The organism is Williamsia sp. M5A3_1d (genome assembly GCF_053345315.1).
Genome location: NZ_JBKEZX010000004.1, coordinates 1 through 57,671, shown reverse-complemented (window position 1 = coordinate 57,671; position 57,671 = coordinate 1). Strand labels below are relative to the sequence as shown.

General features: G+C 69.1%; 47 protein-coding genes and 2 tRNA genes (1 of these 49 running past the window's edge). 18 read left to right on the top strand and 31 right to left on the bottom strand.

Annotation, left to right across the window (positions count from 1 at the left end):
- From ACLBW1_RS17190 to ACLBW1_RS17175, 4 genes are all read right to left on the bottom strand, one after another.
- On the bottom strand, positions 1 to 435 hold the 5' end (the start) of the coding sequence (locus ACLBW1_RS17190) for an MMPL family transporter (protein ID WP_447813049.1). It extends 1,791 nt beyond the left edge of the window; only the first 435 of its 2,226 coding nucleotides appear in the window; its start codon is at positions 433 to 435; its stop codon lies off the left edge, out of view.
- Positions 436 to 475: 40 nt separating this feature from the next.
- Complete coding sequence (locus tag ACLBW1_RS17185; protein WP_447813048.1) at positions 476 to 931, bottom strand: MarR family winged helix-turn-helix transcriptional regulator; 456 nt, start codon at positions 929 to 931, stop codon at positions 476 to 478.
- Positions 932 to 1,033: 102 nt separating this feature from the next.
- A complete protein-coding gene (locus ACLBW1_RS17180) occupies positions 1,034 to 2,176 on the bottom strand; it encodes an acyl-CoA dehydrogenase family protein (protein WP_447813047.1) in 1,143 nt (380 codons plus the stop codon).
- Positions 2,177 to 2,266: 90 nt separating this feature from the next.
- A complete protein-coding gene (locus ACLBW1_RS17175; RefSeq protein ID WP_447813046.1) occupies positions 2,267 to 3,499 on the bottom strand; it encodes a L,D-transpeptidase in 1,233 nt (410 codons plus the stop codon).
- A 352-nt stretch (positions 3,500 to 3,851) separates the two neighbouring features.
- On the opposite strand from ACLBW1_RS17175, the gene ACLBW1_RS17170 reads away from it, so the two are divergent.
- Positions 3,852 to 3,924: transfer RNA gene (locus ACLBW1_RS17170), tRNA-Lys, on the top strand.
- 74 nt (positions 3,925 to 3,998) lie between these two features.
- Here ACLBW1_RS17170 and ACLBW1_RS17165 read toward each other — a convergent pair.
- Positions 3,999 to 4,220 (bottom strand): DUF3618 domain-containing protein, encoded by a 222-nt coding sequence (locus ACLBW1_RS17165; protein ID WP_045822338.1) that lies wholly within the window; start codon positions 4,218 to 4,220, stop codon positions 3,999 to 4,001.
- Positions 4,221 to 4,339: 119 nt separating this feature from the next.
- On the opposite strand from ACLBW1_RS17165, the gene bcp reads away from it, so the two are divergent.
- Positions 4,340 to 4,813: a thioredoxin-dependent thiol peroxidase gene (bcp, locus tag ACLBW1_RS17160; RefSeq protein WP_447813045.1), complete on the top strand. Its 474-nt coding sequence runs from the start codon at positions 4,340 to 4,342 to the stop codon at positions 4,811 to 4,813.
- A gap of 19 nt (positions 4,814 to 4,832) precedes the next feature.
- Positions 4,833 to 5,489: a TetR/AcrR family transcriptional regulator gene (locus tag ACLBW1_RS17155; RefSeq protein ID WP_447813044.1), complete on the top strand. Its 657-nt coding sequence runs from the start codon at positions 4,833 to 4,835 to the stop codon at positions 5,487 to 5,489.
- A 10-nt stretch (positions 5,490 to 5,499) separates the two neighbouring features.
- Here ACLBW1_RS17155 and acpS read toward each other — a convergent pair whose 3' ends face one another.
- Both acpS and ACLBW1_RS17145 read right to left on the bottom strand, forming a co-directional pair.
- Positions 5,500 to 5,901 carry a holo-ACP synthase AcpS gene (gene acpS / locus ACLBW1_RS17150; protein ID WP_447813043.1) on the bottom strand — a complete coding sequence of 134 codons (402 nt, stop codon included), beginning with the start codon at positions 5,899 to 5,901 and terminating at the stop codon, positions 5,500 to 5,502.
- Complete coding sequence (locus ACLBW1_RS17145) at positions 5,898 to 15,155, bottom strand: fatty acid synthase subunit beta domain-containing protein (protein ID WP_447813042.1); 9,258 nt, start codon at positions 15,153 to 15,155, stop codon at positions 5,898 to 5,900. Before ACLBW1_RS17145 ends, acpS begins: the two co-directional genes overlap by 4 nt.
- 516 nt (positions 15,156 to 15,671) lie before the next feature.
- Between ACLBW1_RS17145 and ACLBW1_RS17140 the strand changes: the two genes are divergently transcribed.
- Positions 15,672 to 16,097, top strand: coding sequence for an HIT family protein (locus ACLBW1_RS17140; RefSeq protein WP_447813041.1), 426 nt, complete (start codon positions 15,672 to 15,674; stop codon positions 16,095 to 16,097).
- 29 nt (positions 16,098 to 16,126) lie between these two features.
- Here ACLBW1_RS17140 and ACLBW1_RS17135 read toward each other — a convergent pair whose 3' ends face one another.
- The 3 genes from ACLBW1_RS17135 to ACLBW1_RS17125 all read right to left on the bottom strand — a co-directional run bounded on the left by ACLBW1_RS17135 (position 16,127) and on the right by ACLBW1_RS17125 (position 22,741).
- Positions 16,127 to 20,335 carry an AAA domain-containing protein gene (locus tag ACLBW1_RS17135; RefSeq protein WP_447813040.1) on the bottom strand — a complete coding sequence of 1,403 codons (4,209 nt, stop codon included), beginning with the start codon at positions 20,333 to 20,335 and terminating at the stop codon, positions 16,127 to 16,129.
- Between the two features lie 192 nt (positions 20,336 to 20,527).
- Entirely contained in the window at positions 20,528 to 20,863 is a 336-nt protein-coding gene (locus ACLBW1_RS17130) for a rhodanese-like domain-containing protein (protein WP_434218155.1), read from the bottom strand.
- Between the two features lie 174 nt (positions 20,864 to 21,037).
- On the bottom strand, positions 21,038 to 22,741 hold the full coding sequence (locus tag ACLBW1_RS17125) for a DEAD/DEAH box helicase (RefSeq protein WP_447813039.1): 1,704 nt from the start codon (positions 22,739 to 22,741) through the stop codon (positions 21,038 to 21,040).
- A 299-nt stretch (positions 22,742 to 23,040) separates the two neighbouring features.
- Here ACLBW1_RS17125 and ACLBW1_RS17120 point away from each other — a divergent pair, with 299 nt between their 5' ends.
- Positions 23,041 to 24,834: an AMP-dependent synthetase/ligase gene (locus ACLBW1_RS17120; RefSeq protein WP_447813038.1), complete on the top strand. Its 1,794-nt coding sequence runs from the start codon at positions 23,041 to 23,043 to the stop codon at positions 24,832 to 24,834.
- 45 nt (positions 24,835 to 24,879) lie between these two features.
- Here the strand turns inward: ACLBW1_RS17120 and ACLBW1_RS17115 are convergent, their stop codons facing one another.
- From ACLBW1_RS17115 to ACLBW1_RS17105, 3 genes are all read right to left on the bottom strand, one after another.
- The gene (locus tag ACLBW1_RS17115; protein WP_447813037.1) at positions 24,880 to 25,776 is read right to left on the bottom strand and encodes an alpha/beta hydrolase; all 897 of its coding nucleotides are present in this window, start codon (positions 25,774 to 25,776) and stop codon (positions 24,880 to 24,882) included.
- A gap of 66 nt (positions 25,777 to 25,842) precedes the next feature.
- On the bottom strand, positions 25,843 to 27,354 hold the full coding sequence (locus ACLBW1_RS17110; protein ID WP_447813036.1) for a flavin-containing monooxygenase: 1,512 nt from the start codon (positions 27,352 to 27,354) through the stop codon (positions 25,843 to 25,845).
- A gap of 143 nt (positions 27,355 to 27,497) precedes the next feature.
- Positions 27,498 to 28,979 carry a GAF domain-containing protein gene (locus ACLBW1_RS17105; protein WP_447813034.1) on the bottom strand — a complete coding sequence of 494 codons (1,482 nt, stop codon included), beginning with the start codon at positions 28,977 to 28,979 and terminating at the stop codon, positions 27,498 to 27,500.
- A 199-nt stretch (positions 28,980 to 29,178) separates the two neighbouring features.
- On the opposite strand from ACLBW1_RS17105, the gene ACLBW1_RS17100 reads away from it, so the two are divergent.
- The 4 genes from ACLBW1_RS17100 to ACLBW1_RS17085 all read left to right on the top strand — a co-directional run bounded on the left by ACLBW1_RS17100 (position 29,179) and on the right by ACLBW1_RS17085 (position 32,459).
- Complete coding sequence (locus tag ACLBW1_RS17100; RefSeq protein WP_447813033.1) at positions 29,179 to 30,231, top strand: amidohydrolase family protein; 1,053 nt, start codon at positions 29,179 to 29,181, stop codon at positions 30,229 to 30,231.
- Positions 30,228 to 30,986, top strand: a complete 759-nt coding sequence (locus ACLBW1_RS17095) for an iron-sulfur cluster assembly protein (protein ID WP_447813032.1) — start codon at positions 30,228 to 30,230, stop codon at positions 30,984 to 30,986. The genes ACLBW1_RS17100 and ACLBW1_RS17095 overlap by 4 nt, the downstream gene beginning before the upstream one ends.
- Before the next feature lie 53 nt (positions 30,987 to 31,039).
- The gene (locus tag ACLBW1_RS17090) at positions 31,040 to 32,065 is read left to right on the top strand and encodes an NAD(P)-dependent alcohol dehydrogenase (protein WP_447813031.1); all 1,026 of its coding nucleotides are present in this window, start codon (positions 31,040 to 31,042) and stop codon (positions 32,063 to 32,065) included.
- 73 nt (positions 32,066 to 32,138) lie between these two features.
- Entirely contained in the window at positions 32,139 to 32,459 is a 321-nt protein-coding gene (locus ACLBW1_RS17085) for a putative quinol monooxygenase (RefSeq protein WP_447813030.1), read from the top strand.
- Between the two features lie 27 nt (positions 32,460 to 32,486).
- Here ACLBW1_RS17085 and ACLBW1_RS17080 read toward each other — a convergent pair whose 3' ends face one another.
- Complete coding sequence (locus ACLBW1_RS17080; protein ID WP_447813029.1) at positions 32,487 to 33,872, bottom strand: NAD(P)-binding protein; 1,386 nt, start codon at positions 33,870 to 33,872, stop codon at positions 32,487 to 32,489.
- 26 nt (positions 33,873 to 33,898) lie between these two features.
- A tRNA-Leu gene (locus ACLBW1_RS17075) sits at positions 33,899 to 33,981 on the bottom strand.
- Between the two features lie 61 nt (positions 33,982 to 34,042).
- Here ACLBW1_RS17075 and ACLBW1_RS17070 point away from each other — a divergent pair.
- Both ACLBW1_RS17070 and ACLBW1_RS17065 read left to right on the top strand, forming a co-directional pair.
- Positions 34,043 to 34,438 carry a transcriptional regulator gene (locus ACLBW1_RS17070; protein ID WP_447813028.1) on the top strand — a complete coding sequence of 132 codons (396 nt, stop codon included), beginning with the start codon at positions 34,043 to 34,045 and terminating at the stop codon, positions 34,436 to 34,438.
- Positions 34,435 to 34,788: a DUF3817 domain-containing protein gene (locus ACLBW1_RS17065; protein ID WP_447813027.1), complete on the top strand. Its 354-nt coding sequence runs from the start codon at positions 34,435 to 34,437 to the stop codon at positions 34,786 to 34,788. Before ACLBW1_RS17070 ends, ACLBW1_RS17065 begins: the two co-directional genes overlap by 4 nt.
- A gap of 9 nt (positions 34,789 to 34,797) precedes the next feature.
- On the opposite strand, the gene ACLBW1_RS17060 is transcribed toward ACLBW1_RS17065, so the two are convergent.
- The 8 genes from ACLBW1_RS17060 to clpS form a co-directional block, all read right to left on the bottom strand.
- A complete protein-coding gene (locus ACLBW1_RS17060; protein WP_447813026.1) occupies positions 34,798 to 35,433 on the bottom strand; it encodes a non-canonical purine NTP pyrophosphatase in 636 nt (211 codons plus the stop codon).
- A gap of 11 nt (positions 35,434 to 35,444) precedes the next feature.
- Complete coding sequence (gene rph, locus ACLBW1_RS17055) at positions 35,445 to 36,188, bottom strand: ribonuclease PH (RefSeq protein ID WP_447813025.1); 744 nt, start codon at positions 36,186 to 36,188, stop codon at positions 35,445 to 35,447.
- An 88-nt stretch (positions 36,189 to 36,276) separates the two neighbouring features.
- Entirely contained in the window at positions 36,277 to 37,041 is a 765-nt protein-coding gene (locus ACLBW1_RS17050; protein ID WP_447813024.1) for a cyclic nucleotide-degrading phosphodiesterase, read from the bottom strand.
- Positions 37,042 to 37,090: 49 nt separating this feature from the next.
- Entirely contained in the window at positions 37,091 to 37,894 is an 804-nt protein-coding gene (gene murI / locus ACLBW1_RS17045) for a glutamate racemase (RefSeq protein ID WP_447813593.1), read from the bottom strand.
- A gap of 14 nt (positions 37,895 to 37,908) precedes the next feature.
- A complete protein-coding gene (locus ACLBW1_RS17040; RefSeq protein WP_447813023.1) occupies positions 37,909 to 38,580 on the bottom strand; it encodes a rhomboid family intramembrane serine protease in 672 nt (223 codons plus the stop codon).
- Between the two features lie 52 nt (positions 38,581 to 38,632).
- Entirely contained in the window at positions 38,633 to 39,742 is a 1,110-nt protein-coding gene (locus ACLBW1_RS17035) for a P1 family peptidase (protein ID WP_447813022.1), read from the bottom strand.
- 11 nt (positions 39,743 to 39,753) lie between these two features.
- Positions 39,754 to 40,335, bottom strand: coding sequence for an oxidative stress transcriptional regulator AosR (gene aosR / locus ACLBW1_RS17030; protein WP_447813021.1), 582 nt, complete (start codon positions 40,333 to 40,335; stop codon positions 39,754 to 39,756).
- 5 nt (positions 40,336 to 40,340) lie between these two features.
- Positions 40,341 to 40,658: an ATP-dependent Clp protease adapter ClpS gene (clpS, locus tag ACLBW1_RS17025; RefSeq protein WP_434218129.1), complete on the bottom strand. Its 318-nt coding sequence runs from the start codon at positions 40,656 to 40,658 to the stop codon at positions 40,341 to 40,343.
- 104 nt (positions 40,659 to 40,762) lie between these two features.
- Here clpS and ACLBW1_RS17020 point away from each other — a divergent pair, with 104 nt between their 5' ends.
- From ACLBW1_RS17020 to glgB, 4 genes are all read left to right on the top strand, one after another.
- Positions 40,763 to 42,067, top strand: coding sequence for a nicotinate phosphoribosyltransferase (locus tag ACLBW1_RS17020; RefSeq protein WP_447813020.1), 1,305 nt, complete (start codon positions 40,763 to 40,765; stop codon positions 42,065 to 42,067).
- A complete protein-coding gene (locus ACLBW1_RS17015) occupies positions 42,064 to 44,124 on the top strand; it encodes an ATP-dependent DNA helicase (RefSeq protein ID WP_447813019.1) in 2,061 nt (686 codons plus the stop codon). Before ACLBW1_RS17020 ends, ACLBW1_RS17015 begins: the two co-directional genes overlap by 4 nt.
- Positions 44,125 to 44,289: 165 nt before the next feature.
- Positions 44,290 to 46,308 carry a maltotransferase domain-containing protein gene (locus ACLBW1_RS17010; RefSeq protein WP_447813018.1) on the top strand — a complete coding sequence of 673 codons (2,019 nt, stop codon included), beginning with the start codon at positions 44,290 to 44,292 and terminating at the stop codon, positions 46,306 to 46,308.
- A 62-nt stretch (positions 46,309 to 46,370) separates the two neighbouring features.
- Complete coding sequence (gene glgB, locus ACLBW1_RS17005; protein WP_447813592.1) at positions 46,371 to 48,569, top strand: 1,4-alpha-glucan branching protein GlgB; 2,199 nt, start codon at positions 46,371 to 46,373, stop codon at positions 48,567 to 48,569.
- Here glgB and ACLBW1_RS17000 read toward each other — a convergent pair.
- Genes ACLBW1_RS17000 through ACLBW1_RS16980 form a run of 5 tightly spaced genes read right to left on the bottom strand, consistent with a single transcriptional unit; the run spans position 48,563 to position 52,725 of the window.
- On the bottom strand, positions 48,563 to 49,528 hold the full coding sequence (locus tag ACLBW1_RS17000; protein WP_447813017.1) for a tetratricopeptide repeat protein: 966 nt from the start codon (positions 49,526 to 49,528) through the stop codon (positions 48,563 to 48,565). The two genes, glgB and ACLBW1_RS17000, sit on opposite strands and share 7 nt — an antisense overlap.
- Entirely contained in the window at positions 49,525 to 50,781 is a 1,257-nt protein-coding gene (locus tag ACLBW1_RS16995) for an MFS transporter (protein WP_447813016.1), read from the bottom strand. Before ACLBW1_RS16995 ends, ACLBW1_RS17000 begins: the two co-directional genes overlap by 4 nt.
- The gene (locus ACLBW1_RS16990) at positions 50,778 to 51,083 is read right to left on the bottom strand and encodes a thiamine-binding protein (protein ID WP_447813015.1); all 306 of its coding nucleotides are present in this window, start codon (positions 51,081 to 51,083) and stop codon (positions 50,778 to 50,780) included. The genes ACLBW1_RS16995 and ACLBW1_RS16990 overlap by 4 nt, the downstream gene beginning before the upstream one ends.
- A gap of 48 nt (positions 51,084 to 51,131) precedes the next feature.
- Positions 51,132 to 51,491 carry a DUF3817 domain-containing protein gene (locus ACLBW1_RS16985; protein ID WP_447813014.1) on the bottom strand — a complete coding sequence of 120 codons (360 nt, stop codon included), beginning with the start codon at positions 51,489 to 51,491 and terminating at the stop codon, positions 51,132 to 51,134.
- A 46-nt stretch (positions 51,492 to 51,537) separates the two neighbouring features.
- Positions 51,538 to 52,725, bottom strand: a complete 1,188-nt coding sequence (locus ACLBW1_RS16980; protein WP_447813013.1) for an acetyl-CoA C-acetyltransferase — start codon at positions 52,723 to 52,725, stop codon at positions 51,538 to 51,540.
- Between the two features lie 101 nt (positions 52,726 to 52,826).
- Between ACLBW1_RS16980 and mce the strand changes: the two genes are divergently transcribed.
- Both mce and ACLBW1_RS16970 read left to right on the top strand, forming a co-directional pair.
- Positions 52,827 to 53,306: a methylmalonyl-CoA epimerase gene (gene mce, locus ACLBW1_RS16975; RefSeq protein ID WP_447813012.1), complete on the top strand. Its 480-nt coding sequence runs from the start codon at positions 52,827 to 52,829 to the stop codon at positions 53,304 to 53,306.
- Between the two features lie 141 nt (positions 53,307 to 53,447).
- The gene (locus tag ACLBW1_RS16970; protein ID WP_447813011.1) at positions 53,448 to 54,530 is read left to right on the top strand and encodes a hypothetical protein; all 1,083 of its coding nucleotides are present in this window, start codon (positions 53,448 to 53,450) and stop codon (positions 54,528 to 54,530) included.
- Between the two features lie 27 nt (positions 54,531 to 54,557).
- Here the strand turns inward: ACLBW1_RS16970 and ACLBW1_RS16965 are convergent, their stop codons facing one another.
- Together ACLBW1_RS16965 and nucS are read right to left on the bottom strand one after the other, a co-directional pair.
- On the bottom strand, positions 54,558 to 54,845 hold the full coding sequence (locus ACLBW1_RS16965; protein ID WP_447813010.1) for a hypothetical protein: 288 nt from the start codon (positions 54,843 to 54,845) through the stop codon (positions 54,558 to 54,560).
- A gap of 2 nt (positions 54,846 to 54,847) precedes the next feature.
- Complete coding sequence (nucS, locus tag ACLBW1_RS16960; RefSeq protein ID WP_447813009.1) at positions 54,848 to 55,531, bottom strand: endonuclease NucS; 684 nt, start codon at positions 55,529 to 55,531, stop codon at positions 54,848 to 54,850.
- 85 nt (positions 55,532 to 55,616) lie between these two features.
- Here nucS and ACLBW1_RS16955 point away from each other — a divergent pair, with 85 nt between their 5' ends.
- Positions 55,617 to 56,192, top strand: a complete 576-nt coding sequence (locus ACLBW1_RS16955) for an NUDIX domain-containing protein (protein WP_447813008.1) — start codon at positions 55,617 to 55,619, stop codon at positions 56,190 to 56,192.
- On the opposite strand, the gene glsA is transcribed toward ACLBW1_RS16955, so the two are convergent.
- On the bottom strand, positions 56,193 to 57,611 hold the full coding sequence (glsA, locus tag ACLBW1_RS16950; protein ID WP_447813007.1) for a glutaminase A: 1,419 nt from the start codon (positions 57,609 to 57,611) through the stop codon (positions 56,193 to 56,195).
- Positions 57,612 to 57,671: the final 60 nt, after the last annotated feature.

Here is a 57,671-nt window from a genome sequence, read left to right as displayed (position 1 = left end):
GGTGTCCGAGGCGACACCCTGCAAGGCGGGCAGTGCGGCTGCGTAGGGTGCGGACCCGCCCGACTGCCTCGGGTACACCATCACCACGCCGAGGCCGTCGGCTGATCGCAGCGCCGGTTCGTCGGTGAACGATGCGATGCGCGCACCGGGTACCGCCGCCCGCGCGGCGTCGGCCACCCCCGCGCCGGCGGCGTCGGTCGCCGGACGATCCCGATCGCCGACCACGAGGAGCACCGGACCGGCAGGGCCGCCGGATCCGAACTGCTCGACGATGTCGACGTTCGTCTCGTAGCCGGACTGGCCCGGCAGACTGAATTCGTAACTCAGGGCCGACACCGCCTGCGAGGCACCGAGACCACCGAGGGCCGTCAGCAGGATCCAGGCCGTGATCACCCAGCGACGGCGGCTCACCACCAGACGTGCGAATCGTTCCATCAGATCTCCGTCCGGGGTGTCTGCGCTGCCGGCGCGTGCATCACCATCGCCGCGACGCCTCGATCAATTTGTGCAGCAGCGTGTTCAGCTGCTCGGCCTCGTCGTCACCGAGACCGAGATTGCGCGGCCGGTTGAAGTCCGCGACCGCTTCGCCGGCGCGTCCGACGAGTGACCGCCCCGCGTCGGTGAGGTGGATGGGGATCGCCCGCCCCCGGCGGTTGTCGGCGTCACGTCGGAGAAGTTCTCGCTCGGCGAGACCTGCGAGGAGTTCGGCCATGCTCTGCTGCCGGACGAGTACTCGTCGGGCGAGTTCGGCCTGGCTGATGCCGGGGGTCGCCTCGAGCTGGATCAGGACACCGAACTGCACCGGCGACAGCTGTTCTGCGGCAAAGATCTCCGAGAAGCGGCGCGCGACCGGGTGGTAGGCCTGAACGAGCGTCCACGCGGGCAGGGCCGCGATGTCGTCGTTGCTCCACTTCGGCGCGGGCGGGGGCACATCCCGACGGTAACAGGAACCTGTCATCGTAGGAGGGCTGTTCGACGAGACGGGGCGGCCCGACCCTGTGGGTCGAACCGCCCCGGTGACCGTGGGAACCGATCACAGCGACCGGGAGATGATCTCCTTCATGATCTCGTTGGTGCCCGCGTAGATCTTCTGCACGCGGGCGTCGGCCCACATACGACCGATCGGGTATTCGCTCATGTAGCCATAGCCACCGAAGAGCTGCATGCACTCGTCGAGCACATCCATCGCCTTGTCGGTGGTCCACCACTTCGCCATGGCGACGGTCGGGATGTCGAGCTTCCCGTCGAGGTGTTTGACGATGCAGTCGTCGACGAACACCCGCGCGATGTGGGTCTCGGTCGCAGCCTCGGCGAGCTTGAACTTCGTGTTCTGGAATCCGAACACCGGACGGCCGAATGCTTTGCGGTCCTTCGTGTAGGCGATGGTCTGCGCGACCGCCGATTCCATGCCGGCCACCGAGGCGACGGCGATGATCAGCCGCTCCTGGGGAAGCTGCTGCATCAGTTGGATGAAGCCCTGGCCCTCCTCGGTCCCGAGCAGGTTCGAGGTCGGTACACGGACCCCGTCGAAGAACAGCTCGGAGGTGTCCTGACCTCGCTGGCCGATCTTGTCGAGTACGCGGCCTCGGCGGAAGCCCTCACGGTCGCCTTCGACGAGCACCAGCGAGATCCCCTTGGCACCCTCGCTGGTGTCGGTCTTGGCGACGACGATGATCAGATCGGCCTGAGAACCGTTGGTGATGAACGTCTTCGACCCGTCGATGACGTACTCGTCGCCGTCACGGATCGCCCTGGTGGTGATGGCCTGCAGGTCCGACCCGGTGCCCGGCTCGGTCATCGCGATCGCGCCCACGACCTCGCCGGAGGCCATCTTCGGCAGCCAGTGTTCCTTCTGCTCCTGCGACCCGTACGCCAGCAGGTAGTGCGCGATGATGCCGTTGTGGAGGCTGACGCCCCACGACGAGTCACCGATGCGCGCCTGCTCCTCGATCAGGACGGACTCGTGGGCGAACGTGCCACCGCCGCCGCCGAACTCCTCGGGGATCGACATGCACAACAGGCCGAGTTCACCGGCCTGGTTCCACAGGTCGCGATCGACGTGGTGCTGGTCGATGTACTTGTCGACGTTGGGCGCGACGTTGCGCTCCATGAACGACCTCGTCATGGAACGGAGGTCGTCGAGATCGTCGGTGGCCCAGGGGGAACGCTCGGTCATCGTGTGCCTTCCTGCGACCACGTCGGTCGCAACAGTGTCAACGCAGAGCGTAACACTGAGGAATGGCAGTGACGATTCGAGTCGCCTGGGTCAGGCGGTTCCGCCCGCGTTGCCGCGCTTCCACACGTCCCACGGGATGTTCCAGTCGCCGAGACCATCGGTGCCGGGCAACACGTCGCCGACGGTGTTCTTGACCTCGACGATGTCGCCTCGCAGTGCGGTGTTCATGAACCACTCCGCGTTCTCCGGGGACACGTTCAGGCATCCGTTGCTGACGTTGTCGACACCCTGATCGCCGATCGACCACGGTGCGGCGTGGAGATAGATGCCGCTGTAGGACATCTGCGTGTCGAAGTAGACGACCTCTTTGTAGCCTCCGGGCGAGTTGACCGGGACACCGTAGGTCGACGAGTCCATGACGATGCTCGGCACGCGATCGCCGACGATGTAGACGCCGCGGTTGGTGGGGGTGCTGTCCTTGCCCATCGACGTGGGGATGGTGCGGACCACCTTGCCGTTGATGGCGACCGACACCTGCTTGGTGCGGTCGTCGGCGGTCGCCACCAGTGACCGCCCGATGGTGAAGTCCAGGTTCTGGTTCTCCTGGCCGAACAGGCCGTTGCCCAGATCGATGCCGTAGGTGTTCACCTTGACGTTGACCTTGGTGCCGGGCTGCCAGTAGTTCTGCGGGCGCCACCGGACCTCGGAGTCGCTGAGCCAGTAGAACGCGCCCTCCACGGGCGGGTTGGTGGTGACGGTGATCGCGTTCTGCGCGGCCTTGCGATCGGTGATCGGCTCGTCGAAGCGCACGGCGACCGGCTGACCGATCCCGACCGTGGAGTTGTTCTCCGGCAACAGGTACGCCTGCGTGAGGTTGTTCGGCGCGCGGGTCGTGAACGACAGCTTCGTGGAGTTCGTCCCGGCGATACCGGCGACGTCGGCCGACAGCGTGTACGTCCGGTCGTAACCGAACGGCTCAGTGCTGGTCCACACCGTGCGATCGGCGTTGTAGGCGCCGGCGACCATGCCACCGTCGGCCTTGGGGATGCGGACGTCGGTGAGCTGGCCCGAACGTGAGGTGACACGGACCGGAGCACCCGGCTGGACACCCACGGCGCGGTCGAGGAGCGGCTGACCCGAGAGTCCGGTGACCGAGATCTGCGGCCGCAGCATGTCGTCGATCCCCGCCGACGCGCCGACCGCGTTGCTGTACGTCGGGGCGGCGGTTCCTGCCGAACAGGCAGCCAACACGCCCACCGCGCACACACTCAGCGAGGCGGCCACCCATCGTGAACGCCCGCGGTCGACCCACCCGAACTTCATGTCAACTCCCGAAATCATCTCGCGCGCTTGCACTGTCCCGCACAGGGGCGCATGTGGTCGTACTGGTCTGTCGCCGAACCGACGCGTCCGGACCACGCTGTCACGGCTCGCCGATGCCATGTACCCCGACGGCGTCCACAGCTCGTGGACTCCCCCGCGGAAGACCGCGACCGACACGGGGGACCAGGGGTCACGGGTGAAGGTCGGCTCGGTGACCTCAGTGTACGAGACCCGCACGGGTGAGCGGGCCATGCGAGCGTCGGCCACGTCATCGACGCCGATCCGTGACCGGCGGGGCGCGATTTTCATCCCGCGAGGTGGACCTGTTAATGTTCGTTCTCGCACGAGGCACGCGCCATTAGCTCAATTGGCAGAGCAGCTGACTCTTAATCAGCGGGTTCGGGGTTCGAGTCCCTGATGGCGCACAACAGCAAACGGCACCGCATCCGATTCGGATGCGGTGCCGTTTGTCGTTGCGTCGGCGGGTGGTGCCGACGTGTCAGCTGACGAGCTTCTTCAGGGTCAGTGCCACCACGATCACGCCCACGCCGATCAGCGGGAACTTGATGGCCGGCGCGTTGAGCGTGGCGAGTACGCCGTTCTTCGCGTCCTCGGCGAGACGTTGCGGGTTGGCTCGCACCGCGAGGGTGTCGAGGGTCGACGCGAGCTCTTCGCGCGCACGGGCGATGTCACGTTCGATGCTGTCGGTATCCCGTGCCACGGGTCCTCCATCTGGGTCGATGTACTCGGGGTTCGAGACGGTTGTCCCCTCACGGTAGTTCACCGCGTCGGCGACCGAGCCGGGGTCGTCGCCGAAATGGTCGACTACCGTGACTCGACGTGACCACCAGCAAGCGCCTGCAGGCCGGCGAGAAGGCCCCCGCGTTCACCCTGCCCGACGCCGACGGCAACCCCGTCTCCCTGTCCGACCACCTCGGACGGCAGGTCATCGTCTACTTCTACCCCGCCGCGTCGACGCCCGGCTGCACCAAGCAGGCCTGCGATTTCCGCGACAACCTCGCCGAACTCGACGGTGCCGGCATCACCGTGCTCGGGATCTCCCCCGACAAGCCCGAAAAGCTGGCGAAGTTCCGCGACGCGGAGTCGCTCACGTTCCCCCTCCTGTCCGACCCCGACAAGACGGTGCTGACCGAGTGGGGCGCGTTCGGCGAGAAGACGATGTACGGCAAGACGGTCACCGGCGTCATCCGCTCGACGTTCCTCGTCGACACCGACGGCACCATCGCCGTCGCGCAGTACAACGTGCGCGCCACCGGACACGTCGCCAAACTCCGCCGCGACCTGTCGGTCTGAGCGCTCGGCCCACCACGAGATGCCCGACGCGAGAGGCACCACGCAGCGCGGCGCCTCACCGCCCGAGCCGCTGGTCCCGCGTAAACGCCCGACGCAGGAGCGCAGCCGACGCCGTTTCGAGTCGATGCTCGTCGAGGCACGCTCGCTGCTGATCGAGGTCGGGTTCGAATCCCTCACGTGCGAGGAGATCGCATCACGCGCCGATGTCCCGATCGGCACGCTCTACCAGTACTTCGCCAACAAATACGTGATCGTCTGCGAACTCGATCGCCAGGACGCCGTCGGCGTCCAGCACGAGCTCGCCGCCTTCGCCGCCGAGATCCCCTCGCTCGACTGGATCCGCCTGCTGGACAAGTTCATCGACCACCTCGCCGCCCTCTGGCGCGACGACCCGTCGCGGCGGGCGGTGTGGCTCGCCGTGCAGTCGACGCCGGCCACCCGGGCGACCGCGACGATCCACGAACGCGCGATCGCCGATCAGGTGGCACGGATCATCGCCCCGCTCACCCCCAGCCAACGCACGAGGCGGGTGATGATGTCGGAGGTTCTCGTGCACACGGCCTACTCGCTGCTGAGTTTCTCGGTGCAGGACGGCCACGACCACGCGCGCACCGTCGCCGAGCTCAAACGCATGCTCGGCGGATATCTTCTCCTCGAGGACGGCCCCGCGGGCTGACCCGAACTCCTCAGCTCGCCGGTTCGTCTTCCAGGACCGCGACAGCGGCCGCGATCGACCCGTCGTGGGTCAGCGAGATGTGCACCGTCGAACCCTCGAGGTGTCGCCCGATCTCCCCGCCGAGGCGGATCGCCGGACGACCCCAGGTGTCGGTGACGACCTCGATGTCGCTGTGACGGATCTCGGGCATGACCGGCGCCCGCGCGAACCTGCTCACCGACCACGCCTTGATCACTGCCTCCTTCGCCGCCCACCGGCCCGCGAGGTGCCTCGCGTCCTCCGCGGTGCCCGCCGCCGAGTCGCGACGCTCACCGACGGTGAACCGATCCGCGAACGTCGTCCCCGGCTGCGCGAGTTGTTCGGCGAACTCCGGGATCGACACCACGTCGATCCCGATCCCGATCACCGTCACGGGGCGCCGACCACCTGCGGGTAGTTGCCGTCGGTGTCGAGCCGCGTGGTCTCGTCGAGCAGCAGGGCCGCCTCCCGCTCGGAGTCGACACCGCCGTCACCGAGCCGACGGTTCGGCGGGCGACGATAGAGGGCGTCGCCGCCGCACATCGCCTCCAGCATCCGCTGCGCACCGGCGCGGCCACGCTTGGCCGCGCGACGTCGATAGTCCTCGCGCGCAGCGGGATCGAGGCTCTGTACGAACGCCTCGGGGTGCACCACCGCGATGAGACCCGACACGTGACCGAAGCCCAGAGAAGTCAGCAGGCCGGCCTTGAGCGGGAACCGCTCCCCCAGTCGCAGGGGCTCGGTCACCCACACGAGGTGATCGTGCTTGCGCATGGTCTCGTCCACACAGTCCAGGCTCCGGTTCGGCGGGATCACGCCGTCGCGCAGCATCTGGCACAGCCCGATCAGCTGGAACGCCGCCGCTCCGCCCTTGGCGTGGCCGGTCAGCGACTTCTGCGACACCACGAACAGCGGGGCTCCGTCGTTACGACCCAGTGCGCCGGCGAGACGCTCGTGGAGGTCGGCCTCGTTGGGGTCGTTGGCCTTGGTCGAGGTGTCGTGCTTCGACACCAGTGCGACATCGTCGGCGCTGACGCCGAGCGCGGTGAGCGCCTTCGCCATCGGCGAACGATCACGACCGCGTGCGGCACCCAGCGCTCCGATGCCCGGCGCCGGGATGGACGTGTGCACACCGTCTCCGAAGCTCTGCGCCCACGCGACCACACCGAGGACCGGCAGACCCATCTCCGCGGCGACGTCACCCCGGGCGAGCAGAACCGTTCCCCCGCCCTGGGATTCGACGAACCCGCCGCGCCGGCGATCGTTGGCGCGGGAGAACCGTCGCGGATCGATGCCGCGGGCGGCCATCTTCGCCGAGTCGGCGGTGGCCGACATGTCACCGAAGCCGACGATCCCCTCGATGCCGAGGTCGTCGAATCCACCGGCGACGGCGAACAGCGCCTTGCCGAGGCGGATCTTGTCGACACCCTCCTCGACCGAGACCGCTGCGGTCGCGCAGGCGGCGACCGGGTGGATCATCGCGCCGTAACTGCCGATGTAGGACTGCACGACGTGTGCGGCGACGACGTTGGGCAGCGCCTCCTGCAGGATGTCGTTGGCCTTCGACTCGCCGAGCAGCGTGTCGATGTAGAGCGAACGCATCGACTCCATGCCGCCCATGCCGGTGCCCTGGGTGTTGGCGACCAGACCCGGGTGCACCCAGCGCATCAGCTCCGACGGCTCGAAACCCGAGCCGAGGAACGCGTCGACGGTCGCTACGAGATTCCACAGCGCCACGCGGTCGACCGATTCGGCCATGTCCGGCGAGATACCCCAGCGGGTCGGGTCGAACCCGGTCGGGATCTGCCCACCGACGGTGCGACTCAACGTGAACCGGCGTGGGACACGGATCTCGGTGCCGGCCCGTCGGGTGACCGTCCACTCACCGGTCTCGCCGTCGTGGGTGATCGAGGTCTTCTCGGGATCGGACGCGGCGAAGGCGCGTGCCTCGTCCTCCGAGGCGACGCCGAAGGTCAGGTCCTCGTCGAGGAACACCGACGTCAGCAGCGGCGAGGTGTTGTCGACCATGGCGCCCTCGTCGACATAGCGACGGATGCCGCAGCGTTCGACGACCGCGTCGTGGTAGCGGTCGGCGATCTCACTCTCGGCCACGGGATCACCGGACGCGGTGTCGTACCAGCCCGGCTTCGGGGTCTCCTCCCACACGATCAGCCCGGTGTTCCACGCCAGTTCGAGGACGCCGGCCGCCGAGAGCTCCTCGTCGACCTCCATCTCGAAGCGGGTGCGGGCGCTGCCGTATGGACCGAGCTCGCCGGCGCCGACGATGACCACCAGGTCCTCCGGTGCGACGTCGAGCGCGGGCCACGCCGGGGTGGTGACCGCAGCGGCACGCGCGGGTGCCGGCAGCGCCGCCACCGTCGACGTCGCCGGGTCGGCGACCTCGTCGGCGGATGACTGCTCGGCGCCGGCCGCCGCGGCGAGTGCCTTGAGATCGATCGACGCGGGGTCGAGTCCGGCGGTGAAGTCCGCGACGACGGGCTTCTCGCGGGCCGCCGTACGCGCCTGCGGCGCACACAGACCCAGCAGTTCGTCGGCCATCTCCTCGGTGGCCCAGGTACGGACACCGGCGGCTTCGACGGCGGCGACCATGCCGTCGTTGTGACCCATGAGCCCGGTTCCGCGAACCCACCCGATCAGCGCGTGGGCGAGGGTCACCGTGGAGTTCCACGATTCCTCGGCACCCCACCGCGTCACGAGGGCGTCGAGGGCGGCCTTGCTCTCGCCGTAGGCGCCGTCGCCCCCGAACATCCCCCGGTTGGGCGAACCGGGGAGTACCACGTGCAGTCGTGCGGCGAGATCGTGATCGGCCCCGAGGGCGCCGAGCCCGGCGATGAGACGCTCCACCGACCAGAGGAGCACCTTCATCTCGAGTTCGGCACGACCGCCGGCGTCGGTGAGGTCACCGGCCACACGCGGTGCGGCGAACGGGAACAGCAGGGTCGGCTTCATCGCCGGCTTCACCACGCCGGTGGTGCCACCGAGGTTTTCGGTCTGCTCGGCGCCGATCCAGGCGACCAGGTCGTCGACGTCGGTGTACGAGCTCATGTTGGCCGAGGCCAACCAGAGCGCCGCCCCGTCGCGAGCATTGTCGCGGTACAGCTTCCGGAAAAACGCGATGCGGTCGGGATCGAGCCGCGAGCTCGTCGCGATGACGGTGGCACCGCCGCCCAGCAGCGTGGCGACGACGGCGGCCGCGATCGATCCGGCGCTCGCGCCCGTGACGACCGCGATCTCGTCGGTCCACCGGCCGGGCGCGGGATCCTGTGCGGCGTGGGCGATGTGGGAGTAGGTGCGGGCGTGCACGGGGTAGGCCGCGTGCAACGCCTTGCCCTGCCACCACGTCGCGTGGTGGGCGACGGTGTCGCCGGCACCGGCGAAGCGGGCGGTGATGCGCTCGAAATCGGTGTCGAGCACATGGGCGTCGGTCACCCACAGGCGAGCGAGGTCCTCGCGGGCCGACGCCCACCGGTCGTCGATGAGCACGGTGGTGCGCTCATCGAACGTCGGGGCGACGGTGCGCATCCAGTCCGCGCCGAGCTCGGCGCTGACGCGGTCGACGACCGCCTGGCCGCGATCGGCCTCGTCGTCGGTCTCGGAGGTGACCGTGGTGTTCAGTCCGAGCTTGTCGAGGATCGCGTAGGCGGCGCTTGCCAGCGCCCCGGTGCGGCCGGTGAACTGTTCGGTGAGATCGCCGAGCGCGGCGAGATCGACCGTGGCGCCGGCTCCACCCTCTGCGGAGGGTTTGGTGACGCTGACGCCGCGTCGTGCACCGACCTCGGCGACGGCCGCGTCGATGAGTGCATCGAGTGCCTCGACACCGCCGATCGGTCCCGACGACAACCCGCCGAGGTCGCCGCCGCGGACGCTGACGCCGTCCCGGCTGCCGAGCGCGACGGCGACCGTGGCGTGCAACGCCCACCCGGGGCCGAGCTGCCACACCGACGAGACGCGGTCGGACACATACGAGGGGCGTTTGTTCAGTGGCCCGACCACCTTGCGCAGCTGATCGGAGATCGCGTCACCGAGGACCGCCCCGAACGGCTTGTAGCCGCGGGCCAGGCTGTTGACGGTGGTGGCCAGCGCCCCCATGTCGGCCTCGGCCGCACCGTCGATGGCGCCGAGACCGAGCTCGCCGCCGATGTCGAGCAGCAACTGGTTGCGCCGCGACGAGACACCGTCACACAGCGCCTCGATGCTGTCGGCGGCACCGATCTGATCGGGACGCATCTTCGTCCACAGCGCGATCACGGCCGCGACCGCGTCGGCCGGGACGAACGCGATGTCGTCGGGGCGCGGGCCGCCCGAGGCCGCGACCGGAGCGGGCGCCGACGATTCCGCGGCCGGCACGGATTCGACGGGTTCGTCGGTGGCCGAGGCGTCGGAGTCCTCCACGTCGGGTTCGGGCTCCGGGTCGGCGTCGAGGGCGAGGACCACCTGGTCGTCGCGCTCGAGGTTGAGGACCTGCACCGAGGCCCCGGCGTACTCGTCGAGCTTGAGGGTGTTGGCGGCGAGCCCGGCGAGGGTGGGCGCGGACTTCACGCCGACCTCGACGAAACGCTCGACGCCCAGACCGCCTGTCTCCCGTGGCGAGAACAGCAGGTCCTGGGTCTCGATCCACCGGACGGGACTCGCGAACTGCCAGGCGAGGAGCTCGATGAGCACCGTGCGGGCCAGGGCGGTGCGGTCGGCGGAGGCCGCATCCCAGTCGGCGAGGACCTCGTCGAGCGGGTCCGACGGCACCAGAGCGGCGATCTCTGCGACGAAGTCGCGGTCGAGGGTGAACAGCCGCGGTACCAGGTTCGGCACGTAGCGGCCGATGAGGACGTCGGGATCGAACGACTCCGGCAGCAGTTCCTGCAGCCGACGACGGAACTCGGGCACGCCGGCGCGCAGCACGGTGGAGTGGAACGGCACGTCGATGCCCGGGATCAGGATGAACGCCCGCTTACCGCCGAACTGCGCACGGCGACGGTCGATCTCGGCCTCGAGATGTTCGAGGCCGCGGACCGTGCCCGCGATGGCGTACTGCGATCCGAGCAGGTTGAGGTTGACGACCTCGAGGAACTCGCCGCACTGTGCGCCGATCTCGGCGACGAAGGCGATGACGTCGTCGTCGACGAGCCCGATCTGGCTCGGACGGATCGCCGCGAGGCGGTAGTCGCTGCGACCGTCGGCGTCGCGGGGCACGAGGTGGTGCATGGCCTCGCCGCGCTGGAAGACGACCTCGAGGACGGCCTCGAGCGGCAGCACACCGGCGCACGCCGCCAACGCGTTGTACTCGCCTACGGAGTGACCACAGGTGATGGCGTCGGTGACGAATCCGCCCGACTCGGTCAGCTCGGCGATCTGCGCGACGCCGAGTGTCGCCATGGCGACCTGGGTGAACTGGGTGAGGAAGAGGACGCCATCGGGGTGGTTGTAGGTGGTGCCGTTGGCCACGAGGGTCGTGGGGTTGTCGCGGACCACCGCGAGGATCGAGAAACCCAACGCGGCGCGGGTGTGTGCGTCTGCGCGATCCCAGACCTCACGGGCGGCCTTCGACCGACTCCGCGCGTCGAGTCCCATCCCCGTGCTCTGGATGCCCTGACCCGGGAACGCGTAGACCGTCCGCGGGGCGGCGAGCCGCCCGGTGGCCGTCATGACGAGCGCGTCGTCGACCTTGGCGGTGACCTCCACGATCTCGCAGCCGTGGTCGAGTGCGACACGGTCGACGCGGATCGCGACCCGGTCGCCGGTGCGGACCATGCCCATGTAGCGGGCCGTCCACCCCATCAGCGGACGCGCGGCGGGTACCGGTTGGGCGGAATCGGTTGCGGTCGCGACGTGTTGGGCAGCAGCCGAGAGCCACATCCCGTGCACGATCGGCTCCCCCAGCCCGGCGAGGCGGGCGGCGTTGGCATCGGTGTGGATGGGGTTGCGGTCGCCCGAGACCGCGGCGAAACCGTGCATGCGCGCGGGTGCGGTGACGGTGGCCGAACGCAGGAGCTTGCGCGTGGCGGTCGTCTCGGTGCCGATCGCCCCGCCGGCCCGGATGGGCTCGGCGAGCGACCCGCCGCCGAGACGACCGCGGATGGCGAAGCGCTCGGTCATCGACGCGACGGCACCGGTGTCGCCGGAGATGTCGACCGACACCTCCACGACGCGACCGAGGTCGGTGTCGACGACCTCACCGATGCGGGCGACGACGACGAGCTCGGTGTCGACGCGCGGCAGGACGGCGGCGGTCGAGACCGCGTGGTCGAGGTGCACCAGGTCGAGCAGGCCCTCGACGACGGGGGTCCCCTCAGATGTGCGGGCGGCACCGATGGCGGCGAACACGCTCGGCCAGGTGAGCCCCACGAGGCTGTCGGGGATCGCGAATCCCGCGCTGCCCGTCGGCACCGACGCCGAGAGGTGGCCGGGCAGGGTGTGGGCGGTGACCGCCGAATGATCGGCGGGCAGGTCTGCGGTCCAGCGGACGGTGGTCGTCGCGACGCCGTCGACGACCTCGGGCAGTGCGTGGCCCGCAGCCACACCCAGGATGGCGCCCATGGCCGAGGCCGCGGCATCGAGGGACACCTCGGGACTGCCGCCGTCGGCGAGGGACGCTCCGACGGTCATCGCGATGGACACACGGGTCGTCGCGATCGGGACGGTGAGAACGACTCCGCCGTGGGTGCGTTCGAGCACCGACCCGGTGGGCTCGTGCTCGGCCCGCCGGGAGCCGGCCGCGTCGACATCGTGTCCGCCGTCGAGCACCGTCCAGGCCCCGCGGTCGCCGAGGAGGGCGATGGGGTTGGCCACGATCCGTCCGGCCCACAACACGGTGTCGGTCTCGATGACGTCGGCGAGTACGCCCGCCCCGTCGACGAGACCGCGACGCAGCCGACTGCTGACCGCGGTCGGCCGGGCACCGGTGGCGGCGATGTCGTCGGCGACATGCGCCTCGAACCGGTCGAGCAGGGCGCCGATCGGCTCGTCGACGGTCGTGATCCCGGCGACCGCGACGGGGCCGGGGATGATGCAGACCTCGTCTGCGCCGTAGCGCGGATCGTGCGCCTGCCACAGCGAGTCGCTGCGCCACCAGCGGCGCACGTCCTTGTCGACGACGGGGACGAAATTGACCGGCTTACCGGGGGTGCGGCACAGGCCGAGGAAGAACGCGACGTCGGCGGGGTGCAGCACGTCGGTGTCGATGGCCGGGTAGAGACCGCCCAACACGTCGATCGCGGCGTGCGGCGCGTCGGTGGCGCGGTCGTCGGCGAACGCGGTGGCGACCTCGCCGCGGTCGGCCGGGTGCATGCGCGCCTCGGCGCGCTGGAGCATCTCGGTGAAGCGCTGCCGCCAGGTGACGTCGGCCCACACCGGGGACGGTCCGGGTTCGGTGCCCACGGCGAGGTCGGCGTAGCGGGTGAGCCACTGCCGGTAGGTCATCGACGCGACATCGCCGAAGTAGGGCTTGGCGGTGCGGTCGAGTGCGGTGACGATCTCGTCGCGCCGTTCGGCAACGGCCTCGGCGTCCCCGGCGACCTCGTCGAGGAGGCGACCGCACGCCGACGCGGAGTTGTCGACCTCGTGGATGTCGGCGCCGAGCTGGCTGCGACCCGACGCCATGCCCGCGTCGGCGTGCCCGGCACCGATCCAGGTGTCGCACCCGGGGGTGTCGACGAGGAGTTGCTTGACCGCCGGCGAGGTGGTGGCCTCGAGCGCGGCCATGGTGACGGTGCCGAGGAGGATCCCGTCGACGGGCATGGCCGGGTATCCGTGCGCCTGCGACCACGCGCCGGTGAGGTAGTCACCGGCCCGCGCAGGCGTGCCGATCCCGCCGCCGACACAGATCACGGCGTTGGTGCGCGAGCGCAGCTCGGCGTAGGTCGCCAGCAGCAGGTCGTCGAGGTCCTCCCACGAATGGTGACCACCGGCGCGACCGCCCTCGATGTGGACGATGATCGGGTGCGAGGGCACCTCGGCGGCGATGCGGACCACCGCGCGGATCTGCTCCACCGTGCCGGGCTTGAAGGCGATGTGGGCGATGCCGGCGTCGGCGAGTTCGGAGACGAGGGCGACGGCGTCATCGAGTTCGGGGATGCCCGCCGAGACCACGACGCCGTCGATGGGAGCACCGGCGGCGCGGGCCTTCTGCACGAGGCGCTTTCCGCCGAGCTGCAGCTTCCACAGGTAGGGGTCGAGAAACAGCGCGTTGAACTGCGCCTGGCGCCCGGGCTCGAGGAGCTCGGTCAGGCGGGCGACGTTGTCGGCGAAGATCGCCTCGGTGACCTGGCCGCCGCCGGCGAGCTCGGCCCAGTGACCGGCATTGGCCGCCGCGGCGACGATGGCGGGATCGACGGTGGTCGGGGTCATGCCGGCGAGCAGCATCGGCGACCGGCCGGTGAGGCGGGTGAACGACGTCTCGACGACCCGGCGACCGTCGGGGAGCTCGGCGAGGGTCGGCGCGAACGACGACCACGGCTGCGCCACCTCGGGGATACCACCGGGGGCGAACAGGTTTCGCTGACCACCGCGCAGTCCGACCGCGATGCAGCCGATGCCGCGGCCACGCAGGACGGGCACTGACAGCCGGGTCGCCACATCGGAGGGACCCATGTCGAGGACCCAGGACACACCGGAGTCGGCGACGGCGTCGAGCGTCGACACCCAGTCGACCTGGTCGACCAGCACGGCGCCGGCGAGCCGTGCGGCCCACTCGGTGTCGAGACCGCAGCGCTGCGCCCACCCGGCCACGAGGTCGCGGGCCGGCGCGAGGGCGGCGTGGTGGAAGGCGATGCCGACGGCCAGGCGGTCGAAGACGGGAGCGAACGGCGCGCCGCCGACGACCTTGCGCTTGCGGTCGGCGGCCTCGTCGGCGGCGACGGCGTCGCACATCGTCTCGAAGGCGGTGAGGTGGCGCGGCGATCCCGACACCACGACCGAGCGACGACCGTTGCGGATCGCCAGGGCCGGGGCGTTGTGCAGGTCGATGTCGGCGATGGTCGAGCGGTAGCGGGTGAGGAGTTCCTCGACACGCTCGGGTACGACGTTGGTGATCGACATCATCGGTGTGCCGTCCGCGGCCGACGCCAGGCCGACCCTGCGCGCGACGGTGGCCCCGGCGGCGCCGATGAGATGGGCCAGCGCGAGGAGCGCGCCCGTCCCGCCGGTGGTCCCGTGGTGGTCGGTGAGGGACTCGACCGCGAGGACCCCCTGGGAGTGACCCACGACCGCGTCGGCCGGGATCTCGGCGGTGTCGAGACCTTGCTTGCGCAGCGCGGCGACCGCGGCGAGCTGCGACAGCAGGATGCCGGGGACCGACATCGCCGGACCTGCGAGGGTGGTCTCCGCGGGGACCGGCTCGTCGGCGCCGAGCGCGTGGACCCAGCTCAGCGGGTGGAAGCCGTCGGGCCGCTGGGCGGCCAGCTCGTCGACGACGGGTTCGAGCAGATGCTCTGCGGCGTCGACGATCTGTCCGATCGAACGGTCGAGCTCGGCGTCGATGACCAGTTCGGCGAGTGCCGGGAGCCACGCGATGCCCTGACCGCCGAAGCTGACCGCGTACCGGTCACCGGACCGCAGGCGGCTGATCAAGGTCTCGTCGGGTCGGTGCGACGATGTCGAATCCCCGGGGCCGCTGCGGAACTGGTGAACGGTCACTGATGATCTCCTCGATGTGGTCGTGCGTGCCACGGCATCGACGACCCTTGCGCAGGGGCGTCTCCGGTGGCGGGAAGTGTCGTTTCGGCTGACCGCTGGCTCATCATCGAGGCGGTCGAAAAGGCCTGGTGCGCAACGGGGGTGGGGTCGAGTCGAGGGAGTTCCGATTTCGCGGTGCGGAATCGAGGCTCCGGGGTACTCGCCGTAACCCCGTACGGCACGAGAAACATCGTCGCACACGAAAATGAGGGATCCCTCATGTTTTGCGGTGACCGCCGGGTATACCCGCGGGTAACCCCACGGGTAACTTCGCGGGGTCGCCCCCTCACGCCCCCGACTCTCCGTGAAGCCCCACGTGAGGGCGTTGCGCCGCCCGGCCTGGGCAGGGGACGAAACCCATCGAAGTTCGTTACCGAATCGTTATCACCGTCGCGCGGGCACACCGTGTCGACGACTGGCCGCATCGTTTCCCGGCGCCTCGACGGCGCCGTCAGGTCGCCCCCTAGGGTGGCGGACATGAGTGAGTGCGTGTTCTGCGCAATCGTGGCCGGCACCGCCCCGGCACGGATGGTCTACTCCGACGACCACGTGATGGGTTTTCTCGACATCCGCCCGGTACGGCCGGGTCACACGCTGGTCATCCCCCGCGAGCACCACCCCGATCTCGCCGGCATCACCAGTGAGATGGGGACGAGACTGTTCGACACCGCCCGGATGATCGGTGCGGCCCTGCGGTCGTCGTCGATCGCGGCAGACGGGGTCAACGTGATGATCAACGACGGACGTGCGGCGTTCCAGACGGTCTTCCACACCCACGTGCACGTGGTCCCCCGCCACCACGGCGACCGACTGTCGTTCGCCCGCGGCTTGGTGATGCGCCGCGACCCCGACCCCGACGCGACGGTGGCCGCCGTCCGCGCGGCGATGCCCGACGGCACCTGACGGGCTCGGTCAGTACAGCTGGGGCGCCGTCACTCGCCGCCGGTGAGATCGATCGGCTCCCACGTCTGCGCCGCCTGCGCGACATCGCCGCCGGCGACGGAGTTCGCGGCGACACCGCGAGCATCGAGTTCCCGCCACAGCCCGGCCAGGGCGCGCTCGGGGTCGAGCAGGTACTCCGACTCGCGGACGCGCCAGAAGCGCCACCCGCAGCGTCGTAGTTCGCGCTCGCGTTCCATGTCCGCGCGTGCCTGCTCGGGTGTGCTGGTGAACTCGTCGCCGTCGCACTCCACAGCCAACCGGGCCTCGGCACCGGTCACCACGAGATCGATGACGCGGTTGTTCACCGACACCTTCGGGTTGACGTGATATCCCCGGGCGGTCAGATCGAGGAAGATCTGCTGCTCGAAGAGACTCTCGAACGGCTCACAACGCTCGTCGACGGTCACCACCGACGGCATCGGATCCACGAGCGCACCCTCGGTGCGTTCCATGTACGACAGCAGCGAGAACCTCAGGTCGTTCGGCTTGAGATCGGTCGAGGCGACGGAGTGGAACAGCCACAGCTGCTCCATCGCCCGCGACGCCGCGACGTTGAACCGGCGCTGCGACTCACTCCTGGTGAGCGACACCGGGTTCCGATCGACCGAGACCACCATCGACAGGAACACCACATGGCGTTCATCGCCCTGGAAGTCCGGCGGCGTGCCGATGCGCAGCGACCGCTCGTGCCACTGTTCGGGGGTCAGCGCCGCGCGCAGGCGCTGGGTGATGAGGTCGACCTGGCGTTGGCCCTGCAACACCACCACGCCGAAGCTCAGGCCCGCGTACCGCTCGTCGCCGGCACAGGCGACCAATGCCTCGACGAGTGCGTCGGCCTCGACACTGTTGGTCAGCGCCGAGCTGTCCCCGGTGGCGACGGCGTCGGGCACGAAGACCGTGCGCAGGGGCGCAAGCCGGTCGGCGCCGAACTGCCGCACCGGCACCAGCGGCGAGTCCGGGTAGAACTGCCGCGAGGAGTACTCGATGATCTCCGGCATCGAGCGGAAGTGTTCGCGCAACCGCACCACGTGACCGAAACGCGTACGCAGCATGGAGAACAGACTCGACCGCGGGGTGAGGCTGTCGCGCATGTACTGCGGTACGTCGGGCAGGTAGGTGTCGAGTTTGGCGAAGACGTCGTCGAGGCCGGAGGCGCCGGATGCGCCCGGCGCGCACTGCCTGTCGTCGCCGACGACGATCACGCGCGGCGCGAGCCACAGCAGGAAGAGACTGGTGATGTCGGCCTGGCTGGCCTCGTCGACGATCACGACGTCGAACGAGTTCTGCTCGGGGGTGATCGACGAGAGGACCTGCGAGATCGGCATGATCCACGCGGGGACCGCACCCTGGGCCTGCGTCATCGCCGATCGCGCGGCGCGTCGGAAGCGTTCGGCGTGCTTGCCCGATCCCTTGCCGAGGTTGGTGATGTGGTCGCGATAGGACTGCAGGGCCTGCACCTGCGCTACGGACATGTGCTCGAGGCACTCCCGCCACGCGCACGCGGCCGCGAGTCCGGCCGTGAAGTGTCCGATGTCGGCCTCGACGGCGTCGAGGTCGGACTCGAGCCGCGACTCGCGATTCGGGTCGCTGCGGTCCGACGCCCACGAATAGGCGCGGCGCCACGACCAGGCGTCGGTCAGCTCCCGCAGGCGCGCGTCCCACTCCCTGTCGTCGGCGGTCTCGCGCAGCAGGCGATGCAGCTCGGGCGCCTTCTGCTTGAGACGCAGTTCGAGCAGATCCAGCGCACCCTGTCGATCGCGTTGCGCGCGTGCGGAGTTGAACGCCCGACGTGACTCCTTGACGGCCTCGGCGTCGGCGGCGACGATGGCCGCGACCAGCGCCTCACCCTCGTCGGACGGTCCCTGGTCGACCTCGGCGCTCAGTCCCCGCGCGTACTCGTCGAGTTCGCGCCTGGCCAGCACGGCGTCGTTGGTCGCCGCGATCGCGCCGGTCTGGCGGGCCACCTCGGCGACCTCGTCGATGCTCTTCGGGCGGGGTCCACCGGGACTAATCGACTCCAGCTGACGCACCAGCGCATCACGTCCGGTGAGCAACTCCGAGATCCAGCCCAGTTGCTCGTCGAGCCGGACGAGCTGACCGAGTTGCGACGATCGCGACCCGGTGGTGTCGACCGGGACGTCGACGTCGGCGAGGACGGTCTGCACGCGGCCCACGCCCTCGAGCACGGCGAGGTGGTCGGCGACGAGTTGCATGGTGTCGGCGTCGGCCGGCGGGCGGCCGTCGACCGTGGCCACGACACCGAGTGCGTCGACGGCACGCTGTTGCGGCGACTTGCGGAACCGTGACCGCCACACGCCACCGGACCGCAGGTACTGCGCGGCGTCGTCGAACACCGACGCCGCACCGGCGGGCGCGCCGGAGATCTCGTCGACGGAGGCGACGGAGACCTCGTGGGTGCCGATGTCACGGTCGCGGCGGGTGGCCTCGTCGATGACGGCGGAGATCTGGGTGACGCGGTTCCACAGGTAGGCGGCCTCGCCGGAGAGCAGTCGCTCGGCCATCTGCTGCAGGTGTTCGGGGAATGTCCGCACCTCGCGTACGGCGGCACCGAGGTGGTCGCACTGGTTCTTGATTGTGAGCAGCCGACCGCTGTCGACGTCGGAGAGGATGGCCAGCAGCGAACCGCTCCCGACCATCTTCTCGCTGGGCTGCTCAGCGATACGCGCACAGATCGAGTCGAGCTCGACCGACCCGGGCAGGAACGACTCGAGGTCGGGCAGACGCTGGGCCAGGCGACTCGCCCAGGTGTCGTCGCGCTCGCGGAGCAACGTCAGCAGTCGGTCCATCTCGTCGGTGTCGAGCGGCGGAAGGGCCGACTCGAGCGGACCGGGCAGCCAGTCATATCGGTCGGCGACCTCCTGGCAGGTCCGCACGATGTGCGCGGCGGTGCCGCTGTACCCCGCGGCCACCCATTCGTGCTTCTCGGTCTCCGACTCGCGCAGCTGCCAGATCTCCCGCAGGATCTGCTCGCGCTTGGCGCGCGCCTGATCACGCTTCGACCGCAGGTTCTTGATCTCGGAGGTGACCACGCGCGACTGGAACGAGCCCTTGCGGGCGGCGATCGCCTCCACACTCTCCACCAGCGACGACGATCCGTCCTTGGTGACGTCGGTGATCGCCACGGCGAGCTCACGCAGTTCCGGCGGGAGCTTGTCGCGCAGGACCTGCAACGCCTGGGCCTTCTCGCTCACCACCAGGACGCGCTGCCCCTTGGCCAACAGCGCGGCCATGAGGTTCGCGATGGTGTGGGTCTTGCCGGTGCCCGGCGGGCCCTCCACCACGACGCCGCTGTCGAGTCCGAGCTGCGCGAGGATGTCGCGCTGTTCGACGTTCGAGGCCAGCGGGTAGAGCGCGTCCTCCACGAGTTCGCCCGCCGACATCGCGCCGGCCTCGGCCAGTCTCGCGACGCGTTCGTCGGACTCGATCGGCTCGACGAGCTGGGCCAGGCCGATGGGGATCGAGGCATCGCCCTCGGCGTCACGCAGCGACGCCATCATCGCCTCGTAGTAGCCGAGGATCGCACCCGAACCCCGGTTGCGCAGCACCAGAGCCGGTGTGGCGGAGACGGTCACGGGTGTCGTACCGGTCGGGACGGTGACACGCCAGGTCTCCACGATGTCGGCGACGGCGGGCGCGAGCACCGACGGCTGCGCGGCGAGGAGTTCGGCGATCTCCCCCGAACGCCCGAGATCGAAGCCGTCGACCCCGGTGAGGAGGTGGCTGTCCTGGAGTTCGGGGACCGAGTCACCGGCCAGGCTGATCGAGATGGTGCCGGCGGTGTGGTCGTGTTCGGCGACGACGGCCTGGGTGAGCAGGTGCTGGTTGACCGCCGGGACGTCGCCGTCGCCGGACTCGGATGCATCGGCACCGATGGTCAGCAGACCGGTCGCCACCACGAGTTCGAGGGATTCGGGTCGTTCGGCGAGGTTGTCGAGCATGCCGGCGACGCTGGTGTAACTCTCGGCGCCCGCGCCGGTCGATCGCAGCTCGAGGAACCGCTCACCCGGGGCGGCCTTTCCGCGCACGGGCAGACCGTGGTCGTCGCCGAGCCAGACGAGGGCCTCGTGGTCGTCGACGTTGAGGACGACATCGGACTTCGCACGGATGAGCTCGTGCAGGAACTGCAACAGCCGCAACACCCGTGCGCGTCGATCGTCGACGGACATCGATTCGGTCATCAGGTCCTCTTCGCCCGCACCAGCAGCGGTCGAGGTCGTCGGGTCACCTCGAGGTGAACCTCAGGTCTATGGACCCGGGCAGACAGAACGCTACCTGCTCGGGCGCTGACCTTCGCATTCATGGGTGCACACGATATTCGATGACCGCCGAGCGCGACGAGACGCGCGGCAGGATCGACCGCGGGGCTCTTCTCAGCCCGCGAGCAATGCCGACCGGAAGGCCGGGAAATCGCCGTCGACGTAGCGCACGTTGGTGTAGCCGAGCGCCGCGATCTGCTCGGCGATGCGGCGGGCCTGCGCGCGCACCGACACGACGGCGATCTCGACGTTCATGTCGCAGACGCAGGGCATCCGACGCGGCGAGGTCGGTTCGAACGCCGCGGTCAGGTCGGCGGGCTCGACGATCACCGCCCCGGGGAGGCTTCCCTGATGGCGAACCACCTGGGGACGCATGTCCACCACGACGGCCGCGCCCTGTTGCGTGTGCTCGGCCGCTTCTGTCGCCGAGATTGGATCCACCACTGACACCGGGGAACTCACCGATCCTTGATACTGCTGGAGAACTTCTGACGCGGACGTCCGGAGCGGGTCACGACGACGATGTCGTGGGCCCGTGAATGTGACATCGGACGCAGCCGAGCCGATGTTACGGGAAAGTTTCCTGCAGACGGTGCGACCCGCGTGCGAGGTGGTCGGTGCCGGTCAGTTCCGACCGCGACCGGCCACGCGTGGCGCGCCACGTCGTCCGCCGAAGTCGCCTCCCCGGCCCCCGCCCTGGCGCGACGACGATCGCTGCCGCGGCGGCCCCTGGTCCTTGCTGAGGTTGATCGGCACGTTGGAGATCCGAGTGCTGCGCAGCGCGGTCAACGTCTCGCGGCCGAGATCCTCGGGGAGTTCGACGAGGCTGTAGTCGGCGCGGATGCTGATGTGCCCGAAGTCGCCACGGCTGAGCCCACCCTCGTTGGCGATGGCCCCGACGATGGCACCGGGGGTGACGTTGTTCTTCTTCCCCACCGCGATCCGGTACGTCGCGAAGTTGGTGCCACCCTCGCGCTGGCGTCGCTCGGGGCGTTCGGACCCGGCCTTTCGCTCACCCGCGGGCGGATCGGGGCTCAGCAGGAACCCGCCGTCGCGGGTCTCGAGGGCCAGCGCGGCGGCGATGTCGGCCATGGCGACGTCGTGCTCCTGCGCGTAGTTCTCGATGAGGCGACGGAACATCGCGATGTTCTCCGACGCCAGGTTCTCGGTGATCGACTCACCGAACTTGGCGACGCGTTGGGCATTGACGTCGTCGACACTGGGCAGCCCGATCTCGGTGATGGGCTGGCGGGTCGCCTTCTCGATGGAACGGAGAAGGTGACGTTCGCGCGGCGTGATGAACAGCAGTGCGTCACCGGAGCGGCCCGCGCGACCGGTGCGACCGATGCGGTGCACATACGACTCGGTGTCGTGCGGGATGTCGTAGTTGACGACGTGGGAGATGCGTTCGACGTCGAGTCCGCGGGCGGCGACGTCGGTGGCCACCAGGATGTCGAGCGACCCGGCCTTGAGTGCCGAGATCGTGCGTTCCCGCTGGGCCTGCACGATGTCGCCGTTGATGGCCGCCGCGGAGAAGCCACGAGCCCGCAACTTCTCGGCCAGTTCCTCCGTCGCCGACTTCGTGCGGACGAAGATGATCATCGCGTCGAACGTCTCGACCTCGAGGAACCGGGTGAGGGCGTCGAGTTTCCGCTGGTGCGACACCTGCAGGTAGCGCTGCGTGGTGTTCTGCGCGGTCTGCGTCTTCGCCTTGACGGTGATCTCGACCGGGCTCTTGAGGTACTTCTGGGCCAACCGGCCGATGGCCTTGGGCATGGTCGCCGAGAACAACGCGACCTGCTTGGAGTCGGGGGTGTCGCGCAGGATCCGCTCGACGTCCTCGGCGAACCCCATCGTCAGCATCTCGTCGGCCTCGTCGAGGACGAGGAAGTCCAGTTCGGAGATGTCGAGGGTGCCCTTGTCGAGGTGGTCGATCACGCGACCGGGCGTCCCGACGACGATCTGGGCGCCGCGACGCAGGCCGGAGAGCTGCACGCCGTAGCTCTGACCGCCGTAGATCGGCAGGACCTTGATGTCGGGCAGGTGCGCTGCGTACTTGCCGAACGCCTCGGCGACCTGCAACGCGAGTTCGCGGGTCGGGGCGAGCACCAGTGCGCGCGGCTTGCGGCCGCCACCGGAGATTTTCGACAGCACCGGGATCGCGAACGCGGCGGTCTTACCGGTGCCCGTCTGCGCGAGACCGACGACGTCGCGGCCCGCCATCAACGGCGGGATCGTCTCGGCCTGGATCGGCGACGGACTCTCGTACCCCACGTCGTTGAGTGCCTGGAGCACCCGGGGTTCGATGTCGAGATCGGCGAATGTCACCGATTGGGCCTCTGACCCGTTGCCGTCCACTGCTTGCCCGCCGATTCCCGGCTTGTCTGAGCCGATCGTTGATTGCCGGCGGCCTCATGGCCCACCGGATGAGGGATGTCTACGCGAGCACTCTAACCGCCAGTCCGGCCGATCCGTTATTCGTGACCTGCGGCGCAGGGGCCCACATCGGCGGGTTGTGCTGCCGCGGTTTGTCGTGGGAACAGACCAGGTAATCTGTGTCACAGTGCTGCCGCAGGTCGGGATTGTCCGTTTTCGGGCTGCGTCGAACGATCGAATTGGAGACCCTCGTGCCCGAAGTGACCACCCCCTCGACCACCACCGTCGCCGACGACGCCGCCATCGTCGACGCACCGCTGCGCTACCGCAGCGAACGCCCCGACCTGCCCCTCTTCCGGCGGCGTAGCGGCTCGACGTGGAACATCGTGACCGCCGGCGAGTTCGCGGACCAGATCGACGCGGCCGCCAAGGGCCTCATCGCCGCCGGGGTCGAACCCGGTGACCGGGTCGCCATCCTGTCCTCCACACGCTACGAGTGGACGGTGCTCGACTACGCGATCTGGCGCGCCGGGGCCGCCACGGTCGCGATCTACGAGACGTCGGCGTCGGATCAGGTGAAGTACATCCTCTCCGATTCGGGTACCTCGTTGCTCATCGTCGAGAACGAGGCGATGCGCGGCGCGCACGCCGACGTCGTCGACGCCGCGTCGTCGACACTGCGCGAGACCCTCGTGATCGAGGACGACATCCTCGGCGCGCTCGCCGCGAAAGGCGCCGACATCGGCGACGACGAGCTCGACCGACGTCGGTCGACACTCACCTCCGACACCATGGCGACGCTGGTCTACACCTCGGGCACCACCGGCAACCCCAAGGGCGTGGCGCTGACCCACGGCAACTTCCTCGGCGAGTGCGCCAGTGTGCGCGAGACGCTCGGCGACATCATGTCCGAGGGCCGGTCGACGCTGCTGTTCCTCCCGCTGGCCCACATCTTCGCCCGCGTGGTCGCGGTCGGCTCGGTCGAGAGCGGGGTCCTGCTGGGCCACACCAACGACATCGCGAACCTGATCACCGACTTCGAGAAGTTCCAACCGAGCTACATCCTCTCGGTGCCGCGGGTGTTCGAGAAGGTCTACAACAGCGCGAAGCAGAAGGCCTACGACGCCGGCAAGGGGTCGATCTTCGACAAGGCCGCCGACACCGCCATCGAGTACAGCCGCGCACTCGACAAGGGGTCGCCCGGTCTGGCCCTGCGCGCCAAGCACAAGGTGTTCGACGCGCTGGTGTACGGCAAGCTGCGCGCCGCGCTCGGCGGGAAGTGCACCGACGCCATCTCCGGCGGCGCGCCGCTCGGCGACCGCCTGGGCCATTTCTTCCGCGGTATCGGGATCCCGGTCTACGAGGGCTACGGCCTGTCGGAGACCGCCGCAGCGGTCACGGTCAACGCCCCGGGTGCACAGCGTGTGGGCACCGTCGGACGCCCCGTGGCCGGCGCCTCCGTGCGCATCGCCGACGACGGCGAGGTCCTCCTCAAGGGCCCCATGGTGTTCGGCGGCTACTGGCACAACGACGAGGCGACCCGCGACTCGTTCGACGGCGACTGGTTCCGCACCGGCGACATCGGCACGCTGACCGACGGGTACCTCGCGATCACCGGCCGCAAGAAGGAACTCATCGTCACCGCCGGCGGCAAGAACGTCTCCCCCGCACCGCTCGAGGATTCGATCCGTGCCCATCCGCTGGTCAGCCAGTGCCTGGTGGTCGGCGACAACAAGCCGTTCATCGCCGCCCTGATCACCCTCGACGCCGAGGCCGTCCCGGGATGGCTCGAGCGCAACGGACTCTCGGCCGACACCTCGATCGCCGACCTGGCGAACAACGAGACGCTGCGCGCCGAGATCGACGGAGCGGTGAAGCAGGCCAACAACAAGGTGTCGAAGGCCGAGGCGATCAAGAAGTTCACCATCCTCGACTCCGACTTCACCATCGAGTCGGGCGAGATCACGCCGACGATGAAGCTCAAGCGCAACGTGATCCACCAGGCGCACGGGGATGCGATCGAGGAGCTGTACGCGAAGCGATGACATCGGCCGGGCGCGGGGCTGTCTCCCCCGCGCCCGTGATCGTCGTCAGCGCGACACGAACTCGATCACCAGCTCGTTGACGGCATCGGGCTGTTCGACCGGCAGGAAATGTCCTGCGCCGTCGATCACTTCGACCCGGCTGCCGTCGGGCAGCACGTCGCGCACCGACCCGGCGTAGCCGACCTGCATGCAGCCGTCGTCGGCGCCGTGCAGATACAGCGTCGGCACCTCGGGGGCGTGACGCCACGCGTCGTGCATCTCGCGGTACCGCGCGATCGGGCGACCCGGACGCAATGTCGCGCGGTAGTACCTGAGGGCGGCGCGACGGTGGGCGACGTCCGGTAGCGCGTCGAAGACGTGAGCGAGGTCCTCGGTGGCGTCGTGACCGGGCGACCAGTCGCGCCACAGCCGCGGGATGAGTCGGTCGAGCGAGCGTTCGGCGACCCCGGGGATCTGGTTGAACAGCATGTACCAACTCATCCGCGCCTGGCGCACGAGTCGGCGGGCGACAACACCCGGTGGCGAGTCGGTGCGCACCATGGCCGGGATCGGCGGCACCGACATCGACACCACCGCCCGGAACGGCGACTTGCGGTAGGCGCCCAGGGCATTGGCGGTGACCGCACCCCAATCGTGGCCGACGACCACGGCCTCACCGTCGCCTCCGAGAACGCGGTGGATGCCGATCACGTCGTGCATGAGCGCACCGATGTGGAAGTCGTCGTCGTCGGGGATCCCGCTCGGCGCATATCCCCGACTGAACGGCGCGACGACGCGGAAGCCCCGTTCGGCCAGGGCAGGCCCGAGGTGACGCCACGACCAGGCCGAATCGGGGTATCCGTGGAGCAGCAGCGCCAACGGGCCATCGGCGGGGCCCCATGTCAGCGCCGACACGGTCAACTCGGGGAGTTCGACGACGAGGGTGGACGGATCGGCGTTCACGACCCCGAGTCTATTCACGCGTCCGACCGCTGCCGCACCGTGGCGGGAAAACGGTCGATGAGGGAGTCAGCGCACCGCATCGACGCGATCGGGACGACGAGCCCCCACGCGGCGTCGGTCCTCAGGAGAGGTGAACCGCATCGACGGGTCCGCGACGCGGCGGTGCCGCAGGGTGATCACATCGTGGTAGTAACTCATCCCCAGCTGCCATGGCGACCGGGAGCCCGCACGCGGGAAGGTGTCGATCGACCGCACGATGTAGTTGGCCTCGCAGTCGAGCAGCGGTCGCTCGTCTACGGCGTCGGGGCGCACCGGTACGAACTGGTCGTGTCCGTGCTTGCGCATGTGGGCCAGCATGCGACCGAAGTGCTGGCCGACCAGATCGGCCTTCAACGTCCACGACGCGTTCGTGTACCCGATGGTGAACACCAGGTTCGGCACGCCGCTCAGCATCATCCCCTTGTAGGACAACGTGTCCGAGGGTGCGACATCGTGCCCGTCGACCACGATCTCGATCCCGCCGAAGGCGAGCATCTGCAGTCCGGTGGCCGTGACGATGATGTCGGCGGGGACGGTCTCACCGGCCTGCGTGGTGATCGCATCCGACGACACGCGGTCGATGGTGTCGGTGACGATCGACGCACTGCCGTCGGCGAGAACGGAGAAGATGTCGCCGTCGGGGGCGAGACACATCCGCTGATCCCACGGGTCGTACCTGGGGGTGAAGTGCTTCTCGAGATCGAAATCGGCGGGCAGTTGCGCAGCGTTCTCCTTGCGGATGACCGACCGCATGTAGCGCGGCCACCGCTGACACATCTGGTAGAGCACCGTGTCGATCAGCACGTTCTTCCATCGCGTCAGCACGGCCGATCGACGCGCACCGATCCGCCGCGCGATCTTCTCGTCGAGGTCGTCGTGACGCGGGAAGGCCATCACGTACGTCGGCGATCGCTGCAGCATCACCACGTGCGCAGCCTTCTCGGTGAGCGCAGGCACCAGGGTGATCGCCGTGGCGCCGCTGCCGATCACCACCACGCGTTTGTCGGTGTAGTCGAGGTCGGCGGGCCAGTGCTGGGGATGCACCACGGGGCCGGCGAAGTCGTCGAGCCCCGGGATGTCGGGTGTGTGGCCGGCGTCGTAGCTGTAGTACCCCGTACACAGGTAGAGGAAGCGGCTGGTCACGACGACGGTCTGCTCGTGGTGGCGCGCGGTCACCGTCCAGGTGGTGGTGTCGCTGTCGAACTCGACGCGGGTCACACGGTGGGAGAACCGGATCCGCTCGTCGGTGCCGTCGGCGACGGCGGTCTTCTCGATGTAGTCACGGATGGTGGCCCCGGAGACGATGGAGTCCGAGTCGGTCCACTGGTTGAACCGGTAGCTCAGGCTCTGCATGTCGGAGTCGCACCGCACACCGGGGTAGCGGAAGAGATCCCACGTCCCGCCGATGCGCTCGCGGGCCTCGAGGACCAGGAGCCTCCGATTCGGCATCGCCTCCCGGACATGGTGCGCCGCACCCACACCGGACAGGCCGGCCCCGACGATGATGACGTCGACATCGGTCTCGTTCGCTGTGGTCACACGCGCCCCGCCTCTCTGCGCGTCACCCGCGGAGGTCACCGGACACGCGTCCTCCAGTGTGTGGGCGGTCACACGTGCCCCGCAATGGTGAGAACACACAACGAGCGGCCGATCGTGCTGGCACGGTGCGTCGTCGCCGCAGGTCAGCGTGCCCGTGTGAGATCGATGTCGTACTGCGCGACCTTGCGGTACAGCGTCGCGCGACTCATCCCCAGCTCGTGAGCGGCCTGCGCCATCGTGGGGGTGCCGTCGGAGAGCACCCGCACGATCTCCCCGCGTTCGAAGGCCTCGATGCGGGAGAGATGCCGGGTGCTGCCGGCGAGTATCTCCGGGGGCAACGCGCCGATGTCGATGATGTCGGCGCGACCGGCGCAGTCACTCACCACCCTGGTCAGTTGATCGACGTTGCCGGGCCAGTCGAAACCTCGCAGCGCTCGCCGCGCCGCCGCGGTGAAGTCCACGTCGCGACCACGCACCCGGCGCGCGATGTGGCGGGCCAGTGCGACGACGTCGTCGGGGCGCTCGCGCAACGTGGGCACGGCGACGACCGTGTCGACGAGTCCGGCGAGAGCGGGCGGGATGTCGGCGAACCGCTCGGCGGTCATCGCGAACGGGAACGCCCCCGGACGCGACGAGGCGGCGACGAGGTCGCGCAGGTGTTCGGCCACCCAACCGGGCAGCATGTCGACGTCGCGCACGATGACCGCGGTGTGGTCCTTGCCGACCTCGGGCGTCCACAGGCCCAACCACGTGCTCACGTCGGTCGGGGCCGGTGCCGAGGCGGACAGGATCCGATCGCGCGGGAAGGTGTGGCGTGCTGCCTGCGCGAGTGCCGTGGCCCGCCCCGACCCCGGCTCGCCGATCGCGGCGACGACCCGCGCGGACGACATCGCCGCCTGCGCGGTGATGACCGCGCCGTTCCACGACGGCGACAGATCGTGCAGCGTCCCCGATCCGGGTTCCAGTCGTGGCACCTCCACCCGGAAGATCTGTCCCCGCGGGGTTCGGCGCGGGTGTCGTCCGTGCGAGCGCGCGACCATCAGGGCGGTGGTGTTGCTCGCGGCCGAGCGGGCCAACGCGAGCAGCAGTTCGCTCGAGGACCGTGACCACGTCGTGAGGTTGACGCTGCCCTCGAGGCGACCCGATTCGGGTTCGAGGATCGGGACCGCTGCGCAGGTGAACGAACAGAGGCTCTGTGCGTAGTGCTGGTCGGCGCGGACCAATGTCGGGACCCGGTCGGCGAGTGCGAGACCCAGTCCGTTGGTCCCGACCGTGCGCTCGGAATACGCGAAACCCGGTGCGAGGTGGACATCGTCGAGCGCTCGGAGCAGTCCACGGTCACCACTGAGTCGACTGAGCACCACCCCGTCGGCGTCGGTGAGCATGAGGCTCACGGGTTCGTCTGCGAGGGTCCGGTGCAGATCGGTGAGCACCTCGTTGCCGCATCGGAAGAACAGTGAACCGAGGTCCTCGGTGCCGGTGAACACCGGCTCGACCTCGTCGAGCGGGATGCCGTAGTCCTCGCTGCGCTGCCACGAGGCCATGACCCGGCTCGACACCGACGTCGCGTGCGCCAGTCCGGCATGCACCCGGATCCGCTCCGGTACGCCCTCGTCCACCGTCATCCCTCCGACATCCGTGCCCCGACATCGAGCACATCGTCCAGTGTGACGCCGGTTACACGCAGTGTCACCCGTCGACGTCGCGTGCAGGCGTGCGTACGTGTCTCAAAGTGAGACTGCAACGACGTCGGTGGCGCCCTGTCCTGTCCTTACAGTCGGCCTCAGACGTTGTGACAGCAGTCACACGAGAGGGAGAACAGCCATGTATCGCAAGGACGACACCAGCTACTTCATCGTCGACGCCCACGTCGCACTGTGGGACGCGCGGGTGGAGAACCAGCGCAACATCCACGGCAAGCAGTTCATCGACTGCTTCTACGACTATCACCGGAACCTGTCTCCGGAGTCGGAGCTGTGGACCTACGAGGAGTACCTCTACCAGGGCGGCGACCGCCTCATGCACGACCTGTTCGAGGTGGGCCATATCGACCACGCGATCTTCCAGCCGGCGCACCTCGGCGAGTTCTACCACCGGGGTTTCGGCCAGACCGACGAGGCGTCGCAGCTCGCCGCGAAGCACCCGGACAAGCTGACGTACAACCACCACTTCGATCCGCGTAACGGTGAGGCCGGCCTCGACCAGTTGCGTCTCGACGCCGAGAAATACCAGCTCAAGGGGGTCAAGCTCTACACCGCCGAGTGGCATGGCGAGTCGCGTGGCTACAAGCTCGACGACCCGTGGGCGTACCGCTACCTCGAGGAGTGCCGCAAGCTCGGCATCCGCAACATCCACGTCCACAAGGGCCCCACCATCCGCCCACTCGACCGCGATGCCTTCGACGTCGCCGACGTCGACCACGTGGCGTCGGACTTCACCGACCTCAACTTCGTGGTCGAACACTGCGGTCTCCCCCGGCTCGAGGATTTCTGCTGGATCGCGACACAGGAGCCGAACGTCTACGCCGGCCTCGCCGTGGCGATCCCGTTCATGCACACCCGCCCCAAGTACTTCGCGCAGATCATGGGCGAGCTCCTCTACTGGCTCGGCGAGGACCGCATCTTCTTCTCCTCCGACTACGCGCTCTGGACGCCGAAATGGCTCGTGGAGACGTTCGTCGACTTCCAGATCCCCGACGAGCTCAGCGAGTACCCGAAGATCACCACCGAGCAGAAGAAGAAGGTCCTCGGACTGAACGCCGCGAAGCTGTACGACATCCCGGTGCCGGCCGAGCTGCAGCTCGCCGAGGTTCCAGGATCCGGGGCCGACGAGACCGCCACCGGACCGCGCGGCGCCGACGAGATGGTCGGCGCATGATGTCGGCCCCCACCCTCGACACCACTCGTCATGCCGAGATCCGCCGAGTCCTCGACGCGGTGATCGACCCCGAACTCGACGAACCCATCACCGATCTCGGGTTCGTGCGGTCGATCGACACCGACGGCGACGGCACGGTGGAGGTCCATCTCCGGTTGCCCACCTCGTTCTGCGCGCCGAACTTCGCCTACCTCATGGCATCCGACGCCAAGGACGCCCTCACGGCACTGCCCTGGACGGACGTGGTGATCGTCGAGCTCGACGATCACCACGACTCGGAGATCATCAACGCCGGGCTGGCCGCCGACGCCGGGTACCGGGGCACGTTCCGGCACGAGGCCGACTCCGACCTCGAGGATCTACGCGCGACGTTCCAGCGCAAGGCACACACCGCGGCGATGGAACGCTGCCTCACGGGGCTGCTGCGCGCCGATGCCGAACGCACCGAGGAACAACTCGGAGCGGTGCGACTCGGCGACCTTCCCGACGACGACGCCACCCACTCCCTGCGGAGCCGGCGGCGCGCCATCGGGCTCGGCACCGACGCAGACGATCTCGTCCTCGTCGATGCCGACGGCAGAGACTACGCGCCCGACGCGGTGACCCACGCCCTGCGTCGGGCGCGTTCCACCCGCATCTCCATCGAGGGGAACGCCCACTGGTGCAAAGGGCTTCTCGGCACCCGCTACGCCGACGAGCCCGCCGACCCGACGTTCGTCCCGCTCGCCGAGATCACCGTGCGCGCGGCCTCCTGATCCACCTGTCCTGCTCGACACACCCCGAGAACGGAAACCACACCATGTCCACGATGCGCGCCGTCCAGGTGGTCGGCTACCACCGCAACCTCGAGATGACCGAGGTCCCGATCCCCGAGCCCACCGGCCCGTTCGATGTGGTGGTGAAGATCGGCGGGGCCGGCGTGTGCCGCACCGATCTCCACATCCTGGAGGGGCAGTGGGCCGAGAAGTCCGGCGTCACACTGCCGTACACGATCGGGCACGAGAACGCGGGGTGGGTGCACGCGGTCGGCTCCGCGGTCACCCACATCGCCGAGGGGAACACGGTGATCCTGCACCCCCTCATCACCTGCGGACTGTGCCGTGCCTGCCGTTCCGGCGACGACGTGCACTGTGAGGCCAACGCGTTCCCCGGTATCGACACCCACGGCGGCTACGCCGACTACATCAAGACCTCCGCGCGCAGCGTGGTGCGGATCGACGACTCGTTGGAGCCCGCCGATGTCGCCGCGCTCGCCGATGCCGGCCTCACCGCGTATCACGCCGCGGCGAAGGCCGCCAAGCGCCTGGCCCCGCGTGACCGGTGCGTCGTGATCGGGGCGGGTGGACTGGGGCACATCGGGATCCAGGTTCTCAAGGCGATGACCCCCGCCGAGCTCGTGGTCGTCGACCGCAACGAGCAGGCACTGAAACTGGCCGAGTCGATCGGTGCCGATCGCGGCATCGTCGCCGACGGCACACAGGTCGAGCAGATCCTCGAGCTGACAGGCGGGAACGGCGCGGAGGTCGTCATCGACTTCGTCGGCGAGAACGGCACCACCGCAGAGGGTCTGGCGATGACCCGGCAGGCAGGCGATTATCACATCGTCGGCTATGGGGAGAACATCGACGTCCCGACGATCGATCTCATCTCGGCCGAGAAGAACATCGTGGGCAACCTGGTCGGTTCGTACAACGACCTGTGCGATCTGATGGAACTCGCCGCACGCGGCGCGGTGACGCTGCACACCGCGAAGTACTCGCTAGACGACTTCCAGACTGCCATCGACGATCTCGACGCCGGCAACGTCCGCGGCCGCGCCATCCTCACGCCGTGACGGCCCGCCGCACCAGTGCACCCGCCACGTACCGTGGCAACGAACCGTCCACCATCACCCCAGGAGCGCAACCGTGATCTTCATCGTCGTCAAGTTCCCAGTGAAGCCCGAGCACGCCGACGCCTGGCCGCAGCTGGTCGCCGATTTCACCGCGGGTACCCGCGGTGAGGAGGGGAACCTGTTCTTCGACTGGGCGCGCAGTCTCGACGACCCGAACGAATACGTGCTGACCGAGGGTTTCGCCGACGACGGCGCCGAGGCTCACGTCAACAGCGATCACTTCAAGGCCGCCGTCGCGGATCTACCGCAGTACCTCGCCCACACCCCGAAGATCATCAGCGAGAAGATCGGCGCCGACGGCTGGGGGCCGATGGGCGAGATGCAGGTCGACTGACGACGACTGCTGCAGACCACCCGGCGGCTAGACGGTCTGCAGCAGTCGTTCGAGGTTGCGGATGGCGCGACCCATCGATCGCAGCACCCGCATCGACACCGCCATCTGCTCCTCGGTGAGCGCACTCGCGTCACCGATCCGCATGCTGTTGAGCCGCGAGGCCTCGAGCCACTCCCCCAACCCCGGCTCACGCGCCCACCGCGCGACACTCCGCGTGTTCGCGAGAGTGGTTCGGAGCCAGTCGATGTCGGAGTCAGGATGGGCGATGACCTCGCACAGCTCGTTCTTGTGACCGACATCGGACACCGTCGCCTCCACATGGGCGATCAGTGCCGCACTGAACACCTGTTGACACGTGCGCACGCTCTGCAGCGTGATGCGGTCGCCCGCGAACACCGGAACCTGCGGCCGACGCTCGAGACCGTCTGCGGTGCAGTCGATGTGCACCGTGTTCGGTGTCGTGGGGATGGTGCCGCCCTCGAGCGTGATCGTGTCGGCCCCCACCGACCGCACCCGTCCCAGGCGGATGACCCCGGGGATGCGGCGCAGCTCGTCGAGCTCGGCCCGCGACACGGTGGCGCAGCGGTACATCGTCGGGCGAACGGCAGGGTCGAGCCGCAGGAGCTGACCGGTCTTCTCGAGACGGTCGAACAGGTCGTCGACGGTCTCGGCCTGCGCCGAGGCCTCGAGTTGCAACGCATAGCCACCGACGGTGCTGTCGAAGAACGCCTCGACCGGTTGGATGTTGAGACGGTCGAGCAACCAGGCATCGCGCGGGACGATCCATCGGATGGTGTCGGGGTCGACACCTCGCGCGAGCAGCCACAGACACGCGTCGATGCCCGTCTTGCCCCCACCGACCACCACGTATCCGTCGGCGGGGGCCACGATCTCGGGCATCTCGTTCGGCGCCATCCAGCGCAGGCCGGGGGCGACCGGGAAGGCCGGGGCGCGCATCGACGGGACGGTCACGTTGCTGTACGTCGCGTCGACGACGGTGCTGGCACGGATGTCGTGGCGCTCGCCGGTGAGGACCGAGGTGACGAGTCCGTCGGTGAACTCGGTCATCGGTAGGTGGTGGAACCGTCCGGTGGGTGCGAATCGTCGCGTGACGACGTGGTCGAAATAGGCGACGACCTCCGGACCGGACGCGAGTTCGTGATGTCCTGCGTTGGATCCCTCGGTGTCGACGCGATCGAGTCCGAGCTTCTCGGAGTTCACGCCGTAGAACGCCGACGGCTGGTGCAGCCGGACGAACGGATAGGCGCGGGTCCAATGGCCGCCGGGCCGGTCGTAGCGGTCGACCAACGCGACCGTGGCGTCGGTCTCGGAGAGAAGGACGTCGACGAAGGCCAGGCCCATCGCCCCCGCACCCACCACCAGGTAGTCGACCTCGATGCCATCAGGTGTCATCGTTGCCACGCTAGTGCCTCACAGGGTGCGCGAGGGGGGACTTGAACCCCCACGTCCTTCGGACACTGGAACCTAAATCCAGCGCGTCTGCCAATTCCGCCACTCGCGCGTGCTGAGCGTCACGATACCGGTTGACCTGCCCGATTCCGGTCACGGGTACCGTCGTCCCCATGGCACAGGTGAAGCGACGACACCGACCCGCGCTCATCGCGCTGGTCGTGGTCGCGGCGCTCGCGTGCCTCGGTCTCGCGTGGTGGCAGTGGACTCGTTTCGAGTCCGGTTCGGGCTCCGGACAGAATCTCGGCTACGCGCTGCAGTGGCCGGCCTTCGCAGCGTTCGTCGTCTACGCCTACCGACGATTCGTGATGCTCGAGGCCGATCCCGACGAGGTCGCGAAACTCGCGCCGGGCGCCCGCGGCGCCACCGAGGTACCTGCGGATCTGCTGCCCGAACGCCCGTCGGCGCCGACGCGCGACGTCCCTGACGACGATCTGCCGCCCGAGGACCGCGAGCTCGCCGAGTACAACCGGTATCTGTCCGCACTCGCACAGCAGGAGAAGAAGTGAGCTCACCGCAGCAGTCCGTCACGGCGAAGCCGACCGCCGAGCCGACGCGTATCAAGAATGCGTTGCTGCGGTACCGCGTGATGGCGTGGATCACCGGACTGTGGTTGCTGCTGCTCGTCGTCGAGTTGGTCCTCAAGTACGCCTTCGATGTGGATTCGCTCGACTTCGTCCCGGTCGTGCACGGCTGGGTCTACGTCGTCTACCTCGCGATGGCGATCGACCTCGCGATCAAGGTGCGGTGGCCGGTCGGCAAGACCGTGCTCACGCTCATCGCCGGCACCATCCCGTTCCTGTCGTTCTATTTCGAGCACATCCGCACCCGCGAGGTGCGCGCCGCCCTCGCGCTCTGAGGAAAGATCTCAGGCGTCGAGGAGGCGCAGGGTCGGCAGCAGTCGCGCGAGGGCGCGCGCACGGTGACTGAGCCCGTCCTTCTCCTCCGGCGACAACTGTGCCGCGCTGCGCCCGGCCACCGATCCCGGCGGGGTCAGGTCGTCCTCGTCGGGCACGAAGATCGGGTCGTAGCCGAAACCGTTGTCGCCCAGCGGCGCTCGCGCCACGCGTCCTCGCCATTCGCCGCGCACCACGGTCTGCGCGCCCTGTGGCGTGACCAATGCGCAGGCGGACACGAACGCCGCACCCCGCCGGTCGTCGGGTACATCGCGCAACTGTCCGAGAAGCAACTGCAGGTTCGCCCCGTCGTCGCCGTGGCGTCCGGCCCAGCGCGCCGAGAGCACACCGGGCATGGCGTTCAAGGCATCGACCTCGAGTCCGGAGTCATCGGCGAGACACGCGAGACCCGTTGCCGCGCAGCCGTCGACGGCCTTCGCGAGCGCGTTCTCCTCGAAGGTGGCGCCGGTCTCGGGGGCCTCGGGGAACGCGGGCACCTCGTCGAGCCCGACGACGGTGACCCCCTCGATCCCCTCGGTCGTCACCAGCCGGCGCAGCTCGGTCAACTTCTTCGCGTTGCGGCTCGCGAGCAGCAGGGTCGTGGGCACGTCGATCGCGCTCAGTCGGCCGAGCGCAGCGGCGTGGCCAACGCCTCGCGCTGCGCATCGAAGAGTCTGGTGGTGCCCAGGGCAGCCAAGTCGAGCATCTTGTCGAGCGTCGGTCGCGCGAACGTCGCACCCTCACCGGTGCCCTGGATCTCCACGAGTGGACCGGCGTCGGTCGCGACGACGTTCATGTCGACCTCGGCGCGCGAGTCCTCCTCGTAGGGGAGGTCGAGGCGCACGCGGCCGTCGACGACGCCGACGCTGACGGCGGCGATCGCGCACGAGATCGGTTGCGGGTCGGCGAGCTTGCCACGCTCGTTCAGGAAGGCCACGGCGTCGACGAGCGCGACGTAGGCGCCCGTGATGGCCGCGGTCCGGGTTCCGCCGTCGGCCTGCAACACGTCGCAGTCGAGCGCGATCGTGTTCTCACCCAGGGCCGCGAGGTCGATGCACGCCCGCAGCGACCGACCGATGAGGCGGCTGATCTCCTGGGTGCGTCCGCCTACCTTGCCCTTGACCGATTCACGCTGCGATCGGGTGTGCGTCGCGGCCGGGAGCATCGCGTACTCGGCGGTGAGCCACCCCAACCCCGAGCCACGGCGCCATCGGGGCACGCCCTCCTCGACACTGGCGGTACACATCACCCGGGTCTGTCCGAACTCCACCAACACCGAACCGGCCGGGTGATCGGTGAAGCCGCGGGTGATGCGCACGGGGCGCATCTCGTCGTCTGCTCTGCCGTCTGCGCGTCTGCTCACGCGCCAACTCTAACGACCCCGCGTCGGCTGGGACCGGCGACCGCGCAACACGCCCTGCGCGGTTGCACATCGCGGGTCGGCGCCGAGATCACTCGATGTCGACGACGAGTCCCGGATGGGCGACGCTGATGGGTCCGGAGTACGCCGCGCGGGCCTCGTCGAGCACGTCCTGCACCGATGTCCACGGCGGGATATGGGTCAGGATCAGCGATTTGACGCCGGCGCGGGTGGCCATCTCGCCCGCCTCGGTTCCCGACAGGTGCAGACCCGGTGGCCGCTCGGCGGGAGCGTGGGTCCACGACGCCTCGCAGAGGAACACGTCGGCGTCGCGGGCGAGTTCGACGAGTTCGTCGCACACGGCGGTGTCGCCGCTGAACGCCAGCACCCGCCCCCCTGGCTCGCTGATCCGCAACCCGTACGTCTCGGGCGGATGCGACACACGAGTGGGGATCACCGTCATCCCACCGATCTTCACCGGCTCGCCCTCGACCCAGTCGTGGGTCTCGAAGGTGTCGGTGATGTCGTCGATCTGTCCGGGGTACTCCGAGGAGGCGGCGCCGATCCGGGTGGCCGTGCCGGCCGGCCCGTACAGCGGGGCACGCACCGTGGCGGGCACCGGATGGTAGCGACGCCAGACCAACATCCCGGGCAGATCGAGACAGTGATCGGCGTGGAGATGGCTGAGCATCACCGCCACCTCGTTGGGGTCGACACGCTCCTGGAGCGCGCCGAGGACCCCTGGTCCGAAGTCGAGGACGACGGGCTGTTGATCGGGCACCGTCAGCAGATAACCGGACGCCGGAGAACCGGGCCCGACCACACTGCCCGAGCTCCCCAGGACGGTCACACGCATGTCGCCCACTGTGCCACGTGATGCGGCACACAGCATCGACGATGGTGTTTTACGCGTGTTGGATGGCGCCGATCGCCGGACCGAGGAACCGCGTGGACAGTCGCGCGAACGACACCGGGTCGCCGGTGGCACGGAAGACCCGCTGCGCGGTGCGATCGGTGTGCGGGTGCAGCAGGTCGCGCTGGGTCAGCACCCGCAGCACGTCCTTGGCGGTCTCCTCGGCGCTGGAGACGAGCGTGACGTCGTCGCCCATCGCGAGCTGGATGACACCGGACAGCAACGGGTAGTGCGTGCAGCCGAGGACCACGGTGTCGACGCGCGCCTGTTGCAGGGGTTCGAGATACCCCTCGGCGAGACCCAGGATCTGGCGGCCGGAGGTGATCCCGCGCTCGACGAAGTCGACGAACCGCGGACACGCCACCGAGGTGATCTCGAGATCGGTGGCCGCGGCGAACGCGTCGTCGTAGGCGCGCGAGGTGACGGTGGCCGAGGTGCCGATGACCCCGATCCGTCCTGAGCGTGTGGTGTTCACCGCGCGCCGGACCGCCGGCAGGATCACCTCTATGACAGGGATCGGGTAGCGCTCGCGGGCATCGCGCAGGCACGCCGACGACGCCGTGTTGCAGGCGATGACGAGTGCCTTCACCCCATGGTCGACGAGGTCGTCGGCGATGGCGAGCGCATGGGCGCGGATGTCGGGTATCCGCAGCGGTCCGTAGGGGCCGTTGCCGGTGTCGCCCACGTAGAGGATGTCCTCGTCGGGGAGTTGATCGACGATGGCGCGAGCGACGGTGAGCCCGCCGACCCCGGAGTCGAAGATGCCGATCGGTGCCGTCTGCGACGAGGGTGTGATGCCGTCGGGTGGTGTCACCGAGGTGTGGTCCCGCCGAACGGCGGCGGGGCGGCGGGCACCGAACGCGAACGACGACGGTCACGCCCGGCGAGCACCGACGCAGCCAGTACCCCACCGACGGCGCCGAACAGGTGTGCCTGCCAGGAGATCTGGGGCTGTGAGGGCAGCACACCCCACAGCACCGACCCGTAGACCAGCGCGAGCAGGACACCCAACACGATCTGCAGCGGCGACCGGTTGAACAGTCCGCGCACGAGGAGGAACGCGAGCCAGCCGAAGACGATGCCCGAGGCGCCGATGGTGGAGACATGGGCGGGACCGAACAGCCAGACCCCGAACCCCGACACGATCCAGACGATCGCGGTGGTGATGACGAACCGGCGTGCGAGAAGCAGCAGGAACCCGAGGACCGCACCGACCGTGGCGTTCGAGGTGAGGTGATCGAACCCGGCGTGCAGGAACGGCGACCACACGATGCCGGCGAGACCGTCGGTCTCGCGCGGGACGATCCCGTCGTCGTCGAGTCGCAGGTCGGTGGCGGCGTCGATGGCCTCGACGAGGTAGAGCACACCGATGACGACGATCATGACGACCGCCGAGCGGACCCACAGGGCGCGGTCACCCACCGAACCCGGTCTGCGGGGTCCCGGCGCCCCGATCGGGGGGACCGGCGTCGAGGCGCTCATGAGGCGATCACCCTCCCGAGGTTACCGGGGTCCGGTCGGTGTCTCCGCGGTGTCACCGACGCGACGTCGAGGGCAACGTGTCACCGAAGGTGGGGATCGATGCCACCGACGTCGCCGCCAAGACCGCGTTCACGATCGCCCGCCGTACCACCACCGCGGCCGCCTCGGCGAGCACGGCGACCGACGCCACGTCGGGGTTCATCCCGGTGGGCACCGCGGCGGCGCGCACGGTCTCGGCCGTCCCGGTGGACACCGCGAAGACGGTGTCACCATCGAGGGGCGAGTGCGCCGGACGCACCGCATGCGCGATGCCGTCGTGCGCGGCCATCGCGATCCGTTTCGTCGACGCCGGGTCGAGGCCGGCGTCGGTCGCCACGATCCCGATGGTCGTGTTGAGCACGGTCGCCTTGGCACGCAGCGACCGATAGGTCTCGAGATCCTCCGGGGACGCCGGCCCCACACCGAAGTAGTCCAGGTCGGCGGGGCTGCAACCCCAGGGCAGTCCGGTGTCGGGGTCGATGACGTCGCCGACCGGATTGGCGACCATCAGTGCCGCGATCGTGACCCCCGGTGCGGCCGGATGGTCGAGCACGACCGACGCCGTCCCGACGCCGCCCTTAAGCACACCGGCTCGCGCACCTGCACCGCCGCCGACCGAACCGGACCCGACGTCGATGCCCGCCGCGGCGACCGCCTCGGCGCCCAAGGCCGCGTCGGGACGGCAGGTCCACCCCCCGACCGGCAGGTCGAAGACGACCGCCGCCGGGACGATGGGGACGACGTCGCCGAACGCGTTCATCGGCAGTCCGACGCCGGCCTCGCCGAGCGCGGTCATCACGCCGTCGGCCGCGGCCAGCCCGTACGCACTGCCGCCCGACAGGACGATCGCGTGCGCGGTCTGCACCGTGTTGGCCGGGTCGAGCAGGTCGGTCTCGCGTGTACCGGGTCCGCCTCCGCGCACGTCGACCGCGGCCACCGACCCGACGGGCAGGCGGACGACGGTGGTGCCCGTCGCCCACCCCGCACCCGGGGTCGTGTCGGTCGCGACCGTCACGTCGTCGTCGATCCGGTGCGCGTGCCCGACCGTGATGCCCGCGACGTCGCCGAGGGAGTCATGCGCCCCGGGCGTCCACCCACCGCGCGGTGCAGCCGTCCCGGTCACCGGATCACCCGTCACTTCCCCATCAGGGCGACGACGAGCAGTTCCTGGACCACCGTCAGCCAGTGGTAGACGTCGAGGTGAGCGGCCTGGGGATCGTCGGGCGGGAGCTGGTCGGGCGTGTGCTCGGTGACGCCGAGCATGGCGCCGAGCGCGAGTCGCACGTCGTTCACCGCGGTGAGCCACTGCTCGGCCTGGGCCGGGGTCAGCGACAGCTCGCCACCGCCGGGCGGCAAGGTGTCGAGCACCACCTGCGCCGCCGACATCTTCGTGGCGATGATGTGCGGCTCGTGCACGCTGCGCAGAGCACCGTTGAGATCACCGGTCACGGTGTCGGCGACCAGTTCCCGATCCTGATCGGGTCGGTGGAAGTCGGGCAGGAGTCGGCCAAGGGTCGCGTCGTCCGGTGGGGCGGAATGTCCGGTCTCGATACCCGTGATGGCCGACAGGTCGTCGGTCGGTGCACTCTGCGACCGCTCGTCGAGCAGCTCGGTCATCGACCCGACGAGCGAGGCGATGAGCTCACTCTCGTGCGCATCGAGGCGGGCGGTGATGCGCTGGGAACCACCACGTCCGCGACGTCTCCAGTTCTGCACCCGATTCAGCTGTCGCGCTGCATGGTCGCCCACAGGCCTGCGGCGTGCAGTTTGCGTACGTCGAGTTCCATCGAGTCGCGGTCGCCGCTCGACACCACGGCGCGACCCTCGTTGTGCACCTGCATCATCAGCTCCGAGGCCTTGGTCTCGGAGTAGCCGAACAACTTCTGGAACACGTAGGTGACGTAGCGCATCAGGTTGACCGGGTCGTCCCACACGATGGTGACCCAGGGGCGGTCGATCTCGGTGTCCGCATCGGCCGTGTCGGGGTCGGCGACCGCGGTACCGGCCGGGGTAGCCTCGTCAGAACCGAAAGTCGGCATCGGCGCTCGCCGATCCCGCCTGTGTGTCCGGGCTCTGGGAGCCCGGCCTCCTCGGAATCGTGCGGTCGTCATCAGTCCGCGCATGGCCCCCAGGGTAGGTGATTGTGAGCGTCGACAACACAGCCATGTTCACCGATCGCTACGAGCTGACCATGGTCTCGGCAGCTCTGCGCGACGGGACGGCGCAGCGTCGCTGCACGTTCGAGGTGTTCGCGCGGCGTCTCCCCGACGGCCGTCGCTACGGGGTCGTCGCGGGGACCGGCCGCCTGATCGAGGCTCTCGCCGGTTTTCGGTTCGGCGAGGAGCAGCTGCGCACCCTCACCGACGTCGTCGACGACGCGACCCTCGAGTGGCTGCGTTCCTACCGCTTCTCCGGTGACATCGACGGTTACCGCGAGGGCGAGCTCTTCTTCCCCGGGTCGCCGATCCTGTCGGTACGGGGCACCTTCGCCGACGCGGTCGTGCTGGAGACGTTGGCGCTGTCGATCCTCAACCACGACAGTGCGATCGCGTCGGCCGCGGCGCGGATGGTGACCGCCGCGGGCACCCGCCCGATCATCGAGATGGGATCGCGACGGACCCACGAATCGGCGGCGGTCGCCTGTGCCCGCGCGGCCTACCTGGCCGGTATGGCCTCGACATCGAACCTGGAGGCCACCCGCCGATACGGGGTCCCCGGGGCCGGCACCAGCGCACACTCGTTCACCCTCGCCCATGTCGGGGTCGACGGCGACGGGGAACGGGCCGCCTTCGCCGCCCAGATCGCGGCACTGGGTGTGGGCACCACGCTGCTGGTCGACACCTACGACATCACCCGCGGGGTCGCCACCGCGGTGGAGGTGGCGGGCACCGAGCTGGGGGGTGTGCGGATCGACTCCGGTGACCTCGGCGTGCTCGCCCGTCAGGTGCGCGCCCAGCTCGACGATCTCGGCGCCACCGACACCCGCATCGTGGTCTCGGGCGATCTCGACGAGTACGCGATCGCCGCGTTGCGCGCCGAGCCGGTAGATGCCTACGGCGTCGGGACACAACTGGTCACCGGCAGCGGCGCCCCGACCGCGGGCATGGTCTACAAACTGGTCGAGGTCGACGGCATCGGCGTCGCGAAACGGTCCAGCCACAAGGAGTCCCGAGGCGGGGCCAAGTCCGCTGCGCGTGCCGCGCGCGACACCGGCACCATCGTCGAGGAGATCATCCATCCGGCGGGTTCACCGGTCCCCCAGACCGACGGCCTCACCACCACCGCGCTGCAGATACCCCTGGTGCGGGGCGGCGAGCCGGTCGACGACCTGCCGTCGATCACCGACAGCCGCGAACATCTCGCGGCGGCTCTGGTCAGTTTGCCGTGGGAGGGGTTGAGCCTGTCATCGGGTGAGCCCGCGGTCCCGACCCGTTTCGCCCTTCCGTGAGCGCACTCCCCCCGGTCACCGAGCTCCTCGCCTCGGCGGTGTCGGCGCTCGGCGGCCGCCACCGCGACGGCCAACTCGCCATGGCGTCGGCGGTCGCGAACGCCATCGACACCGGTGAGCACCTGGCCGTGCAGGCGGGCACGGGTACCGGTAAGTCGCTGGCCTACCTCGTCCCCGCGCTGCGCCACGCCGTCGAGTCCGGTTCGACCGTCGTCGTGTCCACCGCCACGATCGCGTTGCAGCGACAGCTCATCGACCGCGACCTGCCCCGCCTGGCCGCCGCACTGCGCACACCCCTGGGACGCGAACCGAGCTTCGCGATCCTCAAGGGCCGCGGGAACTACATCTGCCTCAACAAGATCCATTCCGGCGAGGCCGAGGAGCAGACCGAGGAACTGTTCGACCCGTTCACCTCGTCGCGGGTGGGCCGCGAGGTGGTGCGTCTACGGGAATGGGTCAGCGACACCGAGTCCGGAGACCGCGACGACCTCCCGACCGCGGTCATGGACCGGTCGTGGAAGCAGGTCAGCGTAACCGCACGGGAATGCCTCGGTGCCGCCAACTGCTCGTACGGCACCGACTGTTTCGCCGAACTCGCGCGCGGCCGGTCGTCGGCCGCCGACGTGGTGGTGACCAACCACGCCATGCTCGCGATCGACGCGATGAGCGGTTTCCACGTGCTACCCGAGCACGACGTGGTCATCGTGGACGAGGCACACGAACTCGTCGACCGCATCACCTCGGTCGCCACCGCGGAGATCGCGTCGTCGACGGTCGCCGGCGTCGCCCGCAGATGCTCGAAGTTGATCGACGAGGAACTCGTCGACGACATCCACGGTGCGGGGGAACTCGTCGCGGGACTGCTGGAATCGACCGCACCGGGCCGATGGACATCGTTGCCCGACGGTGCGGGCGCCACGTTCGCCGCCCTGCGTGACCGGCTGTGGCGGGCACGCTCGGCGATCGGACCGGCGCGGGACGGCACCGATTCGACCGGGGCAGCCGCACGCTCGGCGGCCATCACCGCCCTCGACGACCTGCACGACAACGCCGTCCGGCTGCTCGGCGCCTTCGACGAACCCGACGAGTCGAAGCGTCGCGACGTGGTGTGGATCGCTGAGGACCTGGTGCGCGACGAGCGGCGTCGCACCCTACGGATCGCTCCGCTCTCGGTCGGCGGGTTGCTGCGGTCGTCGTTGTTCGCCGAGGCCACCGCGATCCTGACGTCGGCGACACTCACCGTCGGCGGGACCTTCGACAGCCTCGCCGCGAACTGGGGACTGCCGATCTCCGGTCGCGGTGCAGACGCGTCGGCGGCCGTGCTCTCCGACCTCACCGCGACCGGCAGCCCCACCCCGGCCGACGGCGACACCATCCGGTGGCAGGGCCTCGACGTCGGGTCACCGTTCGACTATCGCCGCTGCGCGATCCTCTACGTGGCCGCCCATCTCGATCCGCCGGGTCGGGCGTCGATCGCCGAGGCGACCCTCGACGAGATGGTCTCCCTCATCACCGCTGCCGGCGGACGCACCCTCGGACTGTTCTCCTCGATGCGTGCGGCCAAGGAGGCCGCCGCCGCGGTCCGGACGCGCATCGACACCCCCGTGCTGTGTCAGGGCGAGAACGCGACCGGCACGCTGATCGAGCAGTTCGCCGCCGACGAGGCGACGTGCCTGTTCGGCACGCTGTCGCTGTGGCAGGGCGTCGACGTCCCGGGCCCGTCGCTGTCGTTGGTGCTCATCGACCGTGTCCCGTTCCCGAGACCCGACGATCCCCTGCTCATCGCCCGACAGAGCGCGGTCGCCGCCCGCGGCGGCAACGGATTCCTCGCCGTCGCGGCGAACCACGCCGCACTCCTGCTCGCCCAGGGCGCGGGCCGGTTGCTGCGGGCCACCGACGATCGCGGGGTGGTGGCGATCCTCGACCCGCGACTGGTCACCGCACGCTACGGCGGCTACCTCCGCGCGTCGCTGCCCCCTTTCTGGCAGACCACCGACCCCGCCGTCGTCCGCGCCGCGCTCGCCCGGCTGCAGAGCGAGGCCCCGGCCGCCGGTTGATCCCCGCGGGACGCGGGTGTCGGGCGCCGGTGGCGTCCGGTGGGGAGTCCTGGCGCCAAACGCCCGTCGATCCCCTACGGTTGGAGTCGACCCACGCGAGAGCGAGCGTGAGCGCGCCCGACACCTGTCGTGGCGCGACGACAGAGCACGAAGGGTGGCCAACGGGTGATCGGGCGCATCGGCATCGACGACATCGCGCCGGTGATCGACGCCGGTCAGTTTCCCGCCAAAGCGGTTGTGGGAGAGTTCTTCCCGGTCAGTGCGACCGTCTGGCGCGAGGGGCACGACGCTGTCGCGGCGACACTGCACGCCGAGGGCCCACGCCGCGGGATGGTGATCGAACGGCGCATGTCGGCCGCACACGAACCCGACACCTACAACGCGGCGTTCACCCCCACCGAGGTCGGCTACTGGAGCTTCCGGATCGACGCGTGGAGCGATCCGTACACCACCTGGAACTCTGCGGTCACCAAGAAGCTCGAGGCCGGTCAGGGCCCCGACGAGCTCGCCAACGACCTCGAGATCGGCGCACGCCTGCTCGAACGCGCCCTCGCCCAGGTCGGCTCCGACCACCGCACCCTCATCGCCGACGCCGTCGCCGCGCTGCGCTCGGACCACGAGCTCGCCGTGCGTGTCCGTCCCGCCCTGTCGCCCGAGGTGGTGGCCGTGCTCGAGGAGTACCCGGTACGCGACCTCGTGACCAAGAGCCGGTCGTTCCGGGTGTGGGTGGACAGGACCCGCGCGCTGTTCGGTGCCTGGTACGAGCTGTTCCCGCGCTCGACCGGCGGATGGGACAACGAGGGTCGTCCGGTGCACGGGACCTTCCTCACCGCCGCCGAGGATCTGCCGAGGATCGCCGACATGGGATTCGACGTGGTCTACCTCCCGCCGATCCATCCCATCGGCCTGATGAACCGCAAGGGCCCGAACAACACGCTGACCCCCGGCCCCGACGACGTCGGGTCGCCGTGGGCGATCGGCTCGGCGCAGGGCGGCCACGACGCGATCCATCCCGCGCTCGGCAGCGTCGACGATTTCCGGTACTTCCTCGCGCGCAGCTCCGAACTCGGGATGGAGGTCGCGATCGACCTCGCGCTGCAGTGCGCGCCCGATCACCCGTGGGCCGCCGAGCACCCCGAGTGGTTCTACGTGCAGCCCGACGGCACCATCGCCTTCGCCGAGAACCCGCCGAAGAAGTATCAGGACATCTATCCCCTCAACTTCGACGACGACCGCGCCGGGATCTACCGCGCCGTCCTCGCCGTCGTCGTCTACTGGGTGTCGGTGGGGGTCAAGATCTTCCGGGTCGACAACCCGCACACCAAGCCGCCGGACTTCTGGGAGTGGCTGATCTCCGAGGTCAAGAAGCGTGATCCGGACGTGCTGTTCCTGTCCGAGGCGTTCACCCGTCCGGCGCGGCTCTACGGGCTGGCGAAACTCGGTTTCACGCAGTCGTACACCTACTTCACCTGGCGGACGGCGAAGTGGGAGCTCACCGAGTTCGGCACCGAGATCGCCGCGCACGCCGACGAGGCCCGACCGAACCTGTTCGTCAACACCCCGGACATCCTGCACGAGAGCCTGCAGCACGGCGGGCCGGGCATGTTCGCGTTGCGGGCCGCGCTCGCGGCGACGCTGGCGCCCACGTGGGGGGTCTACAGCGGGTACGAACTGTTCGAGGGGCAGGCCGTGCGGCCGGGCAGCGAGGAGTACCTCGACTCCGAGAAGTACGAGTTGCGTCCACGCGATTTCAAGGCGGCGTCGTCGCGGGGTGATTCGCTCGAGCCCTGGATCACCTCGCTCAACGACATCCGTCGGCGCCACCCGGCTCTCCAGCAGCTGCGGAACATCACGTTCCACCACGTCGAGAACGATGCGCTGATCGCCTATTCGAAGGTCGACCCGTCCACCGGCGACCGCGTCGTGGTGGTCGTCAACCTCAATCCGTTCGGTGCCGAGGAGTCGACGGTGTGGCTCGACATGCCGGCGCTCGGACACGACTGGAACGACCGCTTCTCCGGCGTCGACGAGGTCAGCGGTGAGCACTTCCACTGGGGGCAGGCTAATTACGTCCGACTCGAGCCGTGGCGTGCGGTCGCCCACATCGTCGCCCTGCCGCCGTTGCCCGTCGATGTCGCGGCGCGCCTGGCGTTTCGTCTCCCCCCGAAGGACGTGACCTCGTGAGCACTGTGGAGCCCCCCACCCCCACCGGACCGGCCGGTGCCGCGAACCCGGTGGACCCGGCCATGTCCGCGCACGACCTGCACCTGCTGCGCAACGGCATCCACCACGACCCGCATTCGGTGCTCGGCGCCCACCCCGCCCCCGGACACACCATCCTGCGCACGCTGCGTCCCGACGCCTCAGCGGTGGTCGCGATCATCGGCGGCGAGGAGTTCCCCCTCCGCCGCCAGTCCGAGGGTCTGTTCGTCGCCGCGGTGCCCTTCGCCGATCTCATCGACTACCGCTACCGCGTCACCTACCCCGACGCCGCGGGCGGCACCGCCGATCACGTCGTCGCCGACGGGTACCGGTTCCTGCCCAGCCTCGGCGAACTCGATCTCCACCTGTTCGCCGAGGGCCGCCACGAAAGGCTGTGGGACATCCTCGGAGCGATCGGTCGCAGCTACGACACCCCCGACGGCACCGTCACCGGCACGGCGTTCTCGGTGTGGGCACCCAACGCCCGCGGGATCACCGTCATCGGGTCGTTCGACGGCTGGGCCGGTCGATCGACGCCGATGCGGTCGCTGGGGTCGAGTGGTGTCTGGGAGGTCTTCGTCCCCGACATCGGCCCCGGGACCCGCTACAAGTTCCGTATCGTCGGCAACGACGGGGTGACCCGCGAGAAGGCCGACCCGATGGCGCGGCGCACCGAGGTGCCACCGTCGACCGCGTCGGTCGTCGCCGGAAGCGATCACCGCTGGACCGACGACGCGTGGACCGCGCGGCGTGCGACGTCGACCCCGACCGACGAGCCGATGAGCGTCTACGAGGTGCACCTCGGTTCGTGGCGGACCGGTCTCGGCTACCTCGAACTGGCCACGGAACTGGGCGAATTCGTCTCGCGTATGGGCTACACACACGTCGAGTTGCTCCCGGTCGCCGAACATCCGTTTGGCGGTTCGTGGGGCTATCAGGTCACGTCGTACTACGCGCCGACGTCACGTTTCGGCAGCCCCGACGACTTCCGGGAGTTCGTCGATCATCTGCACTCGCTGGGCATCGGCGTGCTCGTCGACTGGGTGCCCGCCCACTTCCCGAAGGATGACTGGGCCCTGGCCCGGTTCGACGGACTCCCCCTCTACGAGCACAGCGACCCCAAGCGCGGCGAGCAACTCGACTGGGGCACATACGTGTTCGACTTCGGGCGCAACGAGGTCCGCAACTTCCTCGTCGCGAACGCGCTGTACTGGTTCGAGGAGTTCCACATCGACGGCCTCCGTGTCGACGCCGTCGCCTCGATGCTCTACCTCGACTACTCGCGACCCGACGGCGGGTGGAGCCCGAACATCTACGGTGGTCGCGAGAACCTCGAGGCCGTGCAGTTCCTGCAGGAGATGAACGCGACCGTCCACAAGCATCATCCGGGGGTGGTCACCATCGCCGAGGAATCGACGTCGTGGCCCGGCGTCACCCGTGCGACCAACCTCGGCGGACTCGGGTTCACCATGAAATGGAACATGGGCTGGATGCACGACACGCTCGGATACCTCGGGCGCGATCAGATCCACCGCAGTCACCACCACCACGAGATCACGTTCTCGTTGATGTATGCGTGGAGCGAGAACTTCGTGCTGCCCATCAGCCACGACGAGGTGGTGCACGGCAAGGGCACGTTGTGGACCCGTATGCCGGGCGATTCCCACGCCAAGGCCGCCGGCGTGCGAGTGGCGTTGGCGTACATGTGGGCTCACCCCGGCAAGCAACTGCTGTTCATGGGCCAGGATTTCGGACAGGTGGCCGAGTGGTCGGAGGAGCGCGGCCTCGACTGGGACCAGCGCACCGGGTGGGAGGGCGAACTGCACTCCGGGATCGAGGCGTTGGTCGCCGACCTGAACGGTGTCTACCGCCGGACACCGGCCCTGTACACGCAGGACACCACACCCAACGGTTACTCGTGGATCGACGCCAACGACACCGCGAACAACATCATCAGCTTCCTACGCTTCGGATCCGACGGCAGTGTGCTGGCGTGCGTGTTCAACTTCTCCGGGGTCACCCAGACCGACTACCGCGTCGGATTGCCCACGGCGGGACGCTGGACCGAGGTGCTCAACACCGATTCCCCGCACTACAGCGGGACCGGCGAGGGCAACATGGGGTCGATCGTCGCCGACGGTGACCCGTGGCACGGCCGTCCCACCTCGGCACGGATGACGTTGCCCGCCAACGGCGCCATCTGGATCCAGCCCGCCGACCTTCCCGCCGACCGACCTCAGTAGAGGGCGCTGGCGAGCTTGCGACGCGCGGAGACCACGAACGGTTCCGACGGGTCGAAGAGCTCGAACAGGGAGAGCAGTCGTGTGCGGACCGCCGACCGGTCGTCACCGGAGGTGGCGCGCACCAGCGCGATGAGTCGGTCGAATGCGTCGTCGGGTCGCTGGTTGAGCAGGAGGACATCGGCTGCGGCGAACTGACCCTCGATGTCGTCGGCGGCGGCGGTGTCCACCACTGCGGGATCGGCAGCCTGCGCGCGGATGACGAACTCGATGTTGCGGGCGGCCGATGCGGCCTCGACATTGCCCGGTTCGGCCTGTGCCAGAGCCTGATACGCGGCGAGGGCGCCCTCGAAGTCCCCCTCGTCGAGCTTCGCCTCGGCCTCGGCCATCCGCGGATCGACCGGATCGGGCACCTCGGCACCCTCTGCGGCGGGCAGGCCGGTCAGCCGGTCGCCGACCTTGGTCAGGATCTCGTCGACCCACGCGGTGATCTGCGCGGCGGGCTGGACGCCCTGGAACGCGGCCACCGGCTGCCCCTGGGCGATCGCGACGACGGTGGGTACCGACTGCACCCCGAAGGCCTGGGCGATACGGGGGTTCGCGTCGATGTCGATCGTCGCGAGGATCCACTGCCCGCCCGCCTCCTCGGCGAGACGCTCGAGCAGCGGCGAGAGCTGCTTGCACGGCTCGCACCACGTGGCCCACAGGTCGACCAGCACCAGCACCTGGTCGGACCGCGCGATCACCTCGGCCTCGAACGTGGCCTCGGTGACCTCGACGACTGCGGGTACCGCCGCTGCGGCGTCTCCATTCGTCCGCGCGCCGACGGGCGGGCGCGGGGTCGTCGGTGTGTTCCGGGCGGCGTCGGCGCGTTCCTTGAGGACCGACAGGTCGACGGCTCCGGTCATGGCGGCGGCGCGAGCGACGGCCGCGGCCTGTTGGCGTGGTTGGGGTCGTGTCACACCTCCATTTTGGCATGACCCGCCGATGGTGCTCCATCCCGTCGCGTGGACCCGTCCGACGACGCCGACGCCGGTCGGCGGACCACCGAGGCGGCGACACACGCGAACAGCATGGCCGCCGCCGCGAGCCACAGCGCCGACCCCAGAGTCGTCTCGTGACCGATGAACCCGATGAGTGCCGGGCCGGCGAGCATGCCCAGGTAACCGCTTCCCACGACGGTCGAGATGACCCGACCGCTGGGCCGGTCGGTGACATTGCCCGCGGCGGTGAACAACTGCGGGACACCGCCCGCCACGCCGATACCGAAGACGGCCCACCCGAAGATGGCGACCGCGGGTGCCGGCGCGCAGATCACGACGGCCATGCCGACCGCGGCGGTGGCCGCACCGGCGCGCACCACCGCGACCGGACCGAACCGGGCCGTGATCGAGTCCGCAGCGAAGCGGCCGATCAGCATCGTCGCACTGAACGCGCCGAAGGCCACCGCGCCGGCGGCGTCGGTGGTGCCGAAGCGCTCCACGAGGTGCAGCGCGCTCCAGTCGTAGGCCGTGCCCTCGGCCAGCATCAGGGCGAACGCGACGACCGCCATCAGCCCGATACGCATCCGGAGGCCCGGAGGGAAACGCTTGTTCGCGGTGCTGTCGTCGTCGAGGTCGTCGTCGGCACGCGCCGACCCGACCACGAGGGACGGCCGCGCGGCGACGATCGCGGCGACGGACACGACGGCGACGGTGCTCACGGTCAGGATCACCGGCACGTCGGCGAACAGGGCGGCCGCGGCGACACCCGAGCCGATCACGCCGCCGAGGGAGAAGTAGGCGTGGAACGACGACATGATCGGTCGTCGGTAGGACTGCTCGACGACGACGGCCTGGGAGTTCATCGCGACGTCGATGGATCCGTTGGCGAGCCCGAACAGGCCCAGCGCCAGGGCGAGTTGCCACGCCGAGTGCGACAGGACCGGACCGAGGGTGGCGACGGCGAGCGAGACGGCGGCGATGACGATGAGTCCGCGCGAACCCCATCGGTCGACGATCGGACCACACAGCTGCATCCCGAGGAAGGCGGCCCCGCCCAGGACGAGGAGCAGTCCGCCGAGGGTGGTGTGGTCGACACCGGTCCGGTCGGAGATGACCGGGATGTGCGACACCCACATCGAGGCGAGCAGCCCGTTGATGCCGAACACCGCGGACACCGCGATGCGACGCCGGCGCAGGGTCCGCGCGAGGGTGTCGCCCGGAGTGGCCGTCATCGCAGGTGGCTCTCGATCCGTTCGACCTTCGCAGCCAGCTGTCCGTCGAAACCCGGTCGGATGTCGGCCTTGAGGACCAGCGAGACGCGCGGAGCCAACGCCGCGACGGCGTCGGTGGCATCACGCACGACCGCCATCACTTCGTCCCAGTCACCCTCGAGGTAGGTGAACATCGCTGTGGTCTGGTGCGTCACCCCGGATGCGCGGACCACGCGCACCGCGGCGGCCACTGCCGCACTCATACCGCCGTCGGCGTCCACCGAGTCGGCACCGGACGGGGAGACGCTGAAGGCGACGATCATGACCCCACGGTCACACGGGCCAGACCGCCACCGCAACCGCGTGCGTGCTCAGGCGACCTTCGCGGTGGTCGCGTCGGTCCCGGACAGCTCCGCGAGGTGGCCGTTCCGTACGGCCCACCGCTCGAACACGATGGTGCCGAACGGCGGGATGCTCGAGACCAGCGCGAGCACGGTCACCTTCGCCGACCACTTGAGCGACATCGCCGTCAGCAACGACACGATCACGAACACCACGAAGACGATCCCGTGGACCATGCCGGGAACCGCGACCGCCTCGGTGTGTCCGAGGACCCACTTGAAGAACATCGCGATGAGCAGGGCCAGCCACGTGATGGCCTCGAACACGGCCACGAATCGGAAGCGCTTGGCGGTGGTCCGCAGGTCGAAGAAGGATTCCATGGCCCCCATTGTGCCCGATCCGGTCAGGGCCTTACTACTACGTGTAGTAGGGCTCTCAGTCGCGCTTGGGCACTGTGATGATCAGCGCGTCGCCCTGACCACCCGCCCCGCACAGCGCCGCGGCACCGGTACCACCGCCACGACGCGCCAGCTCCAGGGCGAGATGCAGGGCGATCCGGGCTCCGGAGATGCCGATGGGATGCCCGATGGCGATCGCGCCGCCGTTGACGTTGACGATCTCGGGGTCGACCCCGAGCTGGTCGGTCGAGGCGAGTCCGACGGCGGAGAACGCCTCGTTGATCTCGATGAGGTCGAGGTCGGTCGGGTCGATACCGGCACGCGCACAGGCTTTCGCGATGGCGTTGGCCGGCTGCGCCTGCAGGGTCGAGTCCGGTCCGGCCACCACGCCATGGGGTCCGATCTCGGCCAGCCACTCCAGTCCCAGTTCGGTGGCCTTCTCCTTGCTCATCACGATCACTGCGGCCGCACCGTCGGAGATCTGCGAGGCGTTGCCCGCGGTGATGGTGCCGTCTTTGCGGAACGCCGGCTTGAGTCGACCCAACGAGTCCGCGGTGGTGTCGGCGCGGATGCCCTCGTCCTCGGTGAACTCGATCGGGTCGCCCTTGCGCTGTGGGATGGACACCGGCACCACCTCGTCGGCGAACAACCCGTTCTTCCATGCCGTCGCGGCACGCTGGTGTGACCGCACGGCGAACTCGTCCTGCTGCTCCCTCGTGTAGGTGACCCGGTCGTTCTCCTGCTCGGTCAACGCGCCCATCGGCTGATCGGTGAACGGATCGAAGAGGCCGTCGAATGCCATGTGGTCGACGAGTTCGGTGTTGCCGTACTTGAACCCGCCGCGGCTGCCCGGGAGGAGATGCGGCGCCTGGGTCATCGACTCCTGGCCGCCGGCGACGATGCAGTCGAACTCGCCCGCCCGGATGAGCTGGTCGGCGAGCGCGATGGCGTCGATGCCGGACAGACACATCTTGTTGATGGTCAAGGCGGCGACATCCCACCCGATACCCGCCTTCACCGCGGCCTGGCGGGCCGGCATCTGGCCGGCGCCGGCCGTCAGGACCTGGCCCATGATCACGTACTCGACCGCCGACGCCGGGACCTTCGCCTTCTCGAGGGCACCGCGGATGGCGATGGCCCCCAGATCGACGGCGCTGAAGTCCTTGAGCGAGCCCATCAGGCGTCCGACGGGTGTGCGCGCTCCGGCGACGATGACCGATGTCATGGCGACCTCTCGAGAAGATGCGTCGGCCCGGGCGGGCCGGCGGGTGGCGGGGAGATGTGGTGCGTGTGGTGTCACCGACACACCAACGCTACCGTTGACCGATGGTCTCACCAGCACCGAACCCCGCGTCGCGCCCCGCCGCCCTGATCGGCGATCTCGTGACCGCCGTCGACCATGTCGGTATCGCGGTGCCCGATCTCGAGGCCGCAAAGACCTGGTACGCCGAGCACCTCGGCTTCGCGTGTCTGCACGAGGAGACGAACACCGAACAGGGTGTCGTGGAGGCGATGGTCGGGCCGACCGATGCGCCGGCGACCGGCGGCACCCAGATCCAGCTCCTGTCCCCGATCGACGAGTCGTCGACGATCGCGAAGTTCATCGACCGCAACGGTCCGGGACTGCAGCAACTCGCGGTGCGGGTCACCGACCTCGACGAGGTGGTCCGACGACTCACCGACGCCGGTCTGCGTGTGCTCTACCCGCAACCGCGGCGGGGCACGGCCGGCTCGCGCATCAACTTCGTCCATCCCAAGGACGCCGGCGGAGTGCTGCTCGAACTGGTCGAACCGGCCGCGCACTGACCCGCGGCCGACGCGGCGTCCGGGATCCGTCACCGCGGCCGACGGACCTCGTGGGACGGTCTCCAGCAGCCTGCGCCCGACGGTCGGAGTTCGGGCGCACTGGGCGTCTGACCGCGTGCCGCTCCGCGTAAACTCCTCCGCATGTCCGATCAGTCCCACACCTCGTCGTCCGCACTGCCGTTCGCCATCGCGATGCGCGGGTACGACCGCGAACAGGTCGGCGAGTTCTTCGCCCGCACCGACGCCGAGATGCGCGTCATCGCCGCCGATCGCGATGCCGCAGCCGCCAACGCGCGTGAACTCGCCGAGCATCTCGACGACGCGCGCGACGAGGTCGAACAGCTCCGCCGGGAGGTCGACTCGCTGTCGGTCCCGGTCACCACCGCCCAGGGCATGAGCGACCGGATCTCGCGGATGCTGCAGCTCGCGGCCGACGAGGCGTCGGAGATGCGCGCCAACGCCCAGTCGGAGTCCGCGGAGCTGCTGTCGGTGGCCCGGCAGGAGGCGACGCAACTGCGCGAGGACGCCTCCGAGGAGGCCGCCTCACAGCTCGCCTCGGCCCAGGCCGAGGCACAGCGTCTGCGCGGCGAGGCGTCCCGCCTCGAGGCGCAGGCCCGTGCGGCGAGCGAGGAGAACGCCACATTCATCGCCGAGCGCACCGCGGCGATGGAGAGCGAACACAAGCGGACCATGAAGGCCGCTCGTCTGGAGGCCGAGCGGATCGTGGCCAACGCCCGAGCCGAAGCCGAGGAGATCGACGTACAGGCCCGCCGCGAACGCGAACGCGTGCAGGAGGACTTCGACGTCACGATGGCGGCCCGCCGGGACAAAGCGGTGCAGGCCATCAAGGAACTCGAGATCAGCTCTGAGGCCACTGCACGCGAACTCATCGACAACGCGACCGCGGAATCGGAACGTCTGCTCGCACAGTCGCGGTCGGTGGCGACCGAACGCGTCACCCGGTCGGGCGAACTGGTGGAGAGTGCGCGACAGCTCCGGTCACGCATGCTGGCCCAACTCACCGAGGTCCGCACTCATCTCGATGATCTGCCGCGACTGCTGGCCGAACTCGAGGACGAGAAGGATGTCGTCGACACCGACAGCACCGATCTCCTCAACCGCGGCCTGTCCGACGACGCGAAGGTCGTGCGATCGACCGGTGGCCGCGGCGACGACGCGACCACCGCAGGGGCTTCGGCCGATCTCACCGAATCGACTCGCTGACGCCCGATCGCAGGGTCGAGGCGCGGGCTACCGGTACCCGGTGCGCGTGACGCGACCGTTCCAGCAACCGGTGTGCCAGTGGCGTCGGTCCTCGCCGTCGGGGTCGTCGACCGGCCACGCCACCAGATGCGCGGTTCCCGGCGCAATCGTCTGATGGCACCCCGGGCACAGATAGGGCTTGGTGGCTCGAGACCCCGGGATGGGACGGACGTGGTGATCGATGTCGAGACCGGCCGGGCCGCGTTCCACGCGATGTAACGCACCTGTCGGCGGCAACGGCGGGCCACCCCGATCGCGTCTGTTGTGTCTGGGCACGGTCAGAAGAGACGAAACTCGGTGCTCTCGGTTCCCCGGAGCGCGTCGTAGTCGAGCACGAGGCAGCGGATACCGCGGTCCTCGGCGAGCGTGCGTGCCTGTGGCTTGATCAGCTGAGCGGCGTAGACCCCCGCGACGGGTGCCAGGGTCGTGTCGCGGTTGAGCAGTTCCAGGTATCGGGTGAGTTGCTCGACGCCGTCGATCTCGCCACGACGTTTGATCTCCACGGCGACCGTGCGTCCGGCGGCGTCGCGGCACAGCAGATCCACCGGGCCGATCGCGGTCATGTACTCGCGACGGATCAGGGTGTAGCCCGGGCCCAGGGTCCCGACGTGTTCGGCCAGCAGTTCCTGCAGATGCGCTTCCACGCCGTCCTTGATGAGCCCCGGATCGACGCCGAGCTCATGGACGGAGTCGTGGTGGATCTGCCCGAGCAGTATCCGTAGCTCCTCGCCGGCCTTGTTCGTCACCACCCACAGCGCCGAGGCATCGCTCTCGGGTGGGGCGGGATGTTCGACGAGCCAACACGGAGGACTCATCCAGTTGAGCGGCTTGTAGGCGCGGTCGTCGGCGTGCACGCTGACCGACCCGTCGTTCTTGATCAGCAGCAACCGACGCGCCATGGGCAGATGGGCCGTCAACCGTCCCACGTAGTCCACTTGGCACTCAGCGATCACCAGACGCACCACCTCACCTTAGGGGTCGTGCCCGTGCGGTCACCGCACCGGATCACCGCTTGTGGGCGGCGTGCACGCCGGTGATGCTGTTCGGATGCCGACGAATCGCGGATCCACCGACGCCACCGGCGTCGACATCGCCACCGTGGCCTCGCGCGAGGTCTACGCCAACGCGTGGATGTCGGTACGGGAAGACGCGATCCGCCGACGTGACGGCACCGCGGGGATCTTCGGCGTCGTCGATCGCCCACTCGGTGCGGTGGTGATCGCCCGACGCAGTGTCGACGGCGTCGAGCAGTTCTACCTCGTCGAACAGTTCCGGTACCCGGTGTCGGCACGTCGCTGGGAGTTCCCCGCCGGGACCACGCCTGACGCAGACGACGCGCTCACCGTGGCGCGCCGCGAGCTGCTCGAGGAGACGGGCCTGCGCAGCGACGATCTCCGGATCCTGGCCGTCATCGATGTCGCGCCGGGCTTCACCTCGCAGCGTTCGGCGGTGGTCCTCGCCGGCGATCCCCGACCGGGTACTGCACGCCGGGAACACGAGGAACAGGATCTGCTCGGCCGATGGTGGACGCGTGACGAGGTCGTCGAGGGGATTCGCGCCGGCATCGTCGTCGACGCCCAGACCCTGGCGGCCTGGGCGTGCCTGTCGGTGTACGACGCCTGATCAGCGCGATCTGTCCGACCGGTCGGCAGCCCGCTTGAGGAGGATGTCCTCGGCACGCTCGGTCGCCTCGGCCATCGACGAGACCGGTGCATCGGTACTCGCGTTCGGCCGGACGGTCTTTGGTCCCGGTGCGGCGACCACGCCGTCAGGATCGACGATCACCCATTCGGTGTCGTCGGCCAGCAGCGTCGCACGCAGGCCGACGATGAACCGACGGGACACGTCGTCGATCACACCGACCCGGGTGAGGTCGATCACGATCACGTCGGAATCCGCGCGCAGTGTCTCCACCCGGCGGACGACGCTCTCGGCGCCGGAGAAGGTCAGGTCGCCCTGCAGCTCGAGCACCCGGACACGATGGCGATGTGCCCGGAGGTAGGCGCGTTCGACCTCGGAACGGCCGGCACCGAGGTCGAGTTCATGCCCGTCGTAGGTCGATCGGATCGTCACGCGGCTCTCGCGCGCCACGTTGAACATGTGGAGGCCGAGATCGTCGGACAGGTGCCGACACGCCTTCACGCCCCGAACACTGTTGCCGTGCTCGTCGAGACGCGGCGAGTACACGCCGATACCCAGCTGACCGGGCAGGACCGCGAGGATCCCGCCGCCCACCCCGCTCTTGGCCGGCAGTCCCACGGTCGTCACCCAGTCGCCCGCCCCGTCGTACATCCCGCAGGTGGTCATCACGCTCAACACGCGTCGTGTGGTGGCGGTGTCGAGCATGCGACGACCTGTTCGAGGGTTCACCCCGCCGTTGGCAAGGGTGGAACCGATCGCGGCGAGGTCATCGGAGGTCACCGTGACCGAACACTGACGGACATAGAGATCGACCGCTGCCTCGGGATCGGAAGGGAACACCCCGAAACTCTGCAGCATGTAGGCGATCGCTCGATTCCGGGAACCGGTGGCCATCTCCGACCGGTAGACCTCGACGTCCATGGCAAGGTGTCGCCCGGCACAGCCCGAATAGAAGTCGAGGATCACCGCGAACGCATCGTCCACCCGTGGGCCGAGGTCGACCGACGGCCTGTCGTCTCGCGGTTGCAGGAGCAGTGCGGCCGCTGTGATCGCTCCCGCGTTGATCATGGGGTTGCGGGGGCGACGAGTCCGGTGATCGACACTGATCTCGTTGAACGCCTCCCCAGAGGGCTCGACCCCGATCTGCGCGTCGACGTCGTCGAATCCTCGTTCACGAAGCGCCAACGCGTAGGTGAGCGCTTTCGATATCGATTGGATGGTGAACTCCACGGTGCTGTCGCCGACGGAGTAGACGTGACCGTCGTGGACCACCACCGACACCCCGAAGCGGTCCGGGTCGACCGCGGCGAGCTGTGGGATGTAATCAGCCACGTTGCCGGCGTCCAGAGGAGTGCACGCAGACTGGATTCGGTGCAGATAAGTGTCGACAACTGACGCCATGGGGTCATCAAAGCAGAAATGACCGAGGCCCCGAAGACGATGTCTTCGGGGCCTCGATAC

Coding starts and splice junctions, on each gene's coding strand:
- ACLBW1_RS17180 (WP_447813047.1), bottom strand. CDS start 2,176: ATGACCGAGCGTTCCCCCTGGGCCACCGACGATCTCGACGACCTCCGT.
- ACLBW1_RS17175 (WP_447813046.1), bottom strand. CDS start 3,499: ATGAAGTTCGGGTGGGTCGACCGCGGGCGTTCACGATGGGTGGCCGCC.
- ACLBW1_RS17155 (WP_447813044.1), top strand. CDS start 4,833: ATGCCCGACGCGAGAGGCACCACGCAGCGCGGCGCCTCACCGCCCGAG.
- ACLBW1_RS17140 (WP_447813041.1), top strand. CDS start 15,672: ATGAGTGAGTGCGTGTTCTGCGCAATCGTGGCCGGCACCGCCCCGGCA.
- ACLBW1_RS17135 (WP_447813040.1), bottom strand. CDS start 20,335: ATGACCGAATCGATGTCCGTCGACGATCGACGCGCACGGGTGTTGCGG.
- ACLBW1_RS17105 (WP_447813034.1), bottom strand. CDS start 28,979: ATGACGGTGGACGAGGGCGTACCGGAGCGGATCCGGGTGCATGCCGGA.
- ACLBW1_RS17100 (WP_447813033.1), top strand. CDS start 29,179: ATGTATCGCAAGGACGACACCAGCTACTTCATCGTCGACGCCCACGTC.
- ACLBW1_RS17095 (WP_447813032.1), top strand. CDS start 30,228: ATGATGTCGGCCCCCACCCTCGACACCACTCGTCATGCCGAGATCCGC.
- ACLBW1_RS17090 (WP_447813031.1), top strand. CDS start 31,040: ATGCGCGCCGTCCAGGTGGTCGGCTACCACCGCAACCTCGAGATGACC.
- ACLBW1_RS17080 (WP_447813029.1), bottom strand. CDS start 33,872: ATGACACCTGATGGCATCGAGGTCGACTACCTGGTGGTGGGTGCGGGG.
- ACLBW1_RS17070 (WP_447813028.1), top strand. CDS start 34,043: ATGGCACAGGTGAAGCGACGACACCGACCCGCGCTCATCGCGCTGGTC.
- ACLBW1_RS17050 (WP_447813024.1), bottom strand. CDS start 37,041: ATGCGTGTGACCGTCCTGGGGAGCTCGGGCAGTGTGGTCGGGCCCGGT.
- ACLBW1_RS17040 (WP_447813023.1), bottom strand. CDS start 38,580: ATGAGCGCCTCGACGCCGGTCCCCCCGATCGGGGCGCCGGGACCCCGC.
- clpS (WP_434218129.1), bottom strand. CDS start 40,658: ATGCCGACTTTCGGTTCTGACGAGGCTACCCCGGCCGGTACCGCGGTC.
- glgB (WP_447813592.1), top strand. CDS start 46,371: ATGTCCGCGCACGACCTGCACCTGCTGCGCAACGGCATCCACCACGAC.
- ACLBW1_RS16995 (WP_447813016.1), bottom strand. CDS start 50,781: ATGACGGCCACTCCGGGCGACACCCTCGCGCGGACCCTGCGCCGGCGT.
- ACLBW1_RS16990 (WP_447813015.1), bottom strand. CDS start 51,083: ATGATCGTCGCCTTCAGCGTCTCCCCGTCCGGTGCCGACTCGGTGGAC.
- ACLBW1_RS16985 (WP_447813014.1), bottom strand. CDS start 51,491: ATGGGGGCCATGGAATCCTTCTTCGACCTGCGGACCACCGCCAAGCGC.
- ACLBW1_RS16980 (WP_447813013.1), bottom strand. CDS start 52,725: ATGACATCGGTCATCGTCGCCGGAGCGCGCACACCCGTCGGACGCCTG.
- mce (WP_447813012.1), top strand. CDS start 52,827: ATGGTCTCACCAGCACCGAACCCCGCGTCGCGCCCCGCCGCCCTGATC.
- ACLBW1_RS16970 (WP_447813011.1), top strand. CDS start 53,448: ATGTCCGATCAGTCCCACACCTCGTCGTCCGCACTGCCGTTCGCCATC.
- ACLBW1_RS16955 (WP_447813008.1), top strand. CDS start 55,617: ATGCCGACGAATCGCGGATCCACCGACGCCACCGGCGTCGACATCGCC.
- glsA (WP_447813007.1), bottom strand. CDS start 57,611: ATGGCGTCAGTTGTCGACACTTATCTGCACCGAATCCAGTCTGCGTGC.